This window comes from Variovorax sp. GW531-E2 (assembly GCF_059423125.1).
This window is the reverse complement of the sequence record NZ_JBWKXQ010000018.1, coordinates 57,672-98,429: the sequence shown is the minus strand read 5'-3', so window position 1 is coordinate 98,429 and position 40,758 is coordinate 57,672. Positions and strand designations below refer to the sequence as shown.

Below are 40,758 nucleotides of genomic sequence, written 5' to 3'. Positions count from 1 at the left end.
GAGGAGGGCGTCCGCACGGCGGGGGCGGTGGGCACGGCGGTGGAGGCGGGCACGGCCACGGCCACGGAAAGAATTGACCCGGCTCACACGGCCGGCGTCCCGATGCCGGCTGCCGCCTGCCGGTCGCGCGCGATCAGCGCCACGAAGCGCTGCGCGCCCAGGCCCAGCGGCCGTTCGCGCGACCACACCACGTCCACCCACAGGTCCAGCCCGTTGCTGAGGTTCTCGAACGGGATCTCGACCAGCGCGCCCGCCGCCACGTGCGGGCGCGCGAAGTTGCGCGGCAGCCAGCCCCAGCCCAGCCCGGCGGTGATCAGGCTCAGCGCGGCCAGCGCGTTGTCGGTGCGCCAGACATGCCGCGCGAACACGAAGCGCGGGTCGCTGGTGGCCAGGTCGCGCCCCGCGACCACGATCTGGCGCGTGTTGGTCAGGTGCTCCTCGCGCAGGCGCCCGCCGGCCGCGGCGCGCAGCACGGGGTGCTCGGGCGCCATCACGGCCACCATGGTGTCGCTGCCCACCTCCTGGAAGCCCTCGCGGCCGTCGAGGCTGGGGCGCTCGAACACCAGCGCCAGCTGCGCCCGGCCGCTGTGCAGCAGCGCCAGCGCGTCGGCCTGCGGTGCGGCCAGCACCTCGACCTGCAGCAGCGGGTAGTCGTCGGCCAGCGCGGCCAGCGGCCCGCTCCAGGGCGCGGCCAGCAGCTCGGGCGCGATGGCCAGCGTGAGCCGGTCTTCCAGCCCCTGCGTGAGCGCCAGCGCCTGCACCTGCAACTGCCGCAGCTGGGCCGCGAGCAGCCGCGCCTGCGGTTCGAGCGAGCGCGCGGCGGACGTGGGCTGGGGCTCGCGGCCGCTGCGGTCGAACAGCGGCAGCGCCAGCTCGGCCTCGAGATTGGCGATGGCCATGCTGACGGCCGACGGCACTTTGCGCAGCGCCCGCGCGGCGGCCGAGAACGAGCCGTGGTCGATCACGGCCAGGAAGACCTCGACGTTGTCGCTGGAGAAAGCCATGGCGCCCCGATCTATCAATAAAACTGAAATAAGTTAACTTTTTATATCAACTAAAAGCAAATAAAGTCCCTCCATCGCAGTCAAACACACAGAGAAACAGTCATGCAGGGCCTTCAGCGTCGGATCGTTTACATCTCCCTCTACGAGGGCATCGCCATCGTGGCGGCCAGCGCCGGCCTGGCCCTGATGTCGGATGCGGGGCTCGGCCACTCGGGCCTGCTGGCCGTGGGCGCCTCGGTGATCGCGGTGATCTGGAACCTGACCTTCAACGCCCTGTTCGAGCGCTGGGAGTCGCGCCAGGCGGTGCGCGGGCGCAGCCTAAAGCGCCGCATCGCCCACGCCATCGGCTTCGAGGGCGGCCTGATCGCCTTCCTGGTGCCGATGCTGGCCTGGGGACTGGGCGTGTCGCTCTGGCAGGCGCTGGTGATGGACCTGGGTCTGGTGGTGTTCTTCCTGGTCTACACCTTCGTCTTCAACTGGGCCTTCGACCGCGTGTTCGGCCTGCCGGCCTCGGCCATGGGCGAAGCGCAGCCTGCGTAAGCCTGCGCTTACTTGGCGGATTTATCGCGCCGGCTTGGACGCGGCAGCCGAGCGCATCGCCAGGGCACCGCTCAGGCGCAGGCGCTCGTTCTCGTTGAAGAGCGTCTCGCGCAGCTGGGCCCGCTCGGCCTCGGGCGCGCTGGCGTAGCGGTCGAGCCGGGCATTCCATTCCTGGGTTTCCTGGTCGAGCGTGGCCAGGCCGCGCGCCACCTCGTAGCCGTAGGCCTCGCTGCGCGCGGCAAAGCGCTCCTGGGGGCTGGCGCCGCGCGCCTGCAGCGCCTCGGTCTGGCGCATCACGTCCAGATGGGCCACCGCCTCCTTGCGCACCTCGCGCTGCGCCGGCGACAGCCAGGCCTGCTCGCTTTGCGCCAGCGCCGCGGCGCGCTGCTCGGGCGTGAGGTCGGGGTTGGACAGCAACTCCATCTTCTCGGCCATGAACCGGTCCTGCCGGATCTGGTCGCCGAACAGGCCTTCGATTTCCTCGGGCGCGAAGAACTGCCGGCGCACCGCTTCGCGCGCCTCCAGGCTGCGCCGCAGGAAGGCCGGGTCGCCGGGCGCGGGCGGCTGCAGGGTGCGCAGGGCCTCCTGCATGTCGACGTAGCGCTCCAGCAGGCCCAGCGCGCGCACGCGCCAGTCTTCGCGCAGGCGCTGGGCGAGCAGGGCGGGCGCGCGGGCCATCAGCGTGGCCTTGCTGTCGGCCTGCGCTTCGGCGAGCACCTGGTCGAAGAGGGTGATGAGGTCGCTGGTGAGGAGGGCGTCGGGGGCCGCGGCAGCTTGCGGCACAGCCGGGGGCACGCCGGGCACCGCGACCGCCGCCGTGGCGCGGGGCGCGCCGGCCTGCGGCGCATCGACCGCCCCGGGGCCGAGCGCCAGCCAGCCGGTCCCCGCGGCCACCAGCGCGACCACGCCGATGGTCAAGGCCACACCGCGCATGCGCAGCGTCCTCAGAGCCCCGCGCTCTTGAGTCGCGCGGCCTGTTCCCTGAACAGCTCCGGCGGCTTCTTCTCGTAGTACGGGAACTGGCTGCCGTAGGTGTTGCCGAAGGCCTGGTTCACCTCGTCCAGGTGGTTCTGGCGGTAGTCGCCCAGGTGGGTGCCCAGGCGCGTGGTGCAGACCGCGAGCAGGCCGTCGTTGGCCTCGCCGAAGAAGAACAGGCTGCCCAGGGTCGACAGCGCCGTGTCGCTCGGGTCGAACAGGTTGAAGCTGGTCGACACGCCCGACCACGAGTAGTAGCGCACGCCGTTGGCCACGGCCGCACCGCTCTTCACGTCGCACGACGAGCCCGGCGCGGGGCGCCCCTGCGGGAACTTGGCGTCGAAGGCCGCGCCGCCCGCCGTGGTCAGCGAGGCCAGCGCGTTCAGCGGCACCTCGGGCAGCTGGCTCGGGTCCTTGCCCGAGAGAAAACCGATCAGCCCCGTCAGCAGGCCGACGGCCTTCACCACCAGGGTCTGGCCGATGCCGCCTTCGGGCAGCTTGGCCAGCAGGTCGGCCACCTTCGAGCCGCCGTTGGCACCGCCCACCGAGGTGACCGAGGCCACCATGTCGGGCGCCACGGCCGCCACGTAGCGCACCGTGGGCGAGCCCTGCGAATGGCCGATGAGGTTGAATTTGAGCGTGGGGTTCTGCTCCAGCGCGCGGATGGTCTTGAGCTCCTGCAGCAGCTGCTCGCCGCGGATCTCGGAGGTGTTGGTGCCCGACACCTGCGCCACGTACACCTTGGCGCCCGCTGCGGCCAGCCTGCCGGGGATGTCGTAGAAGTAGTCGACGCCCAGCAGGTTGTCGAAGCCCAGCAGGCCGTGGACCAGCACGATCGGGTACTTCGTCTTCGCCGTGTCGGAGGTGACGCGGGCCTCGACGCGGGTGGCGCTGTCGCCGGCCGCGGCACGCGCTGGTGGCGCGTGAACCGCGAGGGCCGCGGCGGCCAGGAGGCCGCAGCTCAAGGCCACGGCGCGCATCGGGGTGGCTGCATGCTGCAACCGGACATTCCACTTCCTGGCCATCGGCGAACTCCCTTACGTTTGGTTAAAAACACGAACGTTCGTTCAGAAACGGTGGGCGCATTCTGTTGACACGTGCAGGAATGAAAACTGGGGTTTTCCCAGGGCGCAATCGAATCGACCTAAAATGCGCGACTTCCCAAGGAGCGTTGCAGCGGTTCGCCACAGAGGCGAATCGTCAGGCTTGGGGCGACAACGACGCTCGCCTGTCCGACTCTTCCGCAGGTGAGGCCATGTCCCAGATTCCCGCATCCGTTTCCGCTCCCGTCGCTCCCCCTCCCATGAAGCTGTCCGGCCTCGAGCCGGTCGCCATCGGCGAAGGCTCGCTGTTCGTCAACATCGGCGAGCGCACCAACGTCACCGGCTCCAAGGCCTTCGCGCGCATGATCCTCAACGGCCAGTTCGAGGACGCCCTGGCGGTCGCGCGCCAGCAGGTGGAGAACGGCGCGCAGGTGATCGACATCAACATGGACGAGGCCATGCTCGACAGCAAGGCCGCCATGGTGCGTTTCCTGAACCTCATCGCCAGCGAGCCCGACATTGCGCGCGTGCCGGTGATGGTCGACAGCTCCAAGTGGGAGGTCATCGAGGCCGGCCTGCGCTGCATCCAGGGCAAGGGCATCGTCAACTCCATCTCCATGAAGGAGGGCGTCGACAAGTTCAAGCACGAGGCCAAGCTGGTCAAGCGCTACGGCGCCGCCGCCGTGGTCATGGCCTTCGACGAGAAGGGCCAGGCCGACACCTACGCACGCAAGATCGAGATCTGCGAGCGCGCCTACCGCGTGCTGGTCGACGAGGTGGGCTTTCCGCCCGAAGACATCATCTTCGACCCGAACATCTTCGCCATTGCCACCGGCATCGAGGAGCACGACAACTACGCGGTCGACTTCATCAACGCCGTGCGCTGGATCAAGGAGAACCTGCCCGGCGCCAAGGTGTCGGGCGGCGTGAGCAACGTGAGCTTCAGCTTCCGCGGCAACGACCCGGTGCGCGAGGCCATCCACACCGTGTTCCTGTACCACGCGATCCAGGCGGGCATGGACATGGGCATCGTCAACGCCGGCATGGTCGGCGTGTACGACGACCTGGAACCCACGCTGCGCGAGCGCGTGGAAGACGTGGTGCTCAACCGCCGCCCCGACGCCGGCGAGCGCCTCGTCGAAGTCGCCGAGACCGCCAAGAGCGGCGCCAAGGACGACAGCAAGAAGCTCGAATGGCGCGGCACGCCCGAGCACCCGGTGCACGTCAACCAGCGCCTGTCGCACGCGATGGTGCACGGCATCACCGACTTCATCGTCGAAGACACCGAAGAGGCCTACCAGCAGATCCTCGCCAAGGGCGGGCGTCCGCTGCACGTGATCGAAGGCCCGCTCATGGACGGCATGAACATCGTGGGCGACCTCTTCGGCCAGGGCAAGATGTTCCTGCCGCAGGTGGTGAAGTCGGCGCGCGTGATGAAGTCGGCCGTGGCCCACCTCATCCCGTACATCGAGGAAGAAAAGCGCCAGGACGAGGCCGCGGGCCGCGACGTGCGCACCAAGGGCAAGATCATCATCGCCACCGTGAAGGGCGACGTGCACGACATCGGCAAGAACATCGTCACCGTCGTGCTCCAGTGCAACAACTTCGAAGTGGTGAACATGGGCGTGATGGTCCCGTGCCACGAGATCCTGGCGAAGGCGAAGGTCGAGGGCGCGGACATCGTCGGCCTGTCGGGCCTCATCACGCCCAGCCTCGAAGAGATGCAGTACGTGGCCGGCGAGATGCAGAAGGACGACCACTTCCGCATCAAGAAGATCCCGCTGCTCATCGGCGGCGCCACCACCAGCCGCGTGCACACGGCCGTGAAGATCGCGCCGCACTACGAAGGCCCCGTGGTCTACGTGCCCGACGCCTCGCGCAGCGTGAGCGTGGCGCAGAGCCTGCTCTCGGACCAGGCCACCGCGTACATCGACGAGATCAACGCCGACTACGAGAAGGTGCGCACGCAGCACGCCAACAAGAAGCAGGTGCCGATGTGGCCGCTGGCCAAGGCGCGCGCCAACAAGACGCCCGTCGACTTCGCGAACTTCGTGCCCACCGTGCCCAAGTTCATCGGCCGGCGCGTGTTCAAGAACTTCGACCTCACCGAGCTGGCCAAGTACATCGACTGGGGCCCGTTCTTCCAGACCTGGGACCTGGCCGGCCCGTTCCCTGCCATCCTGAAGGACGAGATCGTCGGCACCGAGGCCGTGCGCGTGTACGCCGACGGCCAGCGTATGCTCAAGCGCCTCATCGAAGGGCGCTGGCTCAGCGCCAGCGGCGTGGTCGGCTTCTGGCCCGCCAACACGGTGAACGACGACGACATCGAGCTGTACACCGACGAGACGCGCAGCGAAGTCGCGCTCACCTGGTACGGCATGCGCCAGCAGACCGAGAAGCAGATGATCGACGGCGTGATGCGCCCCAGCCGCTGCCTGGCCGACTTCGTCGCGCCCAAGGACAGCGGCGTGAAGGACTACGTGGGCGTGTTCGCCGTCACGGCCGGCCTGGGCGTCGAGAAGAAAGAGAAGTTCTTCATCGACGACCTCGACGACTACTCGGCCATCATGCTCAAGGCCCTGGCCGACCGGCTGGCCGAGGCTTTTGCCGAAGCCATGCACCACCGCGTGCGCACCGACCTGTGGGGCTACGCGCCCCACGAAGGCCTGAGCAACGACGACATGATTGCCGAGAAGTACCGCGGCATCCGCCCCGCGCCCGGCTACCCGGCCTGCCCCGACCACAGCGTGAAGGGCCCGATGTTCGACCTTCTGAACTGCGCGGACATTGGCATGACCCTGACGGAGAGCCTCGCTATGATGCCCGCCGCCAGCGTGAGCGGCTTCTACCTCGGGCACCCCGATGCGACGTACTTCAACGTCGGCAAGATCGGGCACGACCAGTTGCAGGACCAGGCCGCGCGGCGCCACACGAGCGAATCGGAGCTCGAGCGCCTGCTGGCGCCGAACCTTTGAACCTGCCGGCCGGTCGGCGCGACCGGAGTGACCGGCCACGGGAGTTGATATTCAGAAGCTGATCTTTGCCGCCGCGCACTACGCCCAGTTCGCGATCTTCGTGATTGCCTGCTGGGGTGCCGGCCGCGTGGTGCTCGCGCGCCTGCGCCCGCCCTCGCGCCGCGACGCCTGGCTCGAGGCGGCCATGTCGGCCGCGCTCGGTGTCGGCCTTTACATCTGTGCCTTCCAGGCGCTGGCGATCTTCGGGCTCTTTCGCCGCGAGGCCACGCTGGGGCTGATCGGCGCGGGCGTCGTGGCTGCCGCATGGCAGTGGCGCGGCTGGCGCGCCGAGGTGCGTGCGCTGCGCGCGGCCGCGCCCGCCACGCCGCCGTGGACCCGCTTCGAACGCATCGCCGCCATCGCGCTGGCGCTGGTCGCGCTGCCCGCGCTGGTGGCGCCGCTCGCGCCGCCGGCCGCCTTCGACGAGCTGATGTACCACCTGCCGTATGCGCGCCTCGTGGCGCAGCAGGGCACGCTGGGCATCCACGACTGGCTGCGCTACCCCTGGTTCCCGTACAACTACAACCTGCTGTACGCCGCCGCGCTGCAGGTGGGCGACGACGTGTTGCCGCACTTCCTCAACGCCCTGGCGGGCGCGCTGTCGGTGCTGATGATCTTCCGCCTGGGCATCCTGCATGCCAACCGGCTCACCGCCTGCATCGGCGCGGCCATCTGGCTGGGCATGGGCGACTACGCCAACGCGCTGATCGACATGGGCGTGGCGCTGTTCGTGCTGTCGGCCTTCGTGGCGCTGTGGTGGTGGCGCGAGTCCGAACCGCTGCGCGACGGCACGCGCTGGCTCTGCCTGGCGGCGTTCTGCCTCGGCGTGGCGGCGGGCTCCAAGTACCAGGCGCTGATCTTCCTGCCGCTGGTGGCGGTGTTCGTGGTGCGCCACGAGCGCCGCCTGCTGCGAGCCTGGGCGCCGGCGCTGCTGTGCTTCCTGATTCCGTGCATCTACTGGTACGCACGCAACGCGATCATGACGGGCGACCCCTTCAACCCGATCGGCGCGCGCGTGTTCGGCTTCACCGAATGGGTGCCGGCCGACTACGTGCAGCAGGTGGCCGACGTGCGCGACCACGCCGAGATGCCCAACGCGCTGATCTGGTCGGTGTTCCTCGCGCCCTTCAGCGTGTGGTGGAAGCGCTCCGCCGCCGTGCGCGCGGCGGGCTGGTTCTGCCTGTACTCGGTGGCCGTGTGGGTCGTGACCTCGCGCTACCCGCGCTACCTCATGGCCTCGTTCCCACTGCTCGCCATGACGGCCGCCGTGGGCTGGCAGGTGCTGTTCGGCTGGATCGCGGCGGGCGTGCGCCGCCTGCGCGCAGCGCCCGCTGCGGTCGCTGCCGACGGCCCGCGCAGTGGCGCCGGCGTCGGCGACTGGGTCGTGGTGCTGCTGCTGGCCGTGCTGGCCGCCGTGTCGGTGGGCCAGACGGCCACCAAGGTGTCGATGATCTCGCTCACGCCCGAGGCGCGCGAGGCCTTCCTGCGCAAGCACGTGCCGGGCTACGGCGTGATGGACTATGTGCGCCGCAACGTGACCGGCCGCGTCTACCAGATCGCGCTGAACGAGGCGATCTACTACGGCCCCAACCCGATCTGGGGCGACACGCTGGGGCGCTGGCGCTACCGCGACTACCTGCTGATGTCGCCCGGCGACACGGCGCGCAAGCTGGCGGCCGAGGGCTTCACCACCGTCGTCATGTCGCCCGAGATGGTGAAAGTGCTCAGCGTGCGGCCCGGCTTCGACCAGTACTATGGCCTGCTGCACGACCAAGACGGCAGCCGCGCCTACCGACTCCTTCCGACGACCGCCCCATGACGACCGACCACCGACCCGCCCCCGTGTCCGCCATGCCGCGCATTGCCGCCGTCATTCCCTGCTTCAACGAGGCCCTGGCCATCACCCAGGTGATCGAGGGCTTCCGCGCGGCCTTGCCGGGCGCCGAGATCCACGTCTTCGACAACAACTCCACCGACGACACCGCCGCCGTGGCCCGCGCGGCCGGCGCGATCGTCACGCACGTGGCCGCGCGCGGCAAGGGCAACGTGGTGCGGCGCATGTTCGCCGACGTCGAGGCCGACATCTACGTGATGGTCGACGGCGACGCCACCTACGACACCACCGCCGCGCCGCGCCTCATCGCGCGGCTGGTCGAGGGCAACCTCGACATGGTGGTCGGCAGCCGCGTGGACGACGGCCAGGACGCGCTCACCTACCGCGCCGGCCACCGCTTCGGCAACTGGCTGCTCACGGGCACCGTGGCGCAGCTCTTCGGCGGCGGCCTCACCGACATGCTCTCGGGCTACCGCGTGTTCTCGCGCCGCTATGCCAAGTCGTTCCCGGCGCTGTCGCAGGGCTTCGAGATCGAGACCGAGCTGACCGTGCACGCGCTCGAGCTGCGCATGCCCTACGCCGAGGAAGCCACCGCCTACAGCACGCGCCCCGAAGGCTCGCACAGCAAGCTCTCGACCTACCGCGACGGCTGGCGCATCCTGAAGACCATCGGCAAGCTGTTCGTCAGCGAGCGGCCGCTGCAGTTCTTCTCGATCGTCGCGGCCGTGCTCGCGATCGCTGCGCTCGCGCTGGCCCTGCCGCTGTTCATGACCTACGCCCACACCGGCCTGGTGCCGCGGCTGCCCACGGCGGTGCTCGCCACCGGCGCGATGCTGGCGGCGCTGCTGTCCTTCGTCTGCGGCGTGGTGATGCACACCGTCACGCTCGGCCGGCAGGAGGCCAAGCGGCTGCGCTACCTGGCGCAGCCCTGCGTGCGCGAGAGCTTGCGCAAGAGCCTGCGCGCGCACTGACGGCGGCGCGATGAAGATCGGGCGCGAGTTCCTCTCGTTCGCCGTGGCCGGCGTGATCGGCTTCGTGGTGGACGTGACGGTGCTCTACCTGCTGGCGCCTCTCTTGGGGTGGTACGGCGCGCGCGTCGTGTCGTTCCTGGCCGCCGCCACCACCACCTGGCTCTACAACCGCCGCTACACCTTCGCGGCGAGCGCGGCCGGCGCCGCCACGGGGCGTTCGGTCTGGCGCGAATACCTGGGCTACCTCACGACCATGCTGGCCGGCGCCGTGCTGAACTACGGCACCTACGTGCTCACGCTGCACTGGGTGGAGGGTCGCTGGGCCGCCGCGCTCGGCGTGGCGCTGGGCAGCATCGCGGGCCTGGGCGCCAACTTTCTCTCGGCGCGCTACCTGGTCTTTCGCTCGCATCGCAGCGGCGGCTGAGGCCGCCGCCGGGCGCGTGCACTCAGGTTCAGTGCCCGCCCGACACCACCACCGGGATCTCGGTGGCCGGCGGCGTGTTGCGGCTGCGACCGCAGCGCACGAGGCCGTCGATCATCACCATGCCCACGCCCGGGATGTCGCCCAGCTGCACGCTTTCGAGCAGGCCCGGCGCGGGCGAATGCTGGGCGCGGTCCATGAACACGAAGTCGGCCGCGCGGCCAACTTCGATCAGGCCGCAGTTGAGCTTGCGGATCTTCGCCGTGTTGCCGGTGGCGAAGCAGAACACCAGCTCGGCCGGGATGTTCGCGATCGACGACAGCATCGCCACCATGCGCAGGATGCCCAGCGGCTGCACGCCCGAGCCCGCGGGCCCGTCGGTGCCCAGGATCACGCGGTGCGGGCACTTCAGTTCGAGCGCGGCCTTGGCCGCCGCGATGGCGACCTTCTCGTTGCCGTTGTGCACGATCTCGATGGCGCGCGTGCTCTTCTCGCACAGCTCGCACACATGCGCCTCGGGCAGCGACGTGTGGCCGCCGTTGATGTGGCCGATGACGTCGGCGTCGGCCTCCAGCACCACGTCCTTGTCGATCAGGCCCGAGCCGGGGATCGACGGGCCGCCCGTGTGGATCGTGCTCTGGATGCCGTACTTGCGCGCCCAGGCCACCATTTCCTTGGCCTCGTAGCCGGCCTTCACCGAGCCCAGGCCCACTTCGCCCAAGAGGCTCACGCCGGCCTCGGCGAGTTCCTTGAAGTCGCTCTCGACCATGCCCTTTTCGATGACCGGTGCGCCGGCCAGCACCTTCACGCCGCCGGGGCGGAAGTTGTCGAAGGCGCGCTGCGCGGTGATGGCCAGCGCCTTCAGGCCGACGATGTCCTTCGGGCGGCCGGGCAGGTGCACCTCGCCGGCCGAGATCATGGTGGTCACGCCGCCGTGCATGGTGGAGTCGATCCAGCCGATCTGGCCCTGGCGCGGCGTCCAGTCGCCGAACACCGGGTGCACGTGGCTGTCGATCAGGCCGGGTGCGACGCAGGTCTTCTTCGCGTCGATGACGGTGACGGCGCCTTCGAGGTCGCAGTCTTTCTCCTTGCCGACCGCCACGATCAGGCCGTCGTTCACCACCAGGGTGTCGGCGTCGAGGATGGGCTTGTCGATGTCGCCCGAGAGCAGCAGCCCGATGTTCTTTATGACGACCTTGCCCGACTTTGCGCCGGCTGCGATTTCTGCCATTTCGTGGTGTCCTCGTCGTGGGGTGGGGAGTTGTTGTCTTGTTCCTGGATGTCGTCCGCGCGCACGGTGCGCAGCAGGGTCTCGATGACGAAATCTTCCCAGTGCGCGACGGCTTCCGGCGACTCCAGCGGCTCGCCGAGGAAGGCCGTGAGCGTGTGCCGGTTCGAGGTGTAGAAATAGCCGGTGGACGCGATCAGCAGGTAGATGTCGCGCGCCACGAGGTCGGTGCGGAACAGGCCCTGGGCCGCGCCGCTGGCAAGGATTTCCGAAATGATGGCCACCGCCCGCGACGAGTACTCGCGCGCCCGCAGCGACTTCGAGATGTGCCGGCCCTTGTGCAGGTTCTCGGTGTTCAGCAGGGTGACGAACTCGGGGTTCTTGCGGTAGTAGCCGAGCACGAAGCGGATGACTTCGGTGAGCGCTTCCACGGGGCGCGAGGCGTCGAGCGCAATGGCGGCCTCGGCGTCGTCCATGCGCTGGTAGATGCCTTCGAGCACCGCGATGAACAGGCCCTCTTTGCTGCCGAAGTAGTAGTAGATCATCCGGTCGTACGACTTGGCGGCCTTGGAGATCTTCTCCACGCTGCCGCCGTCGTAGCCGTACTTGGCGAACACCTTGGTCGCCGCCTTGAGGATGCTGTCGCGCGTGGCCTGGGCCGCGGCCTCGCGCACGCCGGTGCGGCGCTGGGGCTTGGGCTTGCTGACGGAGCGGGAGTCGGCCATCGTGCGCGCAGCGCCTCTTCTATTGCTTACTTCTCGGCGAAGGCGCGTTCGACCACGAAGTCGCCCGGCGTCGAGGTGTTGCCTTCCTTGAAGCCGCGCTTTTCCAGGATGTGCTTCAGGTCGACCAGCAGGCCGGGGCTGCCGCACAGCATCACGCGGTCTTCCTCGACGTTCAGCGGGGGCAGGCCCAGGTCGTCGGTGAGCTTGTTGCTCTCGATCAGGTCGGTGACGCGGCCCTGGTTGCGGAACTCCTCGCGCGTGACCGTGGGGTAGTACAGCAGCTGCTTGGCGATCATCTCGCCCAGGATCTCGTGCTTGGGCAGGTGGTCGGTCACGAGGTCGTGATAAGCCAGCTCGTCGACCTGGCGCACGCCGTGCACCAGGATGACCTGCTCGAACTTCTCGTACGTGTCGGGGTCGCGGATGATGCTCATGAACGGCGCCAGGCCGGTGCCCGTGCCGAACAGGTACAGGCGCTTGGCCGGCAGCGTGTAGTCGATGAGCAGCGTGCCGGTGGGCTTGCGGCCCACGATCACGGTGTCGCCCACCTGGATGTGCTGCAGCTTCGAGGTGAGCGGGCCGTCTTCCACCTTGATGCTCAGGAACTCCAGGTGCTCCTCGTAGTTCGGGCTCACGATGCTGTAGGCGCGCAGCAGGGGCTTGTTGTTGACCTTCAGGCCGATCATCGTGAAATGACCGTTCGAGAAGCGCAGCGCCGGGTCGCGCGTGGTGGTGAAGGTGAACAGGCGGTCGGTCCAGTGGTGGACGCTCAGGACGCGTTCTTCGCTGAATGCACTCATACAGAACTCAAGTGTTGGTTGAAGACAGAAAAGGGTGGCTGAGCCGAAATGCACGCCTTTGGGGCGTCCGCCATCGGCCGGCTAGCAACCCTCCATTGTCGTTGGTCGGAAAAACCCCGATGAACACCGCGAGAAAACACCATTGCAAGCATCGGGCCTGTTTGCTACATTGACCTTTGATGTAGTGAACGCAACATGAAAGTGTAGGGGATGCTACACAAACGAAAGCCGCCGCACAAGCACCTGCACGGCACGTTTGTTGCAAACCTCCGGAGCCTGAAGACCCGCTCCGACAGCACCACACCACGAGATCGCCCCGATGACTGAACACACCAAGACAGACGGATTGCCCGGCATCGACATGCCCCTGGTCGCGCAGGCCGGGGGCGCCGCCTTCGGCAAGGCGCCGCCGCGCAACGAGAAGATGAGCACCGCCAAGGTCGAGTGCAACGCCTGCCCGGTGCTGTGCCAGATCTCCGACGGCCGCACCGGCGCCTGCGACCGCTACGCCAACCGCCAGGGCGTGCTGGTGCGCGTCGACCCGGTGGTGCTGTTGCGCCGCACGCTTGCCAGCGAACAGCCGGCGCTCGTGCCCTTCGATCGGCCCGGCGCCGAGGCGGCCGAGGCAGACGCCACGCCCGACTGGAACGGCGACCTGCTGCACGCCGACGAGGTCTTCGTCACCGGCGTGGGCTCGTCCACCACGTATCCCGACTACAAGCCCGCGCCCTTCATCGTGGCTTCGAAAGCCCAGGGCGTCGACATGGTCACCGTCGTCACCGAAGGCATCTTCAGCTACTGCAGCTTCAAGGTGAAGATCGACACCGACCGCTTCCTGGGCGCCGAGCAGGCCAACGTGCGCTACAAGGGCGAGGTCGTGGGCCATGTCACCACGGCCGAGTACGGCTCGCAGATGCTGTCGCTGGGCGGCGTGCACCACCTCACGGGCGGCAGCAAGAAGGAAGGCCGCATGACGGCCGAGCTCATGCAGCTGCTGGGCAACAAGCAGGCGGTCGAATGCACCATCGACGGCGGCGCCAGCCTCGTCATCCAGGCCGGCAAGGCGCCCATCGTCAACGGCGTCGAAGAACAGCGCATGCGCGTGGGCTGCGGCTCGGCCGCCGTGGGCATCTTCGCGCGCCAGTTCGCCGGCGTGGCCGACGAGGTGGTGGTGGTCGACGACCACATCACCGGCGTGCTCACCGAGCACCAGGCCGGCCGCTGCCTCGACATGACGCCTTCGGGCATCCAGATGCTGGGGCGCAAGTCGACGCCGGGGCGCTACTTCCAGGTCGCGAACCCCGGCAACGGCTGGGGCGGCACCGACATCGCCGACCCGCTGGCGATCATCGAAGGCTGGGAGGAGGGCGTGGCCCGCCCCGGCCTGCGCCTGCTCATGACCTCCACCACCGGCGAGCACGCGCAGTGGTACGTGCTCGACGAGGCACTCAAGCCCGTCGAGCAGCCCATGCCGCCTGAGGTGCGCCGCATCGTCGATCGCATCGGCGAGAACTGCGAGCCTTCGCTGTGCACCGTGCTGTTCCTCGGCGGCGCCGGCGGCAGCCTGCGCGCGGGCGTCACCGAGAACCCGGTGCTGCTCACGCGCGCCATCAAGCGCGCGCTGGTCAACGTCACCTGCGGCGGCGCGCCGGCCTATGTGTGGCCCGGCGGCGGCATCACGGTGATGGCCGACGTCATGCGCATGCCCGACAACAGCTTCGGCACCGTGCCCACGCCGGCCATCGTCGCGCCCATCGAGTTCAGCATGCGGCGCGCCGACTACGAGGCGCTCGGTGGCCACGTCGAACACATCTTCCCGCTCGAACAGGCGCTCGCGCGCGGTGCGTGGCAGGAAGACGGCGCACCGCTGGCGCGCCAATGGCTCGTCATCGACGATGCCAATCCGTGGCCGCTTGGTCACGCTCCCATGCTGGGCTGAAAAATGTCCGCCCAACGCACGGCGCTCGACGCGGGCCGCTGGCATTTCAACCACGGCCCGATCGACATCGTGGCCGAAGCGCACGGCGACCCGTACGCCGTCGCGGCCGCGCACGACGCGGCCTGGGCGCGCTTCGGCCATGTGCTCGACGAACTCGTGCGCGAGCTGCCGCAGCTGCGCCTGCCCGTGGCCGCGCGCCAGCGCCCGCGCGGCGTCGTTGCGCGGCGCATGTGGGACGCCTGCGATGCGTTTTCGCCGCTGTTCCTCACGCCCATGGCGGCCGTGGCCGGCAGCGTGGCGCAGGAACTCATCGCCTTCTACGACCGGCCCGGCATCGAGCGCGCCTGGGTCAACAACGGCGGCGACATCGCGCTGCACCTCGCGCCCGGCCACACGGCGCGCGTGGGCCTGTTCGCCGATCTCGCGCGCTTCGACTGGCGCGACAGCGGCATGCTCACGACCGACGGCCAGTTCGAGCTGCACGCCGACCAGCCGGTGCGCGGCGTCGCCACCAGCGGCTGGCGCGGGCGCAGTTTCTCGCTGGGCATCGCCGACAGCGTGACGGTGTTGGCCGCCACCGCGGCGCAGGCCGACGCCGCCGCCACCGTGATCGCCAACGCCGTCGACGTGGCCGACGCCGCCATCCAGCGCCTGCCCGCCAGCGCCTGCAAGGACGACAGCGACCTCGGCGACACCCTCGTCACCGTCGACGTGCCGCCGCTGGCGCCCGCGCAGGTGCACCATGCACTCGATGCGGGCGCGGCGTGCGCCCACGCGTTGCAGAAAAGGGGGCTCGTGTGGGCCGTTCTGCTCGTTTGCCAGGGGCAGTGGCGGCGGGTGGAACCCTTATGCTCGAAGTCGCTGGACATCGCGCTGCCCGAAGCAGTTGGTTCAGTATTTGCTTAACGAAAGCAAGGTTCTTTTTCATGATCGAAATCCGTCGCGTCTTCACCCATGTCGAGCACATCCACCACGAGTTCGGACCGCGTGCCGAAACGCCGCTGGTGCGCGGTGCCATCGGCGCGGTGCTGACCAATCCTTTCGCGGGCCGCTACGAGCCCGACATCCTGCCGATGATGGCGCTGCTCGACCCCGTGGGCGTCGACATGGCGCACCAGCTGCACGCGGCCATGGACGTGCCGCTCGAACAGATCGCCACCTACGGCAAGGGCGCCATCGTCGGTGCCGACGGCGAGCTGGAGCACGGCGCGCTGTGGCACGTGCCCGGCGGCTACGCGATGCGCGAGCTGCTCGGCTGGAAGGGCAGCCGCGCCGCCTACACCGCGGGCAAGGCCGAAGAGAAAACCGGCCAGCCCGGCAACGCGCTGTCGATCGTGCCCTCGACCAAGAAGGTCGGCCCGCCCGGCGCCGCGCTCGACGTGCCGCTCACCAACATCAACGCCAGCTACGTGCGCGGCCAGTTCGACGCCATCGAAGTGCGCGTGCCCGGCGCGCCGATGGCCGACGAGATCGTCTTCATCCTCGCGATGAGCACCGGCTACCGCGTGCATGCGCGCGTCGGCGGCCTGCTCGCCAAGGACATCAGCAAGTGGGACGGCCTGCGCTGACCGCACAAGACAAGAGACAAGACAAGGAACACACAGACATGACCGCCAACATCCGCAAGCTCGTCATCCAGGTCGATGAAACCCGCAAGGAAATGGGCCAGGACGTGACGCCGCCCACGCGCCGCGCCGTCGCCATCGCCGTCATCGAGAACCCCTATGCCGGCCGCTACAGCGAGAACCTCGACGAACTCATCGCCATCGGCGAAGAGCTTGGCGCGCTGCTGGGCCAGAAGGCCGTGAAGGCGCTGGGCATCGAGCCCGGCCAGGCGCAGAGCTACGGCAAGGCCGCCATCGTCGGCGAGCGCGGCGAGCTGGAGCATGCGGCCGCCATCCTGCATCCCAAGCTGGGCGCGCCGCTGCGCGTGGCGGTCGAGAAGGGCGCCGCGCTCGTGCCTTCGGCCAAGAAGCAGGGCACGCTGGGCACCGCCATCGACGTGCCGTTGGGCCACAAGGACGCCGCCTTCGTGCGCAGCCACTTCGACGCCGTCGAGGCCCGCGTGGCCGACGCGCCGCGCGCCAACGAGATCGTCGTGGCCGTGGCCGTCACCGACAGCGGCCGTCCGCTGCCGCGCGTCGGCGGCCTGCAAGCCAGCGAGATCAAGGGCGAAGACGGCCTTCGCTGACCTGTCATTGCATCGTCACCCGCATCGTGTTTTCTGTTCGAACTTCTAGGAGCTTCCCGATGAATCCATTGCGCCTTGCCTTCTGCGCCGCTTCCGTCGTCACGCTGGCCACCGCCCTCGTCCCCGCGCATGCGCAGGGCGTGATCAAGATCGGCGAAATCAACAGCTACAAGGCGCAGCCCGCCTTCCTCGAGCCCTACAAGAAGGGCATGGAACTGGCGGTCGACGAGATCAACGCCAAGGGCGGCGTCAACGGCAAGAAGCTGGAGCTCATCAGCCGCGACGACAACGCCAACCCGGGCGACGCCGTGCGTGTGGCCGAAGAGCTCATCTCGCGCGAGAAGGTCGACGTGCTGGCCGGCGCCTTCCTGTCGAACACCGGCCTGGCGCTGACCGACTTCGCCAAGCAGAAAAAATTCTTCTACCTCGCCGCCGAGCCGCTCACCGACAAGATCGTCTGGAGCAACGGCAACAAGTACACCTACCGCCTGCGCCCCTCGACCTACATGCAGGTCGCGATGCTGGTGCCCGAGGCTGCCAAGCTCAAGAAGAAGCGCTGGGCCATCGTGTACCCCAACTACGAGTACGGCCAGTCGTCGGTCGCCACCTTCAAGACGCTGCTCAAGGCGATCCAGCCCGACGTCGAGTTCGTCGCCGAGCAGGCGCCGCCGCTGGGCAAGGTCGATGCGGGCAGCGTGGTGCAGGCCCTGGCCGATGCCAAGCCCGACGCCATCTTCAACGTGCTGTTCGGCGCCGACCTGTCCAAGTTCGTGCGTGAAGGCAACACGCGCGGCCTGTTCAAGGACCGCGAGGTCGTGAGCGTGCTGACCGGCGAGCCCGAGTACCTCGACCCGCTGAAGGACGAAGCACCCAACGGCTGGGTCGTCACCGGCTACCCCTGGTACGGCGTGAAGACCGCCGAACACAAGGCCTTCAACGACGCCTACCAGGCCAAGTTCAAGGACTACCCGCGCCTGGGTTCGGTGGTGGGCTACAGCGCCATCTACTCGATCGCCGCCGGCGTGAAGAAGGCCGGCAGCACCGACACCGAGAAGCTCGTGGCCGCCTTCAAGGGCCTGCAGGTCGACACGCCCTTCGGCAAGATCAGCTACCGCGCGCAGGACAACCAGTCCACCATGGGCGCGTACGTCGGCAAGACGAAGAACGACGGCGGCAAGGGCGTGATGGTCGACTACGTGTACCTCGACGGTGCCAAGTTCCAGCCCACCGACGACGAAGTGAAAAAGATGCGCCCTGCGGACTGACCGCACGGCTCCTGCAACGCGTCCGCCGCCGCTTCTTGAGCGCGGCGGGGCGCGGTGTCTCCAGTTTCCTCAGGGTCCTTCATGAGCTTTTCAGGCTTCGTTGTTCAGTTGCTCAACGGGTTGGCTGGCGCGTCTTCGCTGTTTCTGGTGGCGGCCGGCCTCTCGTTGATCTTCGGCGTGACGCGCATCGTCAACTTCGCCCATGGATCTTTTTTCATGGTGGGCATCTACGTCGCGTACACGCTGGTCGAGAAGCTCGGCCCGAGCGTGGGCTTCTGGCCTGCGCTCTTGATCGCCGCGCTCGCGGTGGGCGTGCTGGGCGCGCTCATCGAGGTGCTGCTGCTGCGCCGCATCTACAAGGCGCCCGAGCTGTTCCAGCTCCTGGCCACCTTCGCGCTGGTGCTGGTCATCAAGGACGCGGTGCTGTGGCTCTGGGGTCCTGACGAACTGCTCGGCCCGCGCGCGCCGGGCCTGAAGGGCTCGGTCGAAATCCTCGGACGCCAGTTTCCTTCGTACGACCTGTTCCTGATCGTCGTCGGTCCGCTGGTGCTCGGCCTCGTGTGGCTGCTGCTCACGCGCACGCGCTTCGGCACGCTGGTGCGCGCCGCCACGCAAGACCGCGAGATGGTCAGCGCGCTGGGCGTCAACCAGGCCTGGCTCTTCACCGCCGTGTTCGCGCTCGGCGCGCTGCTCGCGGGCCTGGGCGGCGCACTGCAATTGCCGCGCGAACCCGCCACGCTCGAGATGGACCTGAACACCATCGGCGCCGCCTTCGTCGTCGTGGTGGTCGGCGGCATGGGCTCGCTGCCCGGCGCCTACGTGGCCGCGCTGCTCATCGCCGAGATCAAGGCCGTGTGCATCTGGCTGGGCGTGGTGCAGATCTTCGGCATCGACGTGTCGTTCTCCAAGCTCACGCTGATGGTCGACTTCCTCGTGATGGCCATCGTGCTGGTGTGGCGCCCCTGGGGCCTGTTCGGCCGGCCGCAGGCGCCGAGCCGCTATGTCGGCATGCAGGAAGAACCGCTGCGCCGCCCCAGCACCGCCTACATCGTGGCCGCCGCCGGGCTCGCGCTGGTGCTGGCCGCGCTGCCGCTGCTGACGGCCGGCTCGCCCTACACCACGGTGCTGATGATCGACCTGCTGATCGCCGCGCTGTTCGCCACCAGCCTGCACTTCATCATGGGGCCGGCCGGCATGCACTCCTTCGGCCACGCTGCGTACTTCGGCCTCGGGGCCTACGGCGCGGCGTTGCTGGTGCGCGCGCTGCACCTGCCGATGGAGCTGGCGCTGGTGGTCGCGCCGCTGGTGGCGGCACTCGGCGCCTTCGTCTACGGCTGGTTCGCGGTGCGGCTGTCGGGCGTGTACCTGGCGATGCTCACGCTGGCCTTCGCGCAGATCACCTGGGCCGTCACCTACCAGTGGGACAGCTTCACGGGCGGCAGCAACGGCCTGACCGGCGTGTGGCCCTCGGAGTGGCTGTCGAACAAGCAGGTGTACTACTGGCTCACGCTGGTGCTCGTGGGCGCGGGCGTGTGGTGGCTGCGCCGCGTGCTGTTCTCGCCCTTCGGCTATGCGCTGCGCGCGGGCCGCGATTCGGTGCTGCGCGCCGACGCCATCGGCATCGACGTCAAGCGCATGCAGTGGGCGGCCTTCGTCATCGCGGGCACCGTGGCGGGCCTGGCCGGCGCGCTCTATGCGTTCTCGAAGGGCAGCATCTCGCCGGAAAGCCTGTCGGTCGGCAAGTCGGTCGACGGCCTCGTGATGGTGCTGCTGGGCGGCATCCAGACCCTGGCGGGGCCGGTGGTCGGCGCCGTCACCTTCACCTGGCTGCACGACACCGTGGCACGCAACACCGACTACTGGCGCGCCATGCTCGGCGCCATCATCCTGATCCTGGTGCTGCTGTTCCCGCAGGGCATTGCAGGTTCGATCAAGCAGCTCGTCGACCGGTGGCGCGCACCGAAGCATGATGAAGCAGACGCCAAGCTCAAGGAGGTGAAGGCATGAGCCTCCTCAAAGTCACCAACCTCGGCAAATCGTTCGGCGGCGTGAAGGCCGTCGACGGCATCAGCTTCGAGCTGCCGCCCGGCGAACTGCTCGCACTCATCGGCCCCAACGGCGCCGGCAAGTCGACCACCTTCAACATGGTGAACGGCCAGCTCAAGGCCGACCAGGGCTCGATCACGCTCGACGGCCACGAGCTCGTGGGCCGCAAGCCGCGCGAGATCTGGCGCAAGGGCGTGGGCCGCACCTTCCAGATCGCCGAAACTTTTGCCTCGCTCACCGTGGTCGAGAACGTGCAGATGGCGCTGCTCTCGCACGACCACAAGCTGTTCTCGATGTGGCGCCGCGCGGCCGACCACAAGCGCGACGAAGCACTGGCGCTGCTCGACCAGGTCGGCATGAAGGCGCAGGCCGACCGGCCCTGCAGCGTGCTGGCCTACGGCGACGTGAAGCGCGTCGAACTCGCCATCGCCATGGCCAACTCGCCCAAGCTGCTGCTCATGGACGAGCCCACCGCCGGCATGGCGCCCCAGGAGCGCAACTCGCTCATGGCGCTCACCAAGGACCTCGTCATCCAGCGCGGCATGGCCGTGCTCTTCACCGAGCACAGCATGGACGTGGTGTTCGCGTACGCCGACCGCATGATCGTGCTGGCGCGCGGGCGCCTCATCGCGCAGGGCAAGCCGCTGGAAATCCGCGACCACCCGAAGGTGCAGGAGGTGTACTTCGGCAGCGGCAAGACCTTCGAGAAGATCGCCGAAAAGGCCGCCGCATTGGGAGTTGCCGCATGAGCACGCACGAACCTCTTCTGGAAGCCAAGGCGCTGTGCGCCTGGTATGGCGCCGCGCAGATTCTTTACGACGTCGACCTCGAAGTGCGGCGCGGCGAAGTCGTCGCGCTCATGGGCCGCAACGGCGCGGGCAAGTCGACCACGCTCAAGACGCTGATCGGCATGCTCACCAAGCGCCGCGGCGCCGTGCGCTTCCTGGGCCACGACATTTCGAAGAGCGAGCCGCACCACGCGGCGCGCCTGGGCCTGGGCTTCGTGCCCGAAGACCGGCGCGTGTTCACCGACCTCACGGTGATGGAGAACCTCGAGGTCGGCAAGCAGCCCGCGCGCCAGTGGGCCGACGGCACCGCCGCGCCGCTGTGGACGCCCGAGCGCCTGTTCCAGCTGTTCCCCAACCTCGGCGAGATGCCCAACCGCCCCGGTGGCCGCATGAGCGGTGGCGAGCAGCAGATGCTCACTGTGGCGCGCACGCTGATGGGCAACCCGTATCTCGTGCTGCTCGACGAGCCCTCCGAGGGCGTGGCCCCCGTCATCGTCGAGCAGATGGCCAACATGATCCTCGAGCTCAAGGCGCAGGGCGTGAGCATCCTGCTGTCGGAGCAGAACATGCACTTCGCCGAGCTGGTCTCCGACCGCGCCTACGTGCTCGAGAAGGGGCAGATCCGCTACCACGCGACGATGGCCGAACTGGCGGCCAACGAAGAAGTGCGCAGGGCCTACCTCAGCGTCTGACCGTTTCCTTTCCTCAACCACCGGAGTCCACACCATGCATCGCAGAACCGTCTTGAAGTCCGCCGCTGCCCTGGGGCTCGCCGGCAGCCTCGGCAGTTTCGGCCTCTCCGCTTTCGCGGCCGGCAAGATCAAGCCCGGTGGCAAGGCCGCGCTGATCGTGGTCGACGTGCAGAACTGTTTTCTGGACGGCGGCACGCTCGCGGTGAAGGGCGGCAACGAGGTGATCCCGGTCATCAACGCGCTGGCGCCCGCGTTCCAGAACATCGTCGTCACGCAGGACTGGCACACGGCGGGCCACGCCTCGTTCGCCAGCACCTACAGCGGCAAGAAGCCTTTCGAGACCACCAAGCTCAATTACGGCACGCAGGTGCTGTGGCCCGACCATTGCGTGCAGGGCACCGACGATGCCGCGCTCGGCAAGGAGCTGAAGGTGCCGACCGCGCAGCTCATCATCCGCAAGGGCTTCCACAAGGACATGGACAGCTACTCCGCCTTCGAGGAGGCCGACCACAAGACGGCCACTGGCCTGGCCGGCTACCTCAAGGCGCGCGGCATCAAGACTGTGTTCGTCACCGGCCTGGCCACCGACTTCTGCGTGGCCTGGACCGCGATGGACGCGCGCAAGGCCGGCTTCGAGGCCTACGTGATCGAAGACGCCACGCGCGGCATCGACCTCAACGGCTCGCTGGCCGCCGCCTGGAAGCAGATGACGGCCAAGGGCGTGAAGCGCATCCAGTCGGGCGACATCCAGGCCGGCTGACGACGACGAAGTCCGCGGCGCCGCCGCGGCAACACCCCTCCGACGACAACAACAAAGAGACAGACGACGCATGAAGCTTTCGATTTCAAGGCGCACCCTGGTGGCGGGCGGCGCGGCCCTGGCCCTCGGCCCCGGCCTGCTGCGGCCGGCGCGCGCGGACAACGGCGTGACCGACAGCACCATCCGCATCGGCCAGTCGGCCGTGTTCAGCGGCCCGGCGAAAGACTTCGGCGTCGACTACCGCGCGGGCATCCAGCTGTACTTCGACCGCGTCAACAAGTCGGGCGGCATCCACGGCCGCAAGATCGAACTCGTCACCTACGACGACGCCTACGAGCCCGCGAAGACGGCCGTCAACACCGCCAAGCTGATCGACGAGGACAAGGTCTTCGCGCTCACCGGCTACGTCGCCACGGGCAACCTCGCGGCCGCCATGCCGCTGGCCGAGAAGGCCGGCGTGCCGATGTTCGCGCCGCTGGTGGGCACCACGTCGTTTCGCACCAAGACCAACCGCTACCTGTTCCACGTGCGCGCGGGCTACGACCTGGAGCTGCGCAAGATCATCAGCCACCTCTCGACGCTGGGCATCCAGTCGATCGCCGTGGTCTACCAGGACAGCGCCTTCGGCAAGTCGAACCTCGCCACCTGCGAGCAGCTGGCCGCCGAGTACAAGGTGAAGGTGGTGCAGACGCTGCCCATGGCCATCGCGGCCGAAGACGCCAAGCAGGTGATCGGCGGGCTCGCCGAGGGCCGCCCCGGCGCCGTCGTGATGATCATGGCCGGGCGCATGACCGAGGTCTTCATCCGCGACTACCGCGCGAGCGGCGCGGCCGCACCGCTGTACACGCTGTCGGTCGGCATCACCGACGCGGCGGGTTCGGCCAAGCGGCTCGAAGGCAAGCTCGCCGGGCTGGTCACGGCCAGCATCGTGCCGCCGCCCGGTGCGCAGCGCGTGCCCATCGTGGCCGACTACCAGCGCGACCGCGCCGAGTTCGGCCAGAAGATCGACAGCTACACCGCGCTCGAGGGCTACATCGTCGCGCGCGTGATGGCCGAGGGCCTGCGCCGCGCGGGCAAGGCGCTCACGCGCGACAGCTTCATCGCCGGGCTCGAGAGCATCGGCAGCACGCGCTTCGGCGACTTCCCCGTCGACTACAGCGCGAAGAACCACAACGGCTCGACCTTCGTGGACCTGGAGATGTACACCCGTGACGGCCAGTTGCGGCGCTGAGCCGCTGCACCTGCAGGTCAACGGCCGGGCGCACGCGCTCGCCGGCGTGCCGCGCGAAGCCTCGCTGCTGCACCTGCTGCGCAACGACCTCGGGCTCAACGGGCCCAAGTACGGCTGCGGGCTCGGGCAGTGCGGCGCGTGCACGGTGCATGTCGACGGCGTGGCCGCGCGGTCCTGCGTGATTCCGGCGCACGGCGTGGCAGGGCGCAGCATCACCACGCTCGAAGGCCTGGGCATGCGCGGGCGCTGGCATCCGGTGCAGGCCGCCTTCGAAGACGCGCAGGCCGCGCAGTGCGGCTACTGCCTCAACGGCATGGTGATGCAGGCCGCGGCGCTGCTCGCGCGTGATCCCGGCGCGAGCGAGGCGCGTATCCGCAGCGAGCTCTCGGGCAACCTGTGCCGCTGCGGCACGCACATCGAGATCCTCGACGCCGTGCAGCGCGCCGCCGTGCGCCTGCGCATGGCCCCGCCGGACGCCCCCGCCGCATGACGCGCCGCGCCGACCTGCCGCAGACGCGCGCGGAATTCCTCGCTGCCGATGGCGTGCTGCTGGTGGTGCGCGAGGCGCCGCCCCCGCCGCCGCCCGCCAAGGGCCAGCCTGCCTTCATCGCCAGCCACCCCAGTGAAGGGGACGAGGTGCTGCTCGCGCTGTGGGACGACGGCAGCGTCTCCGCGCTCAACGGCCACGTCGACCTGGGCACCGGCATCCAGACCGCGCTGGCGCAGATCGTGGCCGAGGAGCTCGACCTCGGCATGCCCTGCGTGCGCATGATGCTCGGCGACACCGCGCGCGCGCCCAACCAGGGCGCGACCATCGCGAGCGCGTCGATCCAGATCCACGCGCAGCCGCTGCGGCTGGCCGCCGCGCAGGCACGCGCATGGCTGCTGGCGCGCGCGGCCGAGCGGCTGGGCGCGGCCGTCGATGCGCTGCAGGTGCGCAACGGCGTGGTGCGCGTGGCCGAGGCGCCGGACCGTCACGTCAATTACGCGGAACTCGTGGTGCACCAGCGCACGGTGCTGCGGCTGGACCTCGACGCCACCCCCAAGAACCCGGCCGACTACCGCCTCGTCGGCACGCGCCAGGCGCGTGTCGACATCCCGGCCAAGCTCGCGGGCGACCTCGTGTTCGTGCACGACATGCGCGTGCCCGGCATGCTGCACGGCCGCGTGGTGCGCCCGCCGTACGCGGGCGCGGACCACGGCGAGTTCATCGGCAACACGCTCGAATCGGTCGACGAGTCGTCGATCGCCCACATCCCCGGCATCCGTGCCGTGGTCGTGGTGCGCGACTTCGTCGGCATCGTCGCCGAGCGCGAGGAGCACGCCGAGCAGGCGATGCGCGAGCTGCGCGTGACCTGGAAGCCCTGGCCCGGCATGCCCGACCTGCGCGACGTCGCACAGGCCCTGCGCGACAACCCCTCGACGCAGCGCCTGCTGGTCGACGAAGGCGATGTCGACGGCGCCATGGCCGCCGCCGCGCAGCCGATGCAGCGCACCTATGTGTGGCCCTACCAGATGCATGCGTCCATCGGCCCCTCGTGCGCGCTGGCCGAGTGGCAGCCCGCCGACGGCAGCGGCATGCAGCTGCGCTGCTGGGCCGGCTCGCAGAACCCGCACGTGCTGCGCGCCGACCTCGCGAAGTTGATGGGCGTGGACGACGTGCAGGTCGACGTGGTGCGCATGGAGGCCGCGGGCTGCTACGGCCGCAACGGCGCCGACGACGTGGCGGCCGATGCCGCGCTGCTCGCGCGCGCCGTGGGCGCGCCGGTGCGCGTGCAGCTCTCGCGCGAGCAGGAGCATGCGTGGGAGCCCAAGGGCGCCGCGCAGCTCATGGAGATCGACGGCGGGCTCATGGCCGACGGCCGCGTCGCGGCCTACGACTTCGAAACCTCCTACCCCTCGAACGGCGCGCCCACGTTGGCGCTGCTGCTCACGCGCACGGTCGAGCCCGTGGCGCAGGCCTACGAGATGGGCGACCGCACCGCGCGACCGCCCTACAGCTACGACAACCTGCGCGTGAAGGTCAACGACATGGCGCCGATCGTGCGCGCCTCGTGGCTGCGCGGCGTGTCGGCGCTGCCGAGTTCGTTCGCGCACGAGTCGTACATCGACGAGCTGGCGACGGCGGCGGGTGTCGACCCCGTGCAGTTCCGCCTGCGGCATCTGGACGATCCGCGCGCGGTCGAGCTCGTGCAGGCCACCGCGCAGAAGGCCGGCTGGCGCATGCGCACCGGGCCGCAGGAGAACGCCGACGGCGGGCTCGGCGAAGGCGGAGACATCCTCTTCGGCCAGGGCTTTGCGTACGCGCGCTACATCCACAGCAAGTGGCCGGGCTTCGGCGCCGCATGGGCTGCGTGGGTGGCCGATGTCGAGGTCAACCAGAAGACCGGCGAGGTGCATGTGCGCCGCGTGGTGGTGGGGCACGACGCGGGGCTGCTGGTCAACCCGGCGGGCGTCGAGCACCAGGTGCACGGCAACGTGATCCAGACCACGAGCCGCGCGCTCAAGGAGCAGGTGCAGTTCGCGCCGCAACAAGGTGCTGCTGCTGGCGGTGCGCAGTTGCCGGGCGTGTTGCCGACCGGCGTGGTCGCGAGCCGCGAGTGGGGCAGCTACCCGATCATTAATTTCCGCGACGTGCCGGTGATCGAGGTGATGCACATGCCGCGGCCGGGCGAGCCGTCGCTGGGTGCGGGCGAGTCGTCGTCGGTGCCGGGCACGGCGGCGATCGCGAATGCGATCTTCGATGCGACGGGCGTGCGCTTCCGCTCGCCGCCGTTCACGCCGGAGACGGTGCTGGCGGAATTGAACCGGGGCTCGCTGCCACCGCCGCCAGTGCAGGGCGATGCCGCCGGGCCCTCTTCCTCACCTGCCCCAAGCGCAGGCGTGAGCGCTGCTCTGTGGCCGCGTCGCAAGGGTCTGTGGGCCACCGGCGCCGCGCTCTTCATCGGCGGCCTCGGCGTCGTCGCCGGCCTGCTCGGCTGGCGCTCGGCCATCGCGCCGGTGTCACTCAGCGCGCCGGTCTACAGCGAGTCCACCATCGAACGCGGCCGCGTGCTCGCCGCGCTCGGCGATTGCGCCGTGTGCCACACCGCGCCGGGCGGCGCACCCAACGCCGGTGGCCGCGCGATGGACACGCCCTTCGGCACGCTCTACACCACCAACCTCACGCCCGATGCCGAGACGGGCCTGGGCCGCTGGTCCTTCAGCGCCTTCCAGCGCGCGATGCGCGAAGGCGTCTCGCGCGACGGCCACCACCTGTACCCCGCGTTCCCCTACACCGCCTTCGCGAAGACCAGCGACGACGACCTGCAGGCGCTCTATGCGTACTTCATGGCGATGCCGGCGGTGCGTGCGCCAACGCCCAAGTCCGAACTCAAGTTCCCGTTCAACCTGCGCCCGCTGATGGCAGGCTGGAACGCGCTGTTCCACGACCCCGCGCCGCTTCCGCCTGTGCCCACGCAGAGCGCCGAATGGAACCGCGGTGCCTACCTCGTCAACGGCCTGGGCCATTGCGGCGCCTGCCACACGCCGCGCAACGCGCTCGGCGCGGAGCAGGGCGGCAGCGCGTTCCTCTCGGGCGCGATGGTCGATGGCTGGGAAGCGCCCGCGCTCACGCAGCTGTCGAAGGCTGCCGTGCCGTGGGACACCGATGCGCTGTACCGCTACCTGCGCAACGGCCACTCGCCACGCCACGGCATCGCGGGCGGCCCGATGGCCGAGGTGGTGCGCGAACTCGCGCAGGTGCCCGACGCCGACGTGCGCGCGATGGCCGTCTACCTCGGCTCCTTCAACCCCGAGCCGGTCGCGCAGCCGCAGGCGCTCGCGCAGCAGGCCATCGACAACGCCGCGCGCACGCAGGGCCAGCTGCTCGGCCCCGCGCAGCGCATGTTCGACAGCGCGTGTGCGTCGTGCCACCACGACGGCGACGGTCCCACGCTGCTGGGCGTGAACACGCCGCTCGCACTCAACAGCAGCCTCACGAGCACACGGCCCGACAACCTGCTGCGCACCATCCTCGACGGCGTGCGCGCGCCCGCGCACCGCGACATCGGCTTCATGCCCGCGTTCCGCGAGGCGCTCGACGACCGCCAGATCGCCGACCTCGCCGGCTACATGCGCGCACGCTTCGCGCCGCAGGAAGCGCAGTGGACGAACCTGCCCGCCGACGTGGCGCGCGTGCGGAGCACGCCGGGCCACTGACCCGCGGCGCGCGCGGCCGTGGGCCCGCGGCTACGATGGCGCGCAGACCTTATTCACGGAGACACCCCACCATGCCTTTGGACCTTTCGACCGCTTCCAGCCTGCCCCGCGACGCCGAGCGCGCCACCCTTGTCGGCCGTCTCTGGCAACCCGGCGTGGGCCCGGTGCTGGTGGCCGTGCAGGGCGACGGCCTGCACGACCTGTCGACGCTCGCGCCCACCATGAGCGACCTGCTCGAAGGCCAGGGCTCGCCGGCCGAGGCCGTGCGCGCGGCATTGCAAGCGGGCACCGCACCGCGCATCGCCGCGCTCGATGCCGTGCTCGCCAACAGCGACGAAAGCACGCGCGACAGCAATCAGGCCTGGCTGCTCGCCCCCTGCGACCTGCAGGTCGTGAAGGCCAGCGGCGTGACCTTCGTCGCGAGCCTGCTCGAACGCGTGATCGAAGAGCAGGCACGCGGCGATGCCTCGCGCGCCGAGGCCACGCGCGCGGCCATCGGCGATGTGCTGGGCGACAACCTCGCCGACATCGTGCCGGGCTCGCCCGAAGCCATGAAGGTGAAGGACGTGCTCATCGCGCAAGGCATGTGGTCGCAGTACCTCGAGGTCGGCATCGGCCCCGACGCCGAGGTCTTCACCAAGGCCCCGGTGCTCGCGGCCGTGGGCACCGGCGCCGACGTGGGCATCCACGCGGACTCGGCCTGGAACAACCCCGAGCCCGAAGTCGTGCTCGCGGTGAACAGCCGCGGCGAGACGCTCGGCGCCGCGCTCGGCAACGACGTCAACCTGCGCGACTTCGAAGGCCGCAGCGCACTGCTGCTGGGCAAGGCCAAGGACAACAACGCCTCGTGCGCCATCGGCCCGTTCATCCGTCTGTTCGATGCGCACTTCGGCATCGCCGACGTGCGACGCATCACGGTCGCGTTGAACGTGACGGGCCCCGAGGGCTTCACGCTCGAAGGTTCGAGCTCGCTGTCGAAGATCAGCCGCGATCCGCTCGACCTCGTGGCGCAGACACTCAACCGCCACCACGCCTACCCAGACGGTTTCATGTTGTTTCTGGGCACGATGTTCGCGCCGACACAAGACCGTCACGGACCGGGGCAAGGATTCACGCATGTCGTGGGCGACCATGTGCGCATCGCGGCCCCTGAATTGGGTGCGTTGAACAACCGCGTCGTGCATGCAGACCAGGCGCCGCGGTGGTCTTTCGGCCTCGGTGCGTTGATGCGCAACCTCGCGTCGCGTCGGCTGCTGTAGCCCGTACTTCTGCACTTTAAAAGCAGATGTACTCCTTTGGAATTCAGAGGCTGCACTTTGCATTCTGTTGCGGTTGACCATGCCTCTTCTTACCCTCAAGATGACTACCATCGCGAGTGGATAAATCAAGGGAGTCGTGGTTGCTGCCGAATGAGATCGATCTGTTGCAGACGCCCGTCGAGGGCCCGCTTCCCTGTGGTGAAGATCTGGAATACGACGCCGATTTCATGGCGCTCCAACAGGCGGCCACGGGCAAGCGCGAGCAGCAGTTCGGCGACACCATCATTCCCGCCGAGCCGCCCGACTGGGCGCGCGTAGACCGCATCGCACGACAGCTGTGCGTGCGCACGCGCGACCTGCGCGTGCTGGTGCCGCTCACGCTCGCATGGACCGAAAGCCGCGGCCTGCCGGGCTATGTCGACGGGCTGCGGCAGGTCGACGCGGTGCTGCAGGCTTTCTGGAACGACGTGCATCCGCGCGTCGTCGATGGCACGAACGAAGACCCGCTGCCGCGCATGAATGCGCTGGCCGCACTGGCCGAAGCCGAAGGGCTCGGACGCAGCGTGCGCGATGCGCGGCTGCTCGAAGACGGTGGCACGGCGATGAGCCTGCGGCAGGTCGAGGCGCTGCTCGATTCGAGCAAGAGCGACCAGGTGGACTACCCCGGCGGCGTCGGCCGCCTGCGCGAGGCCGCACGCCGCGCACACGACAAGGCCGCGGCGCCGGTCGTGGCCCTGCGTGAGGCTTTGGCACTGCTGCAGCGCATCCGCGAGACCTGCGAGCGCGCGCTGGGCCAGAGTTGGGCGCCTGATTTTTCAAGGCTCGAACGGTCGCTGCGCACCGTGGGCCAGTTGCTGCCGGAGCAGCCGCACAACGAGGTGCCGCAGGCGTCGGCAGTGGGCCGTGCAGAAGACACAAGCGGTGCGGCGCAGGTGCACGCACCCGCAGCGCACGTTGCAGCGGCCACGCAGGCTGCAGTGCGTCCGCTGCGTATTCAAGAGATTGAAATATCGGCTCGTGAAGATGTGCAAGTGTTGTTGGAAAAAGCATGCGAGTTCCTGGAACGAACGGAACCGAGCCATCCGGCGCCCATGCTGATCCGCAGGGCCCAGCGGCTGATGGACCTCAACTTCTTCCAGATCATCGAAGAGCTCGTGCCCGAGGGATTGCAAAAGATAGAAAGCCTTGCCGGCCGCCCGTTGAACGGCGACGCCGCATTGCCCTAGCGGCCGTTGCTGCCGGCGAGCAGGAACAACGCGCCGGCACCGGTCGACCGGTACGACCCATGCATTCAGTTTCAAGAGGACGCTTATGGCAGACAACCGTGTCAGGAACAGTGGTCAGAAGTTCATCGCGCGCAACCGGGCGCCGCGCGTGCAGATCGAGTACGACGTCGAGATCTACGGCAGCGAACGCAAGATCCAGCTGCCCTTCGTGATGGGCGTCATCGCCGACCTCGCGGGCAAGCAGACCGACCCCATGCCCGACCTCGCGGAGCGCGAGTTCATGGCGGTGGACATCGACAACTTCGACGAGCGCATGAAGTCCATCAAGCCGCGCGTCGCGTTCCAGGTGCCCAACACGCTCACCGGCGAAGGCCAGATGAACGTGGACATCACCTTCGACAGCATGGACGACTTCTCGCCCGCGCGCATCGCGCGCCAGGTCGACGCGCTGCAGCAGCTGCTCGAGGCGCGCACCGAGCTGTCGAACCTGCTCTCGTACATGGACGGCAAGAACGGCGCCGAGCAACTCATCGCGCAGGCGCTGCAGAACCCGGCGCTGCTCAAGTCGCTGGCGTCCGCGCCCAACCCCGCGGTCGCGCAGGCGGCCGCCGATGCCGCAGCAGCCAAGCAAGCCGACGACAGGACCGCACCATGAGCACCGCATCCCAGCAAGGCGCACGCGCCCGCACCGCCACCGTCGAAGCGCTCGAGCCCAACGAGTTCTCCGACCTCCTGCAGCGCGAGTTCAAGCCCAAGACCGAGCAGGCGCGCGAGGCGGTGGAGAACGCCGTCAAGACGTTGGCCGTGCAGGCGCTCGAGAACACCGTCACCATCTCGAACGACGCCTACCGCAGCGTGCAGGCCATCATCACGGAGATCGACCGCAAGCTGTCGGAGCAGATCAACCAGATCCTGCACCACGAAGACTTCCAGCAGCTCGAAGGTGCATGGCGCGGCCTGCACTACCTCGTGAACAACACCGAGACCGACGAGCAGCTGAAGATCCGCGTCATGTGCGCGTCGAAGCGCGAAGTGGCGCGCTCGCTCAAGCGCCACAAGGGCATCGGCTGGGACCAGAGCCCGATGTTCAAGAAGATCTACGAAGCGGAGTACGGCCAGTTCGGCGGCGAGCCCTTCGGTGCGCTGATCGGCGACTTCCACTTCGACCACAGCCCGCCCGACGTCGAGATGCTCGGCGAGATGGCCAAGATCGCCGCTGCCGCGCACTGCCCCTTCATCGCCGGCGCCTCGCCCACCGTGATGCAGATGGACTCGTGGCAGGAGCTGTCGAACCCGCGCGACCTCACCAAGATCTTCCAGAACACCGAGCACACCGCGTGGCGCTCGCTGCGCGATTCGGAAGACGCGCGCTACATCGGCCTGGCCATGCCGCGCTTCCTGGCGCGCCTGCCCTACGGTGCGCGCACCAACCCGGTCGACGAGTTCGAGTTCGAGGAAGAAACCGACTCGGCGCTGCACACGCGCTACACCTGGGCCAACTCGGCCTATGCGATGGGCGTGAACATCAACCGCTCGTTCAAGCAGTTCGGCTGGTGCACGTCGATCCGCGGCGTGGAGTCGGGCGGCGCGGTCGAGAACCTGCCCACCCACACCTTTCCCACCGACGACGGCGGCGTGGACATGAAGTGCCCGACCGAGATCGCCATCAGCGACCGGCGCGAGGCCGAGCTCGCCAAGAACGGCTTCATGCCGCTGGTGCACCGCAAGAACTCCGACTTCGCGGCCTTCATCGGCGCGCAGTCTTTGCAGCAGCCGGCCGAGTACTACGACGCCGATGCCACGGCCAACGCCAACCTGGCGGCGCGCCTGCCGTACCTGTTCGCGTGCTGCCGCTTCGCGCACTACCTGAAGTGCATCGTGCGCGACAAGATCGGTTCGTTCCGCGAGCGCGAGGACATGGAGCGCTGGCTCAACGACTGGATCATGAACTACGTCGACGGCAGCCCCGGCACCTCGTCGCAGGACACGAAGGCGATGAAGCCGCTGGCGGCGGCCGAGGTCCAGGTGGAAGCCATCGAGGACAACCCCGGCTACTACGCCGCCAAGTTTTTTCTCCGGCCGCACTACCAGCTCGAGGGGCTGACGGTGTCGTTGCGGCTGGTTTCGAAGCTGCCGTCCAACAAGAAGGACAGCAGCTAATTCCACTGTCCCGCTACCGGGCAATTCATCGATAACTTTTGGGGGTCAATCATGGCAGTAGACATGTTCATGCGCGTCGAGGGTGCAAACGGTGAGTCCAAGGACTCCAACCACAAGGACTGGACCGACATCAAGTCGTTTGCATGGGGAGCGACGCAGCCTGGCAACATGGTCAGCGGCGGTGGCGGCGGCGTGGGCAAGGCCAGCTTCAACGACCTGCAGGTGCTCGCGCGCATCGACAAGGCGGCGCCTTCCGTGCTGAAGAACTGCGCGAGCGGCAAGCACCTGAGCAAGGTCGAAGTGGCCGTGTGCAAGGCCGGCGGCTCGCAGATCGAATACACGCGCGTCACGCTCGAAGAAGTGCTCGTCACCTCGGTGCAGTACACGGCCGAGCAGGGCGGCGATGCGGTGCTCGTGCAGTACGCCTTCCAGGCCGCGAAGGTGAAACAGCAGTACTGGGAACAGACCGACAAGGGCGGCAAGGGCGCCGAGACGGTGCTGGGCTGGAACATCAAGGAAAACAAGGAAGCCTGATTTCCTTGTTGCGCGGCGGGGCCGTGGCCTTCGGGGCCATGCCGCCCCCGCCGGCGGTCCACAGCCGTTTGTCTGTCTCCTGCGGCGCCCCTTCGCGGCGCGCCGCCTTTCACCTTTCAGCCAGTCAACGGGGAAGTTTCATGGGCGATGGGTTTGCAGTGCTGGGCGAGCGCTCCGTGGCCGAGCACACCGAATGGGTACAGCGGCAGATCCGCGCCAGTCCCCAGAATGCCGGCCTGCGCCTTGCCCTGTGCCACTTCCTCGCGCTGCGCGGCGAATGGCAGCGGGCCGAAGACCAGCTCAAGCTCGCGACCAAGCTCGACCCCACGTTCACGCCCGCCAGCGTCACCTGCGCGATGGCCCTGCGGGGCGAACGCGAGCGCACCGACTTCTGGGCCGGCGGCGGACGCACGCCGGCCATCGTCTCGGGCAATGCCGACTGGGTCGAGCAACTGCTCGGCGCCGCCGTGTTGCCCGCCGAACGTGCCGACGAGGCTGCGGCACTGCGCGAGGCCGCGCGTGACGCGGCGCCCGCGCTGCAGGGCACGCTGACCACCGTCGACCGCTCCGACGCGCGGGCCGTGCAGGCGCTCGACGGTGAGCCCGCGGCGCACAGCGACTTCGCCTGGCTGTGCGACGGCGACGCGCGCATCGGCGCCGTGCTCGAACTGTTCACGCCCTCGGGCTATGCGTGGCTGCCGCTGCCGGCGGTGCGCCGCATCAAGTTCTCGCGCCCGCAGCATCTGGTCGACCTGCTGTGGGCGCCGGCCGAGATCGAGCTGCACGACGGCCGCGGCCTCAACGGCCTCGTGCCCGTGCGCTACCCGGGCGCGCTCGACAGCCTCGACGACGAGACCGCGCTGGGCCGCCGCACCGACTGGCAGCCGCTCGCGGGCGACGACCAATTCGCGGGCATCGGCCAGCGCACGCTGATCAGCGAGGCCGGTGACCATTCGCTGCTCGACCTGCGGCGCATCGAGTTCGCCGCAGCGACGGAAGGCGCGGTCCCGTGACCCCCGCCGTCACCACCGACATCGACGGCGACGCCCAGGAAAGCGTCGCGCGCGACCGCCTGCAGCCCGTGCTGCTCGACCGCCTCACCGACAAGGCGCCGCAGAACGGCCAGGAGCGCGCGGGCGCCTTCCTCATGAGCGGCAAGCTGCTGCGCGACTCGGTGCTGCGCGACCTGCAGTGGCTGCTCAACACCACCAACTTCGGCGCCGACCACCGCATCAACGGCATGCCGCGCGCCCGCGGCTCGGTGGTGAACTACGGCGTGCGCGGCTGGGCCGGCGGGCGCATGTCGGAGGTCGACTTCGCCGACGTCGAAGCGGCCATCCGCGCGGCCATCATCGACTTCGAGCCACGCATCATGAAGGACAGCATCGACGTGCGCTGCGTGACCGATGCGACCGACCTGGAGCACCACAACCTGCTCGCGCTGGAGATCCGCGGCACGCTGTGGTCGGTGCCGTACCCGATCGAATTCATCCTGCGTTCGGAGCTGGACCTTGAAAGCGGGCACATGGTGCTGCGGCCGACAGGAGGGCTGTGATGGACGCCAAGCTCCTCGACTACTACAACCGCGAACTCACCTACATGCACGAGCTCGGGGCCGAGTTCGCGCAGCGCTACCCCAAGATCGCGGGTCGCCTGGGCATGCGCGGCATCGAGGTCAGCGACCCGTACGTGGAGCGCCTGCTCGAAGGCTTCAGCTTTCTCACGGCGCGCATCCAGCTCAAGATGGACGCGGAGTTTCCGCGCTTCTCGCAGCGTCTGCTCGAGGTGGTGTACCCCAACTTCCTCGCGCCGCTGCCCGCCATGGCCGTGGTGCAGATCGACGGCAACCTCAACGAAGGCTCGCTGAAGGCGGGCTACGAGCTGCCGCGCCACACGCTGTTGCGTGGCCGCATGATCAAGGGCGAGCAGACGGCCTGCGAGTTTCGCACGGGCCACGCCGTCACGCTGTGGCCCATCAAGATTGCCGAGGCGAGCCTGGGCCCGGTGCCGGCCGAGATCGCGCATGCGCTGCCGATGGCGGCGCGCCAGGCCAAGAGCGCGATCACGATCAAGCTCGAGGCCGTGGGCGGCGCGCGCTTTGCCGAGATGCCGCTGGATCGGCTCGAGTTCTTTCTCTCGGGCGCCGAGCTGCATGCGCTGCGCGTGCTCGAACTGGTGGCCCACCACAGCGTGGCCACCGTGTGCCGTGCCGGCCCCGGCAGCACGGCGCGCATCGTGCCGCTGGGCGACGAGGCGATCCGCCACGAGGGCTTCGACCCCGAGCAGTCGCTGCTGCCCTACGACGCGCGCTCGTTCCAGGGCTATCGCCTGCTGCACGAGTACTTCGCCTTTCCCGAGCGCTACCTGTTCTTCAGCGTGAAGCACCTGCGCGCGGCGGCCTCGGCCATCGGCGGCACCACGATGGAGATCGTGATCCTGCTCGACCGCGCCGACGCCGACCTGGAGCGGCTGGTCGACGCCAGGCACTTCTCGCTGTTCTGCACCCCCATCATCAACCTCGTGCCGCGCCGCAGCGACCGCATCCCGGTCGGGCCGGGCCAGCACGAGCACCACGCGGTGATCGACCGCACGCGCCCGCGCGACTTCGAGATCTTCACCGTGGAGCGCGTCACGGGCCACATGGCCAACGGCTCCGAAGAGCGCGAGTTCCGGCCCTTCCTCGGTTCGTTCGCGTCCGACGACGGCGACTTCGGCGCCTACTTCTCGCTGCGCCGCGAGCCGCGCCTGGTGTCCGACCGCGCACGCGCGCAGGGCACGCGCACCAGCTACACCGGCAGCGAGGTGTACGTGTCGCTGGTCGACCAGCACGACGCGCCGTTCCCGCACAGCCTGCGCCACATCACCATCGACGCGCTGTGCACCAACCGCGACCTGCCGCTGCTGCTGCCCACCGGGCTCGAATCGGACTTCACGCTGCGCGTGTCGGCGCCGGTGCGCGGCGTGCGCATCCTGCGTGGGCCGTCGCGGCCGTACCCGGCGCTGGCCGAGGGCGCGCTCACCTGGCGCCTCATCAGCCACCTGGGCCTGAACTACCTGAGCCTGACCGACGTCGATGCCACCCAGGGCGCCGCCGCGCTGCGCGAGATGCTCGACCTGTACGGCAACCTCGCCGACCCGGCCGTGCGCCGGCAGATCCAGGGCGTGCGCTCGATGGCGCTGGCGCCGGTGTTCCGCCGCCTGCCCGAGCCGGGCCCGATCGTGTTCGGACGCGGCGTGGAGATTGCGCTGCAGATCGACGAGGTCGCGTTCTCGGGCACGAGCCCGTACCTGTTCGGCGCCGTGCTGGAGCAGTTCTTCAGCCGGCACGTGTCGCTCAACGCCTTCACCGAGTTCGCGCTGTCCAGCCTGCAGCGCGGCGAAATTGCGCGCTGGACCCCGCGCGTGGGACGCCGCCCCACCGTATGAGCACGACCGGCCTCACCGACGACGCCATGCTGCAGGTGCTGCCGGCAGAGGCCGAGGTGCGCGAAGAAGCGGCCGTCGATGCGCGCAGCCCCACCCACACCAAGGCGAAATCCGCACCGCGCCGCGGCGTGCCCGAGGCCGACCCCGCGCTGTGGGCCCGGCTCGTCGAGCAGCCCTTCGAGCACGACCTGTTCATGCTGCTGCGCCGGCTCGACGCGCAGGGCGACCATCCGCTGCTGGGCCGTGCGCCGCGCCCGCGCGACGAGCCGCTGCGGCTGGGGCAGGAGCCCTCGATGGCCTTCGCGCCGTCGAACGTGTCGGGCGTCGAGGTCGACGAAGACGGCGCGCCGCGCATCTCGATCTACGGCTTCGGCCTCTTCGGCCCCAACGGCCCGCTGCCGCTGCACCTGACCGAGTACGCGCGCGAGCGCAAGCGCCACCATGCCGACAACACGCTCAGCGCGTTCGCCGACCTGTTCCACCACCGGCTGATCCTGCTGTTCTACCGCGCCTGGGCCGACGCGCAGTCGGTCAACAGCCTGGACCGCACCGACGGCCACCGCTTTGTCGACTACGTGGCCAGCCTCATGAACATGGGGCAGCCCGGCCTGAAGGCGCGCGACCGCATCGCCGACCATGCGCGCACCCACATGGCGGGGCACCTGGTGCGCCAGACCCGCAACCCCGAAGGGCTCATCCAGATTCTTCGCCTGTACTTCGACGTGCCCGTGCGCGTGGTCGAGTTCGTGAGCGACTGGGTGCACATCGACGAGCGCCAGGTCAGCCGCATCGGCCAGCTCGGGCGCAACCACCGGCTCGGCAGCGGCGCGACCATCGGCCTGGCGGTGCGCGACGCGCAGGGCAAGTTCCGCCTCGAACTCGGCCCGCTGTCGCAGCAGCAGTTCCGCGAGTTCCTGCCGGGCAGCCCGCGGCTGCAGCAGGTGGTCGACTGGGTGCGCCAGTACGTCGGCATCGAATTCGCCTGGGAGCTGCGGCTGGTGCTCAGCAAGCCCGAGGCGCGCGGCATGCGGCTGAGCAGCGACCAGCGCCTGGGCTGGGGCAGCTGGCTCGGCACCCGCCTGTCCGACACCGACGCCGGCGACATGGTGTTCCAGCCCGAGGCGCTCTTTTCCCGCAACGCACCGGCTTCTTCATGACCGACATCCGCCGCGTTTCTCTTTTCTCCAAGTTGAATCCGATGCTCTACAAGGCATTGGAGACCGCCACGGCCTTCGCCAAGCTGCGCGGCAATGCCTACGTGGAGCTCGTGCACTGGCTGCACCAGATCCTGCAGCTGCAGGACAGCGACCTGCTGCGCATCATCAAGCGCGCCGGGCTCAACCTCGACGCGGTCGAACAGGACCTCGTGCGCGCGCTCGACCGCCTGCCGCACGGCGCCACGTCGATCAGCGACATCTCCGAGCACGTCGACCATGCGGTGGAGCGCGCCTGGGTCTATGCAAGTCTTCGCTTCGAAGCCACGTCGATCCGCGGCGCCTACCTGCTCGCGGGCATCGTGAAGACACCGGGCCTGCGCCAGGTGCTCTCGGGCATCTCGCGCGAGTTCGACAAGCTCGTGCCCGACGTGCTGGTCGCGCAACTCGCGGCGTGGACCGAAGGCTCGCCGGAAGACGACTACGACGCCGCGTCGGAGGCGGGCGGTGGCGCACCGGTGGCGCAGCACCAGGGCGATGCCCCCGCCGCCGGCGGCTCGGCCTTGGCCAAGTACGCGAGCGACCTCACGGCCAAGGCGCGCGCGGGCGAACTCGACCCGGTGTACGGCCGCGACGACGAGATCCGCCAGATCGTCGACATCCTCATGCGCCGCCGCCAGAACAACCCGCTGCTCACCGGCGAGGCCGGCGTCGGCAAGACGGCCGTGGTCGAAGGCCTGGCCTCGCGCCTGGCTGCGGGCGACGTGCCGCCTTCGCTGAAGGACGTGTCGCTGTGGGTGCTCGACCCCACGCTGCTGCAGGCCGGCGCGGGCGTGAAGGGCGAGTTCGAACAGCGCTTGCGGCAGGTGATCGACGAGGTCGAGAAAAGCCCCAAGCCCATCGTGCTGTTCGTCGACGAAGTGCACACGCTGGTCGGTGCGGGCGGCACCGCCGGCACCGGCGATGCGGCCAACCTGCTCAAGCCCGCGCTCGCGCGCGGCCGGCTGCGCACCATCGGTGCCACGACGTGGTCGGAGTACAAGAAGTACATCGAGAAAGACCCGGCGCTCACGCGGCGCTTCCAGACCATCCAGGTGCACGAGCCCACCGAGCCCAAGGCCGTGGTCATGCTGCGCGGCATCTCGGCCGAGCTGGAAAAACACCACGGCGTGCTCATCCTCGACGCCGCGCTCGAAGCGGCCGTGAGCCTGTCGCACCGCTACATTCCCGCGCGCCAGCTGCCCGACAAGGCCGTGAGCCTGCTCGACACCGCGTGTGCGCGCGTGGCGCTGAGCCAGCATGCGCTGCCGGCGGCGCTCGAAGATCTGAAGCGGCGCATCGAGGTGCTGGGCATCGAGTCGGGCATTGCGGGGCGCGAGGCGGCGATCGGGGTCGGCGAGCACCAGCGCGTGGAAGACATCGCGGTGCAGGTGGCTGCCGCGCAGGCTGAACTCGAACTGCTGGAGCAGCGGCGCGTGGAAGAGGCGGCGCTGGTCGAGCGCATCGTCGCGCTGCGCAAGCTGCTGTCGCCTGCGGCGGTGCCGGTGCAATCTGAAGCGGAAGATGACCGCGAAGAAGAGCCGCCTGCCGAGCCTGAAAGAACACCCGAAGCCATCCGCGCCGAACTCGACGAAGCGCAAGACCAGCTCGTGCAGCTGCAGGGCGAGACACCGCTCATCCTCGCGGCCGTCGATGCACAGGCCGTCGCCACCGTGGTGGCCGACTGGACCGGCATTCCCATCGGCCGCATGGTGCGCGACGACGCGCAGTCGGTGCTGCGCCTGGGCGAGATTTTGTCGGCCCGCGTGGTCGCGCAGCCCGATGCGCTGGAGACCATTTCGCGGCGCATCCGCACCGCGCGTGCGCGGCTGGACAACCCGAACAAGCCCGTCGGCGTGTTCCTGCTGTGCGGTCCTTCGGGCGTGGGCAAGACCGAGACCGCGCTTGCGCTCTCGGAGGCGCTGTACGGCGGCGAGCAGAACCTCGTCACCATCAACATGAGCGAGTTCCAGGAATCGCACACCGTCTCCACGCTCAAGGGCGCGCCGCCCGGCTATGTGGGCTACGGCGAAGGCGGCGTGCTCACCGAGGCCGTGCGCCGGCGGCCCTACAGCGTGGTGCTGCTCGACGAGATCGAGAAGGCGCACCCCGACGTGCACGAGATCTTCTTCCAGGTCTTCGACAAGGGCTGGATGGAAGACGGCGAAGGCCGGCACATCGACTTTCGCAACACCGTGATCATCATGACGTCGAACGTCGGCACCGACCTCGTCATGCAGCTGTGCGAAGACCCGACGTTGCGCCCCGACCCCGAGCCGCTGGCCGCCGCGCTGCGCGAGCCGCTGCTGAAGGTGTTCGCGCCCGCGCTGCTCGGGCGCCTGGTGGTCGTGCCTTACTACCCGCTGCAGGCCGATGCGCTGCACCGGATCATTCGCCTGCAGCTGGACCGCATCGCGGCGCGGCTGCAGGCCAACCACGGCATTGCATTGGCTTACAACGACAGCGCCGTCGCGCTTGTCGCACGCCGCTGCACGGCCATAGAGTCGGGTGGCCGGATGATCGACGCGATCCTCACGCACACCATCCTGCCCCGGCTGAGCGAGGAAGTCATCGGCGCCACCGTCAGTGCGCGCAAGCTCGCCGGCGTGCAGCTGGGCGCGGCGGGCGACGACTTCCAGTATGAATTTTCAGAACGCCCCGCGTAGACACCAGGGAGAGCCGCATGGACAGAGTCGTCAAAGCCCACACCCCGCTCGGAGAAGAACAGCTGCTGTTCCGCTCGATGCACGGCAGCGAAGGGCTGTCGCAGCTGTTCGAGTTCGAGGTCGACCTGCTGAGCCCGAACACCTCGGTCGACATGAAGGGCCTGCTCGGCAAGCCGCTCGCGCTGGAGATCCAGACCCTGAGCGGCACGCCGCGCTACCTCAACGGCCAGATCACGCGCTTCACCATGATCGGGCGCGAGGGCGGCTCCTCGCGCTACACCGTGTACCGCGCCTCGGTGCGGCCGTGGCTGTGGTACCTCACGCGCACCAGCGACTGCAAGATCTTCCAGAACAAGTCGGTGGTCGAGATTCTTGAAGACGTGCTGGGCGAGTACGGCTTCGCCTTCGAGAAGAAGCTCAGTGCCTCGTACCGCCAGTGGGAGTACTGCGTGCAGTACCAGGAGACCGACTTCGCCTTCGTGAGCCGGCTCATGGAGCACGAGGGCATCTACTACTACTTCAAGCACGACAAGAACCAGCACACGCTGGTGCTGGCCGACGACATGAGCGCGCACGAGACGCTGCCCGGCTACCCGAAGATCGGCTACCTCGCGAGCGACCGCGCCA

34 protein-coding genes and 1 riboswitch (1 of these 35 cut by a window edge) are annotated in these 40,758 nt (G+C 68.9%); of the genes, 28 read left to right on the top strand and 6 right to left on the bottom strand.

Annotation, left to right across the window (positions count from 1 at the left end; all coding sequences use genetic code 11):
* Window positions 1–83: 83 nt before the first annotated feature.
* Entirely contained in the window at window positions 84–1,004 is a 921-nt protein-coding gene (locus AC07XP_RS13510; protein ID WP_062474000.1) for a LysR family transcriptional regulator, read from the bottom strand.
* Between the two features lie 102 nt (window positions 1,005–1,106).
* Between AC07XP_RS13510 and AC07XP_RS13505 the strand changes: the two genes are divergently transcribed.
* Complete coding sequence (locus tag AC07XP_RS13505) at window positions 1,107–1,544, top strand: PACE efflux transporter (RefSeq protein ID WP_062473998.1); 438 nt, start codon at window positions 1,107–1,109, stop codon at window positions 1,542–1,544.
* Between the two features lie 21 nt (window positions 1,545–1,565).
* Here the strand turns inward: AC07XP_RS13505 and AC07XP_RS13500 are convergent, their stop codons facing one another.
* Together AC07XP_RS13500 and AC07XP_RS13495 are read right to left on the bottom strand one after the other, a co-directional pair.
* Window positions 1,566–2,477, bottom strand: coding sequence for a lipase secretion chaperone (locus AC07XP_RS13500; RefSeq protein ID WP_495264949.1), 912 nt, complete (start codon window positions 2,475–2,477; stop codon window positions 1,566–1,568).
* A gap of 11 nt (window positions 2,478–2,488) precedes the next feature.
* Window positions 2,489–3,544 (bottom strand): esterase/lipase family protein, encoded by a 1,056-nt coding sequence (locus AC07XP_RS13495; RefSeq protein WP_235926910.1) that lies wholly within the window; start codon window positions 3,542–3,544, stop codon window positions 2,489–2,491.
* Between the two features lie 132 nt (window positions 3,545–3,676).
* A riboswitch (S-adenosyl-L-homocysteine riboswitch) is annotated at window positions 3,677–3,752 on the top strand.
* 22 nt (window positions 3,753–3,774) lie between these two features.
* Here AC07XP_RS13495 and metH point away from each other — a divergent pair.
* From metH to AC07XP_RS13475, 4 genes are all read left to right on the top strand, one after another.
* Entirely contained in the window at window positions 3,775–6,537 is a 2,763-nt protein-coding gene (gene metH, locus AC07XP_RS13490; RefSeq protein ID WP_495264948.1) for a methionine synthase, read from the top strand.
* Between the two features lie 100 nt (window positions 6,538–6,637).
* Window positions 6,638–8,395, top strand: a complete 1,758-nt coding sequence (locus AC07XP_RS13485) for an ArnT family glycosyltransferase (protein ID WP_495264947.1) — start codon at window positions 6,638–6,640, stop codon at window positions 8,393–8,395.
* Window positions 8,392–9,381: a glycosyltransferase family 2 protein gene (locus AC07XP_RS13480; RefSeq protein WP_062473993.1), complete on the top strand. Its 990-nt coding sequence runs from the start codon at window positions 8,392–8,394 to the stop codon at window positions 9,379–9,381. Before AC07XP_RS13485 ends, AC07XP_RS13480 begins: the two co-directional genes overlap by 4 nt.
* Window positions 9,382–9,391: 10 nt before the next feature.
* On the top strand, window positions 9,392–9,805 hold the full coding sequence (locus AC07XP_RS13475; RefSeq protein WP_070063556.1) for a GtrA family protein: 414 nt from the start codon (window positions 9,392–9,394) through the stop codon (window positions 9,803–9,805).
* A gap of 28 nt (window positions 9,806–9,833) precedes the next feature.
* Here the strand turns inward: AC07XP_RS13475 and AC07XP_RS13470 are convergent, their stop codons facing one another.
* The 3 genes from AC07XP_RS13470 to AC07XP_RS13460 are packed head-to-tail and all read right to left on the bottom strand — an operon-like array spanning window position 9,834 to window position 12,555.
* Window positions 9,834–11,033, bottom strand: a complete 1,200-nt coding sequence (locus AC07XP_RS13470) for an amidohydrolase family protein (protein ID WP_495264946.1) — start codon at window positions 11,031–11,033, stop codon at window positions 9,834–9,836.
* Complete coding sequence (locus tag AC07XP_RS13465) at window positions 10,988–11,755, bottom strand: TetR/AcrR family transcriptional regulator (protein ID WP_095743155.1); 768 nt, start codon at window positions 11,753–11,755, stop codon at window positions 10,988–10,990. Before AC07XP_RS13465 ends, AC07XP_RS13470 begins: the two co-directional genes overlap by 46 nt.
* Window positions 11,756–11,781: 26 nt before the next feature.
* A complete protein-coding gene (locus AC07XP_RS13460) occupies window positions 11,782–12,555 on the bottom strand; it encodes a ferredoxin--NADP reductase (RefSeq protein WP_062473986.1) in 774 nt (257 codons plus the stop codon).
* A 319-nt stretch (window positions 12,556–12,874) separates the two neighbouring features.
* Here AC07XP_RS13460 and AC07XP_RS13455 point away from each other — a divergent pair, with 319 nt between their 5' ends.
* The 23 genes from AC07XP_RS13455 to AC07XP_RS13345 form a co-directional block, all read left to right on the top strand.
* The gene (locus AC07XP_RS13455; RefSeq protein ID WP_495264945.1) at window positions 12,875–14,494 is read left to right on the top strand and encodes a 6-hydroxynicotinate reductase; all 1,620 of its coding nucleotides are present in this window, start codon (window positions 12,875–12,877) and stop codon (window positions 14,492–14,494) included.
* Between the two features lie 3 nt (window positions 14,495–14,497).
* On the top strand, window positions 14,498–15,400 hold the full coding sequence (locus AC07XP_RS13450) for a UPF0280 family protein (RefSeq protein ID WP_495264944.1): 903 nt from the start codon (window positions 14,498–14,500) through the stop codon (window positions 15,398–15,400).
* Window positions 15,401–15,420: 20 nt separating this feature from the next.
* A complete protein-coding gene (locus AC07XP_RS13445; RefSeq protein ID WP_095743158.1) occupies window positions 15,421–16,062 on the top strand; it encodes an amino acid synthesis family protein in 642 nt (213 codons plus the stop codon).
* Window positions 16,063–16,100: 38 nt separating this feature from the next.
* The gene (locus tag AC07XP_RS13440) at window positions 16,101–16,685 is read left to right on the top strand and encodes an amino acid synthesis family protein (protein WP_070063550.1); all 585 of its coding nucleotides are present in this window, start codon (window positions 16,101–16,103) and stop codon (window positions 16,683–16,685) included.
* Window positions 16,686–16,744: 59 nt separating this feature from the next.
* On the top strand, window positions 16,745–17,950 hold the full coding sequence (locus tag AC07XP_RS13435; RefSeq protein WP_062473975.1) for an ABC transporter substrate-binding protein: 1,206 nt from the start codon (window positions 16,745–16,747) through the stop codon (window positions 17,948–17,950).
* An 81-nt stretch (window positions 17,951–18,031) separates the two neighbouring features.
* The gene (locus AC07XP_RS13430) at window positions 18,032–19,957 is read left to right on the top strand and encodes an ABC transporter permease (protein ID WP_070063549.1); all 1,926 of its coding nucleotides are present in this window, start codon (window positions 18,032–18,034) and stop codon (window positions 19,955–19,957) included.
* Complete coding sequence (locus AC07XP_RS13425; protein WP_447740080.1) at window positions 19,954–20,745, top strand: ABC transporter ATP-binding protein; 792 nt, start codon at window positions 19,954–19,956, stop codon at window positions 20,743–20,745. The genes AC07XP_RS13430 and AC07XP_RS13425 overlap by 4 nt, the downstream gene beginning before the upstream one ends.
* The gene (locus AC07XP_RS13420) at window positions 20,742–21,476 is read left to right on the top strand and encodes an ABC transporter ATP-binding protein (protein ID WP_139703387.1); all 735 of its coding nucleotides are present in this window, start codon (window positions 20,742–20,744) and stop codon (window positions 21,474–21,476) included. Before AC07XP_RS13425 ends, AC07XP_RS13420 begins: the two co-directional genes overlap by 4 nt.
* A gap of 34 nt (window positions 21,477–21,510) precedes the next feature.
* Complete coding sequence (gene pncA / locus AC07XP_RS13415) at window positions 21,511–22,236, top strand: bifunctional nicotinamidase/pyrazinamidase (RefSeq protein WP_139703389.1); 726 nt, start codon at window positions 21,511–21,513, stop codon at window positions 22,234–22,236.
* A gap of 70 nt (window positions 22,237–22,306) precedes the next feature.
* Window positions 22,307–23,467 (top strand): ABC transporter substrate-binding protein, encoded by a 1,161-nt coding sequence (locus tag AC07XP_RS13410; protein ID WP_172438410.1) that lies wholly within the window; start codon window positions 22,307–22,309, stop codon window positions 23,465–23,467.
* Complete coding sequence (locus tag AC07XP_RS13405) at window positions 23,445–23,957, top strand: (2Fe-2S)-binding protein (RefSeq protein WP_495264943.1); 513 nt, start codon at window positions 23,445–23,447, stop codon at window positions 23,955–23,957. The genes AC07XP_RS13410 and AC07XP_RS13405 overlap by 23 nt, the downstream gene beginning before the upstream one ends.
* Window positions 23,954–27,667 (top strand): molybdopterin cofactor-binding domain-containing protein, encoded by a 3,714-nt coding sequence (locus tag AC07XP_RS13400; protein WP_495264942.1) that lies wholly within the window; start codon window positions 23,954–23,956, stop codon window positions 27,665–27,667. Before AC07XP_RS13405 ends, AC07XP_RS13400 begins: the two co-directional genes overlap by 4 nt.
* A 71-nt stretch (window positions 27,668–27,738) precedes the next feature.
* Window positions 27,739–28,926 carry a fumarylacetoacetate hydrolase family protein gene (locus tag AC07XP_RS13395; RefSeq protein ID WP_495264941.1) on the top strand — a complete coding sequence of 396 codons (1,188 nt, stop codon included), beginning with the start codon at window positions 27,739–27,741 and terminating at the stop codon, window positions 28,924–28,926.
* Between the two features lie 140 nt (window positions 28,927–29,066).
* Window positions 29,067–30,152: a type VI secretion system protein TssA gene (gene tssA / locus AC07XP_RS13390; protein WP_495264940.1), complete on the top strand. Its 1,086-nt coding sequence runs from the start codon at window positions 29,067–29,069 to the stop codon at window positions 30,150–30,152.
* Window positions 30,153–30,237: 85 nt separating this feature from the next.
* Complete coding sequence (gene tssB, locus AC07XP_RS13385) at window positions 30,238–30,807, top strand: type VI secretion system contractile sheath small subunit (protein WP_062473966.1); 570 nt, start codon at window positions 30,238–30,240, stop codon at window positions 30,805–30,807.
* Window positions 30,804–32,312 carry a type VI secretion system contractile sheath large subunit gene (tssC, locus tag AC07XP_RS13380; RefSeq protein ID WP_056583649.1) on the top strand — a complete coding sequence of 503 codons (1,509 nt, stop codon included), beginning with the start codon at window positions 30,804–30,806 and terminating at the stop codon, window positions 32,310–32,312. The genes tssB and tssC overlap by 4 nt, the downstream gene beginning before the upstream one ends.
* A gap of 51 nt (window positions 32,313–32,363) precedes the next feature.
* Complete coding sequence (locus tag AC07XP_RS13375) at window positions 32,364–32,846, top strand: Hcp family type VI secretion system effector (protein WP_062473964.1); 483 nt, start codon at window positions 32,364–32,366, stop codon at window positions 32,844–32,846.
* A 140-nt stretch (window positions 32,847–32,986) separates the two neighbouring features.
* Window positions 32,987–33,859 carry a type VI secretion system accessory protein TagJ gene (locus tag AC07XP_RS13370; protein ID WP_495264939.1) on the top strand — a complete coding sequence of 291 codons (873 nt, stop codon included), beginning with the start codon at window positions 32,987–32,989 and terminating at the stop codon, window positions 33,857–33,859.
* Window positions 33,856–34,401 carry a type VI secretion system baseplate subunit TssE gene (gene tssE / locus AC07XP_RS13365; RefSeq protein WP_062473960.1) on the top strand — a complete coding sequence of 182 codons (546 nt, stop codon included), beginning with the start codon at window positions 33,856–33,858 and terminating at the stop codon, window positions 34,399–34,401. The genes AC07XP_RS13370 and tssE overlap by 4 nt, the downstream gene beginning before the upstream one ends.
* Complete coding sequence (tssF, locus tag AC07XP_RS13360; protein WP_159273457.1) at window positions 34,401–36,272, top strand: type VI secretion system baseplate subunit TssF; 1,872 nt, start codon at window positions 34,401–34,403, stop codon at window positions 36,270–36,272. Before tssE ends, tssF begins: the two co-directional genes overlap by 1 nt.
* The gene (gene tssG, locus AC07XP_RS13355) at window positions 36,269–37,429 is read left to right on the top strand and encodes a type VI secretion system baseplate subunit TssG (protein ID WP_495264938.1); all 1,161 of its coding nucleotides are present in this window, start codon (window positions 36,269–36,271) and stop codon (window positions 37,427–37,429) included. The genes tssF and tssG overlap by 4 nt, the downstream gene beginning before the upstream one ends.
* Window positions 37,426–40,131, top strand: coding sequence for a type VI secretion system ATPase TssH (gene tssH / locus AC07XP_RS13350; protein ID WP_495264937.1), 2,706 nt, complete (start codon window positions 37,426–37,428; stop codon window positions 40,129–40,131). The genes tssG and tssH overlap by 4 nt, the downstream gene beginning before the upstream one ends.
* 17 nt (window positions 40,132–40,148) lie before the next feature.
* Window positions 40,149–40,758: the start of a type VI secretion system Vgr family protein gene (locus AC07XP_RS13345; RefSeq protein ID WP_495264936.1), read on the top strand. Its footprint extends 1,781 nt past the window's final position; 610 of the gene's 2,391 nt are visible here — the first part of the coding sequence; it begins with the start codon at window positions 40,149–40,151; the stop codon falls past the right edge of the window.

Excerpts from the sequence above, each read along its gene's own strand:
- AC07XP_RS13505 (WP_062473998.1), top strand. The coding sequence starts at position 1,107 with ATGCAGGGCCTTCAGCGTCGGATCGTTTACATCTCCCTCTACGAGGGC.
- AC07XP_RS13455 (WP_495264945.1), top strand. The coding sequence starts at position 12,875 with ATGACTGAACACACCAAGACAGACGGATTGCCCGGCATCGACATGCCC.
- AC07XP_RS13445 (WP_095743158.1), top strand. The coding sequence starts at position 15,421 with ATGATCGAAATCCGTCGCGTCTTCACCCATGTCGAGCACATCCACCAC.
- AC07XP_RS13475 (WP_070063556.1), top strand. The coding sequence starts at position 9,392 with ATGAAGATCGGGCGCGAGTTCCTCTCGTTCGCCGTGGCCGGCGTGATC.
- pncA (WP_139703389.1), top strand. The coding sequence starts at position 21,511 with ATGCATCGCAGAACCGTCTTGAAGTCCGCCGCTGCCCTGGGGCTCGCC.
- AC07XP_RS13395 (WP_495264941.1), top strand. The coding sequence starts at position 27,739 with ATGCCTTTGGACCTTTCGACCGCTTCCAGCCTGCCCCGCGACGCCGAG.
- AC07XP_RS13470 (WP_495264946.1), bottom strand. The coding sequence starts at position 11,033 with ATGGCAGAAATCGCAGCCGGCGCAAAGTCGGGCAAGGTCGTCATAAAG.
- AC07XP_RS13460 (WP_062473986.1), bottom strand. The coding sequence starts at position 12,555 with ATGAGTGCATTCAGCGAAGAACGCGTCCTGAGCGTCCACCACTGGACC.
- AC07XP_RS13510 (WP_062474000.1), bottom strand. The coding sequence starts at position 1,004 with ATGGCTTTCTCCAGCGACAACGTCGAGGTCTTCCTGGCCGTGATCGAC.
- AC07XP_RS13400 (WP_495264942.1), top strand. The coding sequence starts at position 23,954 with ATGACGCGCCGCGCCGACCTGCCGCAGACGCGCGCGGAATTCCTCGCT.
- AC07XP_RS13420 (WP_139703387.1), top strand. The coding sequence starts at position 20,742 with ATGAGCACGCACGAACCTCTTCTGGAAGCCAAGGCGCTGTGCGCCTGG.
- tssF (WP_159273457.1), top strand. The coding sequence starts at position 34,401 with ATGGACGCCAAGCTCCTCGACTACTACAACCGCGAACTCACCTACATG.
- AC07XP_RS13370 (WP_495264939.1), top strand. The coding sequence starts at position 32,987 with ATGGGCGATGGGTTTGCAGTGCTGGGCGAGCGCTCCGTGGCCGAGCAC.
- AC07XP_RS13480 (WP_062473993.1), top strand. The coding sequence starts at position 8,392 with ATGACGACCGACCACCGACCCGCCCCCGTGTCCGCCATGCCGCGCATT.
- tssH (WP_495264937.1), top strand. The coding sequence starts at position 37,426 with ATGACCGACATCCGCCGCGTTTCTCTTTTCTCCAAGTTGAATCCGATG.
- tssG (WP_495264938.1), top strand. The coding sequence starts at position 36,269 with ATGAGCACGACCGGCCTCACCGACGACGCCATGCTGCAGGTGCTGCCG.
- AC07XP_RS13450 (WP_495264944.1), top strand. The coding sequence starts at position 14,498 with ATGTCCGCCCAACGCACGGCGCTCGACGCGGGCCGCTGGCATTTCAAC.
- AC07XP_RS13375 (WP_062473964.1), top strand. The coding sequence starts at position 32,364 with ATGGCAGTAGACATGTTCATGCGCGTCGAGGGTGCAAACGGTGAGTCC.
- AC07XP_RS13410 (WP_172438410.1), top strand. The coding sequence starts at position 22,307 with ATGAAGCTTTCGATTTCAAGGCGCACCCTGGTGGCGGGCGGCGCGGCC.
- AC07XP_RS13435 (WP_062473975.1), top strand. The coding sequence starts at position 16,745 with ATGAATCCATTGCGCCTTGCCTTCTGCGCCGCTTCCGTCGTCACGCTG.
- AC07XP_RS13430 (WP_070063549.1), top strand. The coding sequence starts at position 18,032 with ATGAGCTTTTCAGGCTTCGTTGTTCAGTTGCTCAACGGGTTGGCTGGC.
- tssC (WP_056583649.1), top strand. The coding sequence starts at position 30,804 with ATGAGCACCGCATCCCAGCAAGGCGCACGCGCCCGCACCGCCACCGTC.
- AC07XP_RS13495 (WP_235926910.1), bottom strand. The coding sequence starts at position 3,544 with ATGGCCAGGAAGTGGAATGTCCGGTTGCAGCATGCAGCCACCCCGATG.
- tssB (WP_062473966.1), top strand. The coding sequence starts at position 30,238 with ATGGCAGACAACCGTGTCAGGAACAGTGGTCAGAAGTTCATCGCGCGC.
- AC07XP_RS13500 (WP_495264949.1), bottom strand. The coding sequence starts at position 2,477 with ATGCGCGGTGTGGCCTTGACCATCGGCGTGGTCGCGCTGGTGGCCGCG.
- AC07XP_RS13465 (WP_095743155.1), bottom strand. The coding sequence starts at position 11,755 with ATGGCCGACTCCCGCTCCGTCAGCAAGCCCAAGCCCCAGCGCCGCACC.
- AC07XP_RS13425 (WP_447740080.1), top strand. The coding sequence starts at position 19,954 with ATGAGCCTCCTCAAAGTCACCAACCTCGGCAAATCGTTCGGCGGCGTG.
- metH (WP_495264948.1), top strand. The coding sequence starts at position 3,775 with ATGTCCCAGATTCCCGCATCCGTTTCCGCTCCCGTCGCTCCCCCTCCC.
- AC07XP_RS13440 (WP_070063550.1), top strand. The coding sequence starts at position 16,101 with ATGACCGCCAACATCCGCAAGCTCGTCATCCAGGTCGATGAAACCCGC.